Source organism: Delftia sp. ASV31 (genome assembly GCF_016428765.1).
Taxonomy (GTDB): Bacteria; Pseudomonadota; Gammaproteobacteria; order Burkholderiales; family Burkholderiaceae_C; genus Comamonas; species Comamonas acidovorans.
Genome location: NZ_JAELTK010000022.1, coordinates 1 through 53,954, shown reverse-complemented (window position 1 = coordinate 53,954; position 53,954 = coordinate 1). Strand labels below are relative to the sequence as shown.

Here is a 53,954-nt window from a genome sequence, read left to right as displayed (position 1 = left end):
GCAGGCTTTTTAGCAGCACAAAGAAAAACGGACCGCTTCTTGCGAAGCAGTCCGTAATTTTTTACTGAATTTGGTGGCCTGGGACGGAATCGAACCGCCGACACAAGGATTTTCAATCCTCTGCTCTACCGACTGAGCTACCGGGCCGAGAACTAGATTATATGCAGGATTTTTTGACCCAAAAACGAAAAAGCCAAAATTCCTTCAAAAAGTCTATCCGCGCTTGTTGCGGCCCAGGTCCACGCCCAGCTGGCGCAGCTTGCGGTACAGGTGGGTGCGCTCCAGGCCGGTCTTCTCGGCCACGCGTGTCATGGAGCCGCCTTCGCGTGCCAGGTGGAATTCGAAGTAGGCCTTCTCGAAGCCGTCGCGCGCCTCGCGCAGCGGGCGGTCCAGGTCGAACCCCTGGTGTGCATGCGGCACGTTGTTGTCCACCGGCACGCGGCTGGCCGCAGGCGTGACCACGGCTGCAGTGTCCGGCTCGACCACCGCCACGGGCGCTGCAGCCGGTGCCTGGCTGGCGGCGTTGCGCGCCAAGCCCTGCTCCACGGCCTTGAGCAGCTTTTGCATGGTGATGGGTTTTTCGAGGAAGGACAGCGCACCGATGCGCGTGGCCTCAACGGCCGTCTCGATGGTGGCGTGACCGCTCATCATGATCACGGGCATGGTCAGCAGACCTGCCGAGGCCCATTCCTTGAGCAGCGATACGCCATCGGTGTCGGGCATCCAGATGTCGAGAAGCACGAGGTCGTAGGTGTTGGAGGCGCGCGCCGAGCGTGCCTGACCGGCGTTCTCGGCCACGTCCACACTATGACCTTCGTCGTTGAGGATTTCCGACAACAAATCCCGGATCCCCAGTTCGTCGTCGACCACCAGTATGTTTGCCATGTGTCTTAAGCCTATGTGCTGAGGCGCGGGGGGCGTCAGGCCTATCCCGTACGCTCAGGCGCAAATGATAGCGACACTTGCGCACCTTGAATCACCCCGTCGTCTTCCCTGTTGCCCAGGTCGATGCGGGCGCCATGCTCGTCTGCGATTTTCTTGACCACGGCCAGGCCCAGGCCGGTGCCTCGCACCTTGGTCGTGACGTAGGGCTCGAAGGCCCGTTGAAGGATGTTGGCGGCGAAGCCCGTGCCGCTGTCACTGATGCTCAGGCGCACGCGGCGCGCGGACTCGTTCCAGCGCGTCTCTATGGTCACGGGGCCGGGGGGCTGGCCGCTTTCCTGCGCGCGCTGGGCCGTGGCGTCCTGGGCATTCTGCAAAAGATTGTGAATGACCTGGCGCAGCTGCTGGCCATCGCCGGAAATCGGCGGGCATTGCGGGTCCAGCACGCAGTCCACGCGCACTTCGGCGTTCTCTTCCCCATACAGCTGGAGCACATCGGTGACCAGCGCGTTGAGGTCCAGCGACTGCAGGTTGGCGGCGGGAAGGCGCGCGTAGTCGCGGAATTCATCGACCAGGCGCTTCATGGCGCCGACCTGATCGACGATGGTCTTGACGGACTTGGCCAGCAGCGCCTGCTCTGCAGGCTGCAGCTTGTCGGTCAGCCGCATGGCCATGCGCTCGGCCGACAGCTGGATGGGCGTGAGCGGGTTCTTGATCTCGTGGGCCACGCGGCGCGCCACCTCGCCCCAGGCCTGGGCACGCTGGGCCGAGACGATTTCCGAGATGTCGTCGAAGACAAGCAGGCGCTGCGCATCGGGCAGTTCTGCACCGCGCATGACCAGGGTGGTGGTGTGCTGGATGACGCCGCCATCGGTGGAGGCATGCAGCTCATGCACCAGTTGCCAGCGATCGCGCCCCTGCTCGCCCAGGAAGAGCGCGAACTGCTCCTGCACGACTTCGCCGAACTGCTCCAGCCCCGGCACCTGGGACAGCAGCCGGCCTTCATGGACGGCCATGGGCGCGCGCAATATGCGCGTGGCGCCGGGATTGCTCAGCACGATGGCGCCGCGCGCGTCCAGCACGATGACGCCCGAGGTGAGGTTGTCGAGGATGGTCTGCAGGTTGCCGCGTGCGGCATCGAGCTGGCCCATGCTGCGGTTGGCTTCGGCGCGGGCGTCGGCCAGTTGCTGGGTCATGAGCGCAAAGGAGCGCGTGAGCCCGCCGATCTCGTCGCGCGTCTGCAGCGCCGGCTTGGGCCGCAGGTCGCCGCGCGCCACGTCGCGCATGCCCTGGGCCAGCAGCAGCAGCGGCCGGGCCAGCTGGTTGCCCAGCACGATGGCCAGCACCACGGCGCCGAAGACGGCCAGGAACAGGCTGAGCGTGAGCGTGCCTATGTACATGCGCTGCAGGCCACCGCGTGCCAGCGCGCGCTCCTGGTATTCGCGGTTGGCTGCCTGCACGGCCAGGGCATTGGTCACCAGGGCCTGCGGCAGTGCAATGGTGGCCTGCAGGTAGCGCGGCTCGGTCAGCAGGCCCACGCTGGGGTTGGGCACCAGGGCCAGGGTGCGGACCTGGGCGCCGGGCGCGGTGGCGCCGGGCTGGGCCATGCCATCGTCGTCCAGGCCTTCGATGCTGGCCACGGCGCGCTGCTCGCGCAGCGAGCGCAGCATTTGCGCGCTGGGGCGTTCGGGCTGCAGGTTGAAGCGCGACTGGCCCACGCTGGCGATGGCGCGCAGGCCCGCAAGGTCACCGCTGCGGGTGGTCTGCGTCGGGCCCATGACGGCAAGCTCCGATGCACTCCACAGCACGACATCGGTGGCACCCAACTGGTCGCGCACGCGCTCCAGGATCAGCGCTGCGCCGGCATCGGAGACCTGGGACAGCTGGGCGCCTGCGGTGCGCGTGTTGTTGGCCATGTCATTGGCCACGGTCTCCAGCGTGGCACTGGCCAGGCTGACGCCGGCCGACAGCGCGCCCTCGACCTGCACATCGAACCAGCTTTCGATGGAGCGCGAGACGAACTGGTAGGAGACGATGTAGATCAGCAGGCCCGGCACCAGGCCCACCAGCGTGAAGATGCCGGCCAGCTTGAGCAGCAGGCGGCTGCCGAAGCGCCCGCGCTGCAGCCGGATGGCCAGGCGGATGCCGCCCCAGACCAGGATGGCCAGCAGCAGGCCGGCCACGACCACGTTGGCGGCGAACAGCCAGTTGTAGTTGCGCTCGTAGTCCAGGCGGTTGTTGGTGGCCAGGGTGAGCAGGAACAGCAGCAGCACGCCGACCAGACCCATGAGGCCGGCGCCCACGCCCACGGCCCAGCGCGTGCCGCGCGACAGGCCGGCCGAGGCCGGCAGGGCCACGCGTTCTTCGTCGGCTGAGGCCCTGCTCATGGGGCGTCTTCCAGCATCTGGGTGCGCGACAGCTGCAGGTTCCAGCCCGAGCGGCCCAGCGCGCCGATCTGCAGCGGCCTGGGCAGCTGGGACAGGTCGATGCGAAAGCGCAGTTGCACCGATACGCCCGATTGCGTGGGCGCCGTGTCCATGATCTTCCAGCGCGAGATGCGCTGCATGGAGGCCAGCGCATCGTCCAGGCTTTCGAAGGTCTGGCCCAGCGCCAGCCCCAGGCCGCTGCTGGAGAACGGGGTGCTGGAGATGTGCAGGCGCCAGCGGCGCGTCAGCGGCTGGTGGCTGAGGCGGTAGTGGCGGCTGGCGGTGGCCAGTTGCTGATCGGACCAGTACCAGCGCTCGCGCTGGATCTGGGCATCGGCCACGAAGTACATGGGGATGCCCTGGCGCAGCGCATCGTCGATCTGGTAGGGCAGCTCGAAATGGAGGGTGGCCGACAGCAGCAGGCCGTCGTCGGAGCGATCGAGCTGCATGGGGCCGATCTCGGCCGTCAGGGCATCGGCCCTGGCCTGCAGGCCCAGGCCCGCCAGCACGCCGGCCAGCAAAAGCGCCCCGGCCAGCCGCGCCAGCAGGCGCAGCCAGGCTGGCGACCAGGCCCGATGGGGGGGGTCAGCGCGTCTTTTGCAGCAAGGCGTAGAAGAAACCGTCGTGGTCACCCAAAGCATTGTCAGCCAGCATGCCGGCTTTGTCGGCTTTGCCCGGGATTAAATGCCCCGGTGCCGCCAGGGTTCGCGCCTCACTGTTGCGTGTAACAAACGCTTGAACCTGTGCCTCGCCCTCTTCCCTGAAGACCGAGCAGGTGCAGTAGAGCAGGCGCCCGCCGGGCTGCAGCAGGGGCCACAGGGTGTCGAGCAGGCGCGCCTGGATCTCGGCCAGCTGGCGCACATCGCTTTCGCGGCGCAGCCAGCGCACGTCGGGCTGGCGCCGCACGATGCCCGAGGCCGTGCAGGGCGCGTCCAGCAAGATGGCGTCGAACCGCTGGCCGCCGCATTGCGCATCGAACCACTGGTCGGGCCGGGATGCATCGGCCACCACCACGCGGGCCTGCAGGCGCAGCCGCCCCAGCGTATCCGCGATGCGCGAGGCGCGCTCGGCATCTATCTCCAGCGCCGTGACCTCAAGGGTCTGCGGGGCTGCGTACTCCAGCAGGTGGGCCGTCTTGCCGCCCGGGGCGGCGCAGGCATCGAGCACACGCAGCGCGCGGCCGGCGGGCTGCTCCAGCCCCTGCAGCAGCAGCGGCGCGGCCAGTTGCGCGGCCGCATCCTGCACCGAGGCCAGGCCTTCGTCGAAGCCCGGCAGGGATTGCACCGGCAGGGCCTGCTGCAGTTGCAGGCCGCTGTCGGCCACGGCCAGCGAAGGCACGTCCATGGCCTGCAGCGCTGCCTGGTAGGACTGGCGGTCCGTTTGTTGGCGGTTGACGCGCAGCGTCATCGGCGGCTGTTCATTGTTGGCCTGCAGGATGGCTTGCCAATGATCGGGATGGTCCTTGCGCAAACGGGCGATCCACCAGGCCGGGTGGTTCCAGACGGCCTGCGGCTGGTCGTCGGTGGCGGCGACCAGGGCATCGCGCTCGCGCAGGAAGCGGCGCAGGCAGGCATTGATGAAGCCGGACTGGGCGCGCGTGGGCCCCTGCTTGGCAGCCTCCACCGTCTGGTTGACCAGGGTGAATGGTGGGTACGGTGCCCGGGATTCATCCCAGGCCAGGGCCAGGGCCGTGTTCAGCAATGCGCTGACGCGCGGCGGCGGGTTGCGCGAGGCCAGCTGCTTTTGCAGCGCCTGGGCACGGCCCAACTGGCGCAGTACCTGGAACAGCAGCGCCTGGACGCCGGGGCGCAGCGGCTGCGCCACGCGCGCCAGCACGCTGCGGCTGGACTGGCCTTCAAGCACGGACTGCAGGCATTGGGCGACGGCGTCGAGCTGCTGCCAAAGAGGCGGTGCGGCATGCGCCTGCGAGGGCGCCGCAGCGCGGCGCGGGGAAGAATGCGTGCGTAGGTTCATGTTCCACTTTCCTGTGCCTTGCTGGCGACAGGCTCGACCAGCAGGCTGCGCACCGGGCGAAAGCCCAGCAGCCAGGCCAGCAGCCTGGCCGGATATTGCGCAATGGCGGCGTTGTAGCGCTCAGCCGCAGCGTTGAATTGCTGCAGTCCCAGGCGGTTGCGCACCTGGTGCTCGGTCCAGCGCTGCTGCCAGGGCTGCAGCGGGTCGGGGTCCGGCGATGGGGCATCTGGTGGCGCAGCGCCAGTGCCAGCGGCGCCGGTGCCGGTATCAACGGCGACCTTGGTCATGGCCTGCCAGGCCACGTCCAGCGCCGAACAGGCGTGCTCCAGCGAGGCCAGCGCGGTCTCGCGCAGCGGCCGGCCACGGGCATCGACCAGGGCCGCCTGCAGCTGTGCGGCGGTCTGGTGCAGTGCGGCCTGGGCATGCACAAGGGCGGGGCTTTGGCCTTCGGCCTTGGGCTGGGCCTCGAAGGCCTGCAGCATGGCATGCCACTGGCCCAGGTGCGCATCGAGCGCTCCGAACTGCTGCACGCAGCCGCTGCGCAGCCGGGCCAGCCGGTTGTATGCGCCAACGGCCCAGAACACCAGCAGTGCCAGCAGCATCCATTCAAGAGACAAGGACCACATCGTCTGCAATGGCCCGGCCGGAGGCTGGTCCGGCCGGGCCCTGGTTATTCCCAAAGAAAAACGCTCCCGCCTGCGCTGGGCAGGCCGGGAGCGTCACGTCACTTCAAGGGCTCGCTTGACGCTCGCCCGAGTGCATCAGTCGGCGGAAGCGTCACCGGCGACAGACACTGCAGCAGTGTCGTCATCGGCCATCACACCGGCCAGTTCGGCCGCTTCGGCGTCGGCGATGGCGCGGCGCTCTGCGTCGTCCATGGCGTCCTTGGCCTTGCGTGCCTGGTGGTAGGCCAGACCCGTACCAGCGGGGATCAGGCGACCCACGATGACGTTTTCCTTCAGGCCACGCAGCTCGTCGCGCTTGCCCATGATGGCAGCCTCGGTGAGCACGCGGGTCGTTTCCTGGAACGACGCGGCGGAGATGAAGGAGTCGGTCGACAGCGAAGCCTTGGTAATACCCAGCAGCACGTTGGAGTACGTGGCGGGGATCTTGCCTTCGCGCTGCAGGGCCTCGTTGGTATTGAGGATTTCCGAACGCTCGACCTGCTCGCCAGCGATGTAGGTCGAATCGCCGGTGTTCTCGACCACGACGCGGCGCAGCATCTGGCGAACGATCACCTCGATGTGCTTGTCATTGATCTTCACACCCTGCAGACGGTAGACGTCCTGCACTTCATCAACGATGTAGCGCGACAGCTCCTCGATGCCCAGCAGGCGCAGGATGTCCTGCGGATCGGCGGGACCGTCGACGATGGACTCGCCCTTGTTGACCACCTGGCCTTCGTGCACCAGGATGTTCTTTTCCTTGGGCACGAGCTCTTCCCAGACCTTGCCATCCAGATCGGTGATCTGCATGCGCACCTTGCCCTTGGTTTCCTTGCCGAAGGAGATGGTGCCGGTCATCTCGGCCAGCGTGCCCTTGTCCTTGGGCGTACGGGCTTCGAACAGCTCGGCCACGCGGGGCAGACCGCCGGTAATGTCGCGGGTCTTCTGGCCTTCGACAGGGATACGGGCCAGCACTTCGCCGGGGCCCACGTCCTGGCCGTCGCGCACCTGGATCAGAGCGCCGACCTGGAAGCCGATCGTCACCGAGTGGTCGGTGCCGGGGATCTTGACTTCCTGGTTGTTGGCATCGATCAGCTTGACCTGAGGACGCACGACCTTGGCAGAGCCACGGCGCTTGGGATCGATCACCACCAGCGTGGACAGGCCGGTCACTTCATCGACCTGCTTGGCCACGGTCAGGCCCTCTTCCACATTCTCGAAGCGCACCTGGCCGGCGTACTCGGTAATGATGGGTCGGGTCAGCGGATCCCAGTTGGCCAGGATCAGACCGGCCTTGACCTGCTGGTCAGGCCTGACGGTCAGCACGGCACCGTAAGGCACCTTGTGGCGCTCACGCTCGCGGCCGTTGTCGCTGATGACGATTTCGCCCGAACGCGAAATCACGACCAGCTCACCCTTGGTGTTGCTGACGTAGCGCATCGTGCTGTTGAAGCTGATGGAGCCGTTGGACTTGGCTTCCACGCTCGAGGCGATGGCAGCGCGCGAAGCGGCACCACCGATGTGGAACGTACGCATGGTCAGCTGCGTGCCGGGCTCGCCGATGGACTGGGCGGCGATCACACCCACGGCTTCGCCGAGGTTGATCAGGCCGCCGCGGCCCAGGTCGCGGCCGTAGCACTTGGCGCACAGGCCGTAGCGGGTTTCGCAGGTCAGCGCGGTGCGGACCTTGATCTCGTCCACGCCCTGCAACTCGAGTTCATCGATCCCGTCTTCGTTGAGCAGCGTGCCTGCGGGCAGCAGGACGGCCAGCGTCTCGGGATGCACGACGTCCTCGGCCGTGGTACGGCCCAGCACGCGGTCGCGCAGCGATTCGATCACTTCACCGCCTTCGACGATGGCGCGCATCAGTGCGCCATTGGTCGTGCCGCAATCGTCCTCGTTGACCACCAGATCCTGCGTCACGTCCACCAGACGACGCGTCAGGTAGCCGGAGTTGGCCGTCTTCAACGCCGTGTCGGCCAGACCCTTTCGGGCGCCGTGGGTGGAGATGAAGTACTGCAGAACGTTCAGGCCTTCACGGAAGTTCGCCGTAATGGGCGTCTCGATGATGGAGCCGTCAGGCTTGGCCATCAGGCCACGCATGCCGGCCAGCTGGCGGATCTGCGCGGCCGAGCCGCGGGCGCCGGAGTCGGCCATCATGTAAATGGCGTTGAACGATTCCTGCTCGACTTCGTTGCCGTGGCGGTCGATGACCTTTTCCTTGGCAAGCTGGGCCATCATGACCTTGGAGACTTCGTCGCCGGCCTTGCCCCAGATGTCCACCACCTTGTTGTAGCGCTCGCCAGCGGTCACGAGACCGGAGACGTACTGCTGTTCGATCTCCTTCACCTCGGCTTCGGCACGGCCGATGATCTCGGCCTTTTGCGGCGGCACCAGCATGTCGCCGATGGCGATCGAGATACCGGCGTGCGTGGACAGGCGGAAGCCGTTTTGCAGCAGCTTGTCGGCAAACACCACCGTGGCCTTGAGACCGCACTTGCGGAACGAGGCGTTGATGAGCTTGGAGATTTCCTTCTTCTTGAGCGCCTTGTTCATGTGGCTGAACGGCAGGCCCTTGGGAAGGATCTCGGACATCAGGGCGCGGCCCACGGTGGTTTCCACCAGGCTGGTCGAAGGCTCGAACTCGCCGGAGTCCTTGTTCTTGGTCCACTCGGTCAGACGCACGCTGATCTTGGCGGCCAGTTCGACCTGGTCGGAGTCCAGCGCGCGCTGCACTTCACCGATGTCGGCGAAGATCATGCCTTCGCCCTTGCCGTTGATGCGCTCGCGCGTTGCGTGGTACAGACCCAGCACCACGTCCTGCGAAGGAACGATGGAGGGCTCGCCCGATGCGGGGAACAGCACGTTGTTGGAGGCCAGCATCAGCGTGCGGGCTTCCATCTGTGCTTCCACCGACAGCGGAACGTGGACAGCCATCTGGTCACCGTCGAAGTCGGCGTTGAAGGCCGCGCAGACGAGCGGGTGCAGCTGGATGGCCTTGCCTTCGATCAGGATGGGCTCGAAGGCCTGGATGCCCAGTCGGTGCAGCGTGGGAGCACGGTTCAGCATGACCGGGTGCTCCTTGATGACCTCTTCGAGGATGTCCCACACCACGGGCGTGCCGGATTCGACTTCCTTCTTCGCCGCCTTGATGGTGGTGGCGATGCCGCGCTGCTCGAGCTGCGCGAAGATGAAGGGCTTGAACAGTTCCAGCGCCATCAGCTTGGGCAGACCGCACTGGTGCAGCTTGAGGTACGGACCCACCGTGATCACGGAACGGCCCGAATAGTCCACGCGCTTGCCCAGCAAGTTCTGGCGGAAACGACCGCTCTTGCCCTTGATCATGTCGGCCAGCGACTTCAGGGCACGCTTGTTGGCGCCCGTCATGGCCTTGCCACGGCGGCCGTTGTCCAGCAGCGAGTCCACCGCTTCCTGCAGCATGCGCTTTTCGTTGCGCGCGATGATTTCCGGAGCCTTCAGCTCCAGCAGGCGGCGCAGACGCGAGTTGCGGTTGATGACGCGGCGATACAGGTCGTTCAGGTCGGACGTTGCGAAGCGGCCGCCGTCCAGCGGCACCAGCGGACGCAGGTCCGGGGGCAGCACGGGCAGCACTTCCATGACCATCCAGCCCGGCTTGATGCCGGACTTCTTGAACGCTTCCAGCAGCTTCAGGCGCTTGGCGTTCTTCTTGACCTTGACTTCGGAGCCGGTCAGATCGCCGCGCAGGCGCTCTGTCTCGACATCGATGTCGATGCCTTCGAGCAGATCCTTGATGCCTTCGGCGCCCATCTTGGCTTCGAACTCGTCACCGTATTCGGTGCGCTTGGCCTCGTAATCGTCCTCGGTCATGATGCTGAACTTCTTCAGCGGGGTCATGCCGGGGTCGGTCACCACGTAGGCTTCGAAGTACAGCACGCGCTCGATATCGCGCAGCGTCATGTCGAGCACCAGGCCCAGACGCGACGGCAGCGACTTCAGGAACCAGATGTGGGCGCAGGGCGCAGCCAGGTCGATGTGGCCCATGCGCTCGCGGCGCACCTTGGTCTGGGTCACTTCGACGCCGCACTTCTCGCAGATCACACCGCGGTGCTTGAGGCGCTTGTACTTGCCGCACAGGCACTCGTAGTCCTTGATGGGGCCAAAGATCTTGGCGCAGAACAGACCATCGCGCTCGGGCTTGAACGTGCGGTAGTTGATGGTCTCGGGCTTCTTCACCTCGCCGAAGGACCAGGAACGGATCTTCTCGGGAGAAGCCAGACCGATCTTGATGGCATCGAAATGCTCATCAGGCGTGAATTGCTTGAACAGGTCGAGTAGAGATTTCATAAGACTCTTTCCCTTTTCAATATTTAAGAACGCTCAAGCTCGATGTCGAGGCCCAGGGAGCGGATTTCCTTGACCAGCACGTTGAACGACTCGGGCATGCCTGCCTCGATGGCGTGCTCGCCCTTGACGATGGATTCGTACACCTTGGTACGGCCCACCACGTCGTCGGACTTCACGGTCAGCATTTCCTGCAGCACATAGGCGGCGCCGTAAGCTTCCAGCGCCCACACTTCCATTTCCCCGAAACGCTGGCCACCGAACTGGGCCTTGCCGCCCAGCGGCTGCTGCGTCACCAGAGAGTACGGACCCGTGGAGCGGGCGTGCATCTTGTCGTCGACCAAGTGGTGCAGCTTCAGGTAGTGCATGTAGCCGATGGTGGTCGGACGCTCGAAGCGGTCACCGGTGCGGCCGTCATACAGGTAGGCCTGCGTGCGCGACTCGGTCAGCCCCTTGCGCTGGGCCAGCTCCTCCGGATATGCCAGATGCAGCATGTCCTGGATTTCCTGCTCGGACGCACCATCGAACACCGGCGTGGCAAACGGCACGCCCGTGGTCAGCGCCTGCGCCATGGACACGATCTCCTTGTCGTCGAGCTGCGTCAGGTCTTCCTTGCGGCCGCGCGAGTTGTAGATCTCTTCCATGAAGGTGCGGATCTCGGCGGCGCGGGCTTCCTGCTGCAGCATGTCGCCGATGCGCTGGCCCAGGCCCTTGCCGGCCCAGCCCAGATGCACTTCCAGCACCTGGCCGATGTTCATACGCGAAGGCACGCCCAGCGGGTTCAGCACGATGTCGGCAGTGGAGCCGTCGGCCATGTAGGGCATGTCCTCGACCGGAACGATCTTGGAGACCACACCCTTGTTGCCGTGGCGGCCGGCCATCTTGTCGCCGGGTTGCAGGCGGCGCTTGACGGCCAGGTAGACCTTGACCATCTTGAGCACGCCAGCGGGCAGCTCGTCGCCCTGGGTGAGCTTCTTGCGCTTTTCTTCAAAAGCCAGGTCGAAGCTGTGGCGCGTCTGCTCCAGCGAGTTCTTGATGGACTCGAGCTGGGTGGCGACTTCGTCCTCTGCAGGACGGATGTCGAACCAGTGGAACTTCTCCACGCCATCCAGGTAGGCCTTGTCGATCTTGGCGCCCTTGGCCAGCTTCTGCGGGCCGCCGTTGGCCACGCGGCCATTGAGCAGCTTCTCGATACGGTCGAAGGCGTCGGCCTCGACGATGCGCAGCTGGTCGTTCAGGTCCAGGCGGTAGCGCTTGAGTTCATCGTCGATGATCTGCTGGGCGCGCTTGTCACGCTGGATGCCTTCACGGGTGAAGACCTGCACGTCGATCACGGTGCCTTGCGAGCCCTGGTCCACGCGCAGCGAGGTGTCCTTCACGTCGGAAGCCTTCTCGCCGAAGATGGCGCGCAGCAGCTTCTCTTCAGGCGTCAGCGTGGTCTCGCCCTTGGGCGTGACCTTGCCGACCAGCACATCGCCGGGCTGCACTTCCGCACCCACGTAGATGATGCCGGACTCGTCCAGGCGGTTGAGCTGCTGCTCGGACAGGTTCGGGATGTCGCGCGTGATTTCCTCGGCACCGAGCTTGGTGTCGCGGGCCATCACCACGAGTTCTTCGATGTGGATCGAGGTGTAGCGGTCTTCGGCCACCACGCGCTCGTTGATCAGGATCGAATCCTCGAAGTTGTAGCCGTTCCAGGGCATGAAGGCGATCAGCATGTTCTGACCGATGGCGATTTCGCCCAGGTCGGTCGATGCGCCGTCGGCCACCACGTCACCCTTGGCCAGCTTGTCGCCACGCTTGACGATGGGACGCTGGTGGATGTTGGTGTTCTGGTTGGAACGCTGGTACTTGATGAGGTTGTAGATGTCCACGCCGACTTCGCCGGCCACGGCTTCCGCATCGTTCACGCGGACCACGATGCGGGTGGCATCGACATAGTCCACGATACCGCCGCGGGTTGCCGTCACCACGGTGCCGGAGTCCACTGCCGCCACGCGCTCGATGCCCGTGCCCACCATGGGCTTTTCGGGACGCAGCACAGGCACGGCCTGACGCGACATGTTGGCGCCCATCAATGCGCGGTTCGCGTCATCGTGCTCCAGGAACGGAATCAGCGAGGCAGCCACCGACACGATCTGTGCGGGCGACACGTCCATGTACTGAACGCGCTCGGCAGACACCAGGGTCGAATCACCCTTTTCGCGCGCCGACACCAGGTCGCCGATCAGGCGGCCTTCGGCATCCAGCTCGGCGTTGGCCTGGGCGATGATGTACTTGCCTTCCTCGATGGCCGACAGGTAGTCGATCTCCATCGTGACCTTGCCGTCGGCCACCCGGCGGTACGGCGTCTCGATGAAGCCGTACTCGTTCAGGCGGGCGTACAGGGCCAGCGAGTTGATCAGGCCGATGTTCGGGCCTTCAGGCGTTTCGATAGGGCAGACGCGGCCGTAGTGGGTCACGTGCACGTCGCGCACTTCGAAGCCTGCACGCTCGCGGGTCAGACCGCCCGGGCCCAGGGCCGAGACGCGACGCTTGTGCGTGATTTCGGCCAGAGGGTTGGTCTGGTCCATGAACTGCGACAGCTGCGACGCACCGAAGAATTCCTTCAGGGCGGCCGAAATCGGCTTGCTGTTGATCAGGTCATGGGGCATCAGCGGCTCTTGCTCGGCCTGGCCCAGACGCTCCTTCACAGCCTTCTCGATACGTGCCAGGCCGGTGCGGTACTGGTTTTCGGCCAGTTCGCCCACGCAACGCACACGGCGGTTGCCCAGGTGGTCGATATCGTCGACTTCGCCCTTGCCGTTGCGCAGATCCACCAGGATCTTGACCACGGCCAGGATGTCCTCGTTGGACAGCACCATGGGGCCGGTGGCGCCATCGCGGCCGACCTTGGCGTTGAACTTCATCCGGCCCACGCGCGAAAGGTCGTAGGTGTCGGGGTTGTAGAACAGGCGCTGGAACAGGGCCTGCACGGCGTCTTCGGTCGGCGGCTCGCCGGGGCGCATCATGCGGTAGATGGCCACGCGTGCAGCGAACTCATCCACGGTTTCGTCGGTGCGCAGGGTCTGCGAGATGTAGGCGCCCTGGTCCAGCTCATTCGTGTAGATGCACTGCAGCTCCTGGATGCCGGCGCTGCGCAGCTTCTTGAGCAGGGACTCGGTCAGCTCTTCATTGGCCTTGGCGATGATCTCGCCCGTGTCCGGATCGACGATGTTCTTGGCGACCACGCGGCCGATCAGGAAATCTTCGGGGACGCTGATGAACTTGGTGCCCGACTGCTCCAGCTCACGCGTGTGGCGAGCAGTGACGCGCTTGTCCTTGGCGACCACGACCTTGCCCGACTTGTCGGTGATGTCGAAGCGCGCGACTTCCCCGCGCAGGCGCTCGGAGACGAACTCCATCTGCGCGCCCGAATCCATGAGGCGGAAGTTGTCGTTGACGAAGAAGTTGGCCAGGATCGATTCCGGCGTCAGGCCAATGGCCTTCAGCAGAATGGACACGGGCATCTTGCGGCGACGGTCGACGCGGAAGAACAGCAGGTCCTTGGGATCGAACTCGAAGTCCAGCCACGAGCCGCGGTAAGGAATGATGCGTGCCGAGAACAGCAGCTTGCCCGAGCTGTGGGTCTTGCCCTTGTCGTGCTCGAAGAACACGCCAGGCGAGCGGTGCAGCTGCGAGACGATGACACGCTCGGTGCCGTTGATGATGAACGAGCCCTTTTCGGTCATCAGGGGCACTTCGCCCATGTAGACCTCTTGCTCCTTGACTTCCTTGACCACCTTGGACTGCGAGGTCGAAGACTCACGGTCATAGATGATCAACTGGACCTTGGCGCGCACGGCGGAGGCGAACGTCAGACCACGGGTCTGGCACTCGCGCACATCGAAAGCAGGCTTGGCGAGGTTGTACTCGACGAACTTCATCTCCACAAAACCGTTGTGGGAGACGATGGGGAAGGCGGAGTTGAAGGCCGCTTGCAGGCCTTCGATGGTGCGTTTTTTGGGGGCTACATCTGACTGCAAGAATGCGGTATATGCATCTTTTTGCATCTGCAGCAGGTAAGGCACTTCGAGCACGCTGTCGCGGCTCCCGAAGCTTTTGCGGATTCGCTTGCGTTCGGTGTAAGAATAGGCCATGAGATCTCCGGGCAAAGACATGAGTCCTGGGTCTGCGACGACTGCCCCACATGGAAAGCTCCCTGCGGGCTTGGCGGTTGGCCACTACCAACCATGGCTGACGGCGATGCGTTGCACATCGCCCGAACCAAGGCATCTTCTGCTGTCGGGTTGTCAGAAGACACTAAAAAACAGACTGTGCTGACTGCTTTTTAGTGTGCTCTATGGATCAGCGCTCCACAAGCGCCAAAGGCTGGAGGCCCTTTTTCGGAGCCTCCAGCCCTTGAGGGGACTGAATTACTTCAGTTCAGCCTTGGCACCGGCTTCCACCAGCTTCTTCACAGCGGCTTCAGCGTCAGCCTTGGCAACGCCTTCCTTGACGTTCTTGGGAGCGCCGTCGACCAGGTCCTTGGCTTCCTTCAGACCCAGGCCGGTGATTTCACGCACGGCCTTGATGACGGAAACCTTGTTCGCGCCGGCTTCGGTCAGCACAACGTTGAACTCGGTCTTTTCTTCTGCAGCAGCAGCGCCGCCAGCAGCGCCGCCAGCAGCGGGAGCAGCCATAGCGGCAGCGCTCACGCCAAACTTCTCTTCAATGGCCTTCACCAGGTCATTGAGTTCCAGGACCGTCATGCCGTCGAGCGCGGTCAGAAATGCGTCTTTATCGAATGCCATTTTGATTTCCTAACAATATTGGTTAACTGCCGCGCGCTCAGGCTGCGACTGCTTCGGCTGCCGGTTCTTCGGCAGAGCCTTCGCTCTTCTTTGCCGCCAGGGCGCCCAGCACAACGGCCGTACGCGAGATAGGCGACATCAGCAAGCCACACAGTTGTGCCAGCAGAACTTCCTTCGAGGGGATGTTCGCCAGTTGCTTCACACCGTTCACGTCCAGGGCCTTGCCTGCAAACGCACCACCGCGGATCACCAGCTTGTCGTTGGTTTTCGCGAAGTCGGCCACCACCTTGGCGGCGGCCACTGCGTCTTCAGAGAAGCCATAGATCAGAGGGCCGGTCATCTGGTCGGCGACAACGTCAAACTGGCTGCCAGCCACAGCACGGCGGGCCAGCGTGTTCTTCAACACGCTCAGGCTCACACCCTTGCTGCGAGCATCAGAACGCAGTTTGGTCATGTCGGCGACCGTGATGCCGCGGTATTCCGCGATCACAAGCGTTTGAGCTTTTGCGGCGAGGCTGGTCACTTCATTGATGACCGCTTCTTTCTCACTGCGATTAAGACTCAAGGTCTACTCCTTCAAATGCGCACTCGGGGCAAGCCCCTCATGCGCGCTCTTGTTGCAGCGACCAACTGTTTTGGAAATGCATCCATCTGCAGCGGGATCGCCATCTGCGTTGGCCCCGGGGGTTTAAGTGCCGCAAGGCACACCAACGGTCTTGGATGACCCGGCGCATCGCTGCACCGGCCCACCACTGAGGCACCCCGAAAGGTGTCTCAAGATTTCTTGGCTATCAGGCCGAGATGGTTTGCGTGTCGACGCGAACGCCCACACCCATGGTCGACGAAACAGCGACCTTGCGCAGGTACAGGCCCTTGCTCGAAGCGGGCTTGGACTTGTTCAGGGCGTCGATCAGCGCAGCCAGGTTGCCTTGCAGCTTCTCGTTGTCGAACGAGCGGCGGCCGATGGTGGCGTGGATGATGCCGGCCTTGTCGACGCGGTATTGCACCTGACCAGCCTTGGCGTTCTTCACAGCCGTGGCCACATCGGGAGTCACCGTGCCAACCTTGGGGTTGGGCATCAGGCCGCGCGGGCCCAGGATCTGGCCCAGCGTACCGACAACGCGCATGGCGTCGGGGGCAGCGATGACCACGTCGAAGGGCATGTCGCCAGCCTTCACGCGGGCAGCCAGGTCGTCCATGCCGACCACGTCGGCGCCGGCAGCCTTGGCTTCTTCAGCCTTGGCGCCTTGGGCGAACACAGCCACGCGGGCAACCTTGCCGGTGCCATGGGGCAGCACGACAGCGCCGCGAACCACTTGGTCAGACTTCTTGGCGTCCACGCCCAGTTGCACGGCCACGTCGATGGATTCATCGAACTTGGCGGTTGCAGCATCCTTCACCAGCGCAACTGCGTCAGCGAAAGCGTACAGCTTGGTGGACTCCACCTTGCCCTGGAGAGCCTTTTGCTTCTTGGTCAACTTGGCCATTTACACGCCCTCCACAATCACGCCCATCGAGCGAGCCGAACCAGCCAGCGTACGCACGGCGGCGTCCACGTCAGCAGCGTTCATGTCCTTCAGCTTGGTGTTGGCGATCTCTTCCAGCTGAGCGCGGGTGATCTTGCCGACCTTGTTCTTCAGGGGGTTGGAAGAACCCTTGTCCAGCTTGATGGCCTTCTTGATCAGCACAGTCGCCGGAGGCGTCTTGATGATGAAGGTGAAGCTCTTGTCCGCGAAGGCCGTGATGACCACGGGCAGGGGCAGTCCGGGCTCGACACCTTGGGTCTGGGCGTTGAACGCCTTGCAGAATTCCATGATGTTGAGGCCGCGCTGACCCAGCGCAGGACCGATCGGGGGAGAGGGATTGGCCTTACCAGCTGGCACTTGCAGCTTGATGAAGCCGACGATTTTCTTCGCCATTGAATGCTCCTTGCGGGTATAGCGCCGCCGGCCCAACCAACAACAGTTGCAGCCGACAGCTCCCCGGGGGTTAAAAGACTCTTGTGAGAACGCTCTGCACCAAGCCTAAAAATGCAGAGCCAGAGATTGTAAGCGGTAACTCAGGTTTTTTCAACCTGGGCAAATTCAAGCTCGACCGGCGTGGAGCGACCGAAGATCATCACGGAGACGCGCAGACGGCTCTTCTCGTAGTTGACTTCTTCGACAGAGCCGTTGAAGTCCGTGAACGGACCTTCCTTGACACGCACCAGCTCGCCGGGCATGAACTCGACCTTGTGGCGCGGTTTTTCCGTGCCTTCCTGCATCTGGCTGACGATCTTGCGCACTTCCTCTTCGGAAATCGGCGCAGGACGGTTCTTGGCACCGCCCACGAAACCCGTCACCTTGCTGGTGTGCTTGACCAAGTGCCAGGTGTCGTCGTCCATGACCATCTCGACGAACACGTAGCCAGGGAACAGACGGCGCTCGGTAGTGCGGCGCTGGCCATTCTTCATTTCCACCACTTCTTCAGTAGGGACAAGAATGCGACCGAACTTGGACTGCATGTCAGAGCGCGCGATGCGCTCGATGATGTTGCGCTCAACCGCCTTTTCCATGCCGGAGTAGGCATGGACGATGTACCAGCGCAGATCCGGATTGGCAGGCGCTGCCCCTCCGTCGTTCACACCCGTTTCGACAGCATCCATTACTTCCTCCAGCCCAAAATCAGGTCGTACAAGACCCACTCAAGCGTCTTGTCCGTGAACCACAGGAACAAGGCCATGATGACGACAAAGCCGAAGACGTACAAGGTCATCTGCATGGTTTCCTTGCGCGTCGGCCAGACGACCTTCTTGACTTCGCGCCAGGCATCCTGGGCAAAGCTCACGAAACGCTTTCCGGGCTCGGAAACAAGGAACGTGCCAGCAGCTGCAGCCAGGCCGACCAGCAGCACCAGCCACTGGACGATGGGCCCTTGCTTGCTCAGCAGATAGAAACCTGCGATCGCAGCAACGACTAAAGCCGCGACTGCGGCAAGCTTGGCTTTGTCAGCTCCGGAGCTGACCGTTTCAACCTGAGTAGTGGCCATAATCCATTTCTAATGCGCATCTTTTGCGCAACGCCAAGACACCGAAGCCCGCTTTGGGGCGGGCTCGTTGCGATTCCACCATCAGGTGGCAGGGGCAGTAGGAATCGAACCTACAACCTTCGGTTTTGGAGACCGACGCTCTGCCAATTGAGCTATACCCCTACGAATCAATTAGGCAATGATCTTGGCAACCACGCCAGCGCCCACGGTACGGCCACCTTCGCGGATGGCGAAGCGCAGACCTTCTTCCATGGCGATGGGGGCGATCAGCTTGACGGTGATCGACACGTTGTCGCCAGGCATCACCATTTCCTTGTCGGCGGGCAGCTCGATGGAGCCGGTCACGTCGGTCGTGCGGAAATAGAACTGGGGACGGTAGTTGTTGAAGAACGGAGTGTGGCGACCACCTTCGTCCTTGGACAGCACGTACACCTCAGCCGTGAAGTGGGTGTGGGGCTTGATGGAGCCGGGCTTGCACAGCACTTGGCCGCGTTCCACGTCTTCACGCTTGGTGCCGCGCAGCAGCAGACCCACGTTGTCGCCAGCTTGACCTTGGTCCAGCAGCTTGCGGAACATTTCCACGCCGGTGACGATGGTCTTCTGGGTGTCGCGGATACCGACGATTTCGATTTCTTCGCCGACCTTGATGATGCCGCGCTCGATACGGCCAGTCACCACGGTGCCACGGCCAGAGATCGAGAACACGTCTTCCACGGGCATTGCGAAGGCACCGTCCACAGCGCGCTCGGGCGTGGGGATGTAGGAGTCCAGTGCTTCAGCCAGGCGCAGGATGGCAGCTTCGCCCTTGTCGGACTGGTCGCCTTCCAGGGCCAGCTTGGCCGAGCCGCGGATGATGGGGGTGTCGTCGCCGGGGAAGTCGTACTTGGCAAGCAGCTCGCGCACTTCCATTTCGACCAGCTCCAGCAGCTCTTCGTCGTCCACCATGTCGCACTTGTTCAGGAACACGATGATGTAGGGCACGCCCACCTGACGGGCCAGCAGGATGTGCTCGCGGGTCTGGGGCATGGGGCCGTCAGCGGCCGAGCACACCAGGATGGCGCCGTCCATTTGAGCAGCGCCGGTGATCATGTTCTTGACGTAGTCGGCGTGGCCGGGGCAGTCAACGTGAGCGTAGTGGCGACCGGCCGTTTCGTACTCGACGTGGGCGGTGTTGATCGTGATGCCGCGAGCCTTTTCTTCAGGTGCTGCGTCGATCTGGTCGTAAGCCTTGGCTTCGCCGCCGAACTTCTTGGACAGAACGGTAGCGATAGCAGCCGTCAGGGTCGTCTTGCCGTGGTCCACGTGACCGATGGTGCCAACGTTGACGTGCGGCTTGGTACGCTCGAATTTTGCTTTAGCCATTTTTCCGACTCCGAAAAAAATCTAAATCACTACAACAGGATTTGGCGCAACCCCATCTAGCGAGCGCACCAGAGATAATGGTGCCCATGGGCAGGATCGAACTGCCGACCTCTCCCTTACCAAGGGAGTGCTCTACCACTGAGCCACATGGGCCTTGAGGCTGCCGAAGCAATCTCAAAAAACTTTGCTCGCCAACTGGAGCGGGAGACGGGAATCGAACCCGCGTCATTAGCTTGGAAGGCTAGGGTTCTACCATTGAACTACTCCCGCACAGATTGACTGCACGTCGCCATCTTTTCAGATGACTTCTCTTCTTCACCATTACTGGTGGAGGGGACTGGATTCGAACCAGTGTAGGCGTAAGCCAACAGATTTACAGTCTGCCCCCTTTAGCCACTCGGGCACCCCTCCGAAGAGATTTGAATTCTAGCACCGTTTTTTTCGTCAGAAAAATTTCAGTGCATTTTTTTCTCAGGCCACCTGGGCGATCCAAGAAAAATTGTGGTGCGGCTGGCGGGGATCGAACCCACGACCCTTGGCTTCGGAGGCCAATACTCTATCCACTGAGCTACAGCCGCTCAGGGCATCGCTGCCCTGCACAAGCCGAGCATTGTCGCATGACTTTGCCCCGGCACGTCCAAGCCCCCAGGACCCGGCGCTATTGCGCCTGCGGCACCGTGAAGCCCAATCCCCGCAGGCAGACATCCACCGCCTGCGCGCCCACCTGCTTGAGATCGAAGGCCCTTCCCAGCAGCCAGCTCTGCAACAGGCCATCGAACATGGCGCACAGCGCGATCGATGCCTGGGGAGCCGGCATGGACATGGTCACCGCATGGCTTTCGGCAGCCGCGCGCAGCGCCAGCTCCAGTTGCGCGGAAAAGGAGTCCAGCGCGGCACGGTTGCGCTCCTGCACGGGCATGAGCTCGCCCACGTATTCCACCTTGAGCAGCAGGATCTCGAAGACACGCCGCGTGCTGTCGTCATCGGCGATGCGCCCGAAGACCACAGCCATCAGGCGCCGCACATATTCCAGTGCATCGCACTCCGAATCGTCCTCGCAGTCGCTGTAGGCCGCCTGCTCCAGCGGGAGCGTGACGCGGTCCAGCATGGCGTAGAAGAGATCCAGCTTGTCCTTGAAATGCCAGTAGACCGCACCGCGCGTGGCGCCGGCTCGCTGGGCAATCTCGTTGAGCGAGGCCCGGGCGACACCCTGTTCGTAGAACACTTGCTCCGCAGCGTCCAGCAGACTGTTGCGCGTTGCAAACGCATCTTCTTTCGTTCGTCGTGCCAAGATGTATTTCCTTCCATCGTTGAGCCCGGCCATGCCACGCTACGCCATGCTTCGCGCCGCCTTGCAGCAACAGCGGTCATTATACATTCATGTATGTATGTATAATCCGCGACTTGCCCGTGGACACGGGCGTTCCGGATAGCGCTGACCGGAACGTCAACATCGTTATTTGATTCAGCACAAGGACCCATCATGCCCAGCACACGCAGCAATGTGTCAGCCGCTCCGTCCCCTTACAGCAGTCTGCGCCTCACCACCGTGGCCCTGGCCGTCACTGCCGCAATGGCCATGGCGGCCTGCGGGAAAAAGCCCGAAGAAAAAGCTGCCGCGCAGCAGCAGATGCCCGCCGTGCCGGTGGGCGTGGTGGTCGCAACCCCCGCCGACGTGGGCCTTGTGACCGAACTCCCTGGCCGCGTGGATGCGCGCCGCGTGGCCCAGATCCGCGCCCGCAGCGCCGGCATCGTGCAGGAACGACTGTTCCGGGAAGGCAGCGATGTGAAGGCCGGCCAGGTGCTGTACCGCATCGACCCCGCTCCCTACCAGGCCACGCTGCAAAGCGCCAAGGCCACGCAGGCCCGCGCCGAAGCCAACCAGGCGCAGGCACTGGCGCAGCTGGAACGCTACCGCCCGCTGGTTGCCGCCAACGCCATCAGCAAGCAGGATTTCGTCAACGCCGAGGCAGCCTACAAGCAGGCCCAGGCCGATGTGGCGGCCGGCAAGGCGTCGGTGCGCACGGCCGAGATCAATCTGGGCTACACCAACGTCACGGCCCCCATCTCCGGCCGCATCGGCCAGTCGCTGGTAACCGAAGGCGCGCTGGTCGGCCAGGGCGAGGCGACTCCGCTGGCCGTGGTCCAGCAGATCAATCCTGTCTATGTGAACTTCACCCAGTCGTCCAGCGAGGCCTTCCGGCTACGCCGCGCGATGGAGCAGGGCAAGCTCAAGAAGGCCGATGGCGCCGAGGCTGCCAGCGTCGAGGTGCGCCTGGACGACGGCACGGCCTATGAACTCAAGGGCAAGCTGCTGTTCACCGACCTGACCGTGGACAGCTCCACCGGCCAGGTCACGCTGCGTGCCGAGGTGCCCAATCCCAAGGGATTGCTGCTGCCCGGCATGTATGTGCGTGTGCGCATGGAGCAGGCCCAGGCGTCCAACGCCATTGCCGTGCCCCAGCAGGCGGTGACGCGCACCGAGACCGGCGACACCGTGAGCGTGGTCAGCGACGACGGCAAGATCACCAAGCGCCAGGTGAAGGTGACCACGGCCCAGAACAACCAGTGGCTGGTCAGCGAAGGCCTGCAGGCGGGCGAGAAGGTCATGGTCGACGGCTTCCAGAAGCTGCAGATGCTGCCGCCCGGCACGCCGGTCAAGCCCGTGCCCTGGCAGCCCGAGGCCGCAGGTGCCCAGAAGCCGGCCGGCGCGGCAGCGCCAGCCCCGCAAGCCGCAGCCGATGCCAAGCCTGCGGACCAGGCAGACAAGAAGTAATCAAGGGGCTCAGCAATGGCCAAGTTCTTTATCGACAGACCGATCTTTGCATGGGTCGTCGCGCTATTCATCATCGTCCTCGGTGGTATCGCGCTGACCAAGCTTCCGATCGCTCAATACCCCAAGGTGGCTCCTCCGGCCATCGTCATCAACACCGCCTACCCAGGCGCGTCCGCGAAGGTGCTCGAAGACAGCGTGCTGTCCGTGATCGAGCGCGAGATGAACGGCTCGCCCGGTCTGGTCTACATGGAGTCGGTGGCCCAGGCCGATGGCACGGGCAGCATCACCATCAGCTTCGAGGCCGGCACCAACGTGGACCTGGCGCAGGTGGACGTGCAAAACCGCCTGTCGCGCGCCACGCCGCGCTTGCCTGCGTCCGTGACGCAGCAGGGCGTGCGCGTGGACAAGGCGTCGTCCAACTTCCTGCTGTTCATCATGCTGTCGTCCGAGGACGCCAAGGCCTATGACACCGTGGCCCTGGGTGACTACGCCTCGCGCAACATCGTTCCCGAAATCCAGCGTGTGGCCGGCGTGGGCCAGGCACAGCTGTTCGGTACCGAAAAGGCGATGCGCATCTGGTTCGATCCCGCCAAGCTGCAGGGCTACAAGCTCTCGGCCGAGGACGTGACGGCCGCCATCCGCAGCCAGAACGCCCAGGTGGCCAGCGGCGCCATCGGCGACCTGCCCAACATCACGGGCCAGAAGATCGCCGCCACGGTGACGGTGATGGGCCAGCTGTCTTCGATCGGCCAGTTCGAGAACATCGTGCTGCGCGCCAATCCCGATGGCTCCACCGTGCGCCTCAAGGACGTGGCGACCGTCGAGATCGGCGGCCAGGCCTACGCGACCTCCGCCCGCCTGAACGGCAAGGATGCCGTGGGTATCGGCGTCCAGCTGACGCCCAGCGGCAATGCGCTGGCGACCGCCAAGGCCGTGCATGCGCGCATGGAAGAGCTGCAGAAGTTCTTCCCCAAGGGCGTGAAGTACTCCATTCCCTACGACAGCTCCAAGTTCGTGAGCATCTCCATCGAGAAGGTCGCCCACACGCTGCTGGAAGCCATCGTGCTGGTGTTCCTGGTGATGTTCCTGTTCCTGCAGAACTGGCGCTACACGCTGATCCCGACCATCGTGGTGCCCATTGCACTGCTGGGCACCTTCGCGGTCATGCAGGCCGTGGGCTTCTCGATCAACGTGCTGGCCATGTTCGGCATGGTGCTGGTCATCGGCATCGTGGTGGATGACGCCATCGTGGTGGTGGAGAACGTCGAGCGCATCATGAGCGAGGAAGGCCTGCAGCCGCGCGAGGCCGCGATCAAGGCCATGGGCCAGATCTCGGGCGCCATCGTGGGCATTACGCTGGTGCTGATCGCGGTGTTCATACCGCTGGCCTTCTTCGCGGGGTCCACCGGCAATATCTACCGGCAGTTCTCCATCGTGATGGTGGCCTCCATCAGCTTCTCGGCCTTCATGGCGCTGACGCTGACACCGGCCCTGTGCGCAACGCTGCTCAAGCCCGTGGAAGCCGGTCACCACCACGAGAAGAAGGGCTTCTTCGGCTGGTTCAACCGCACGTTCGCACGCTCGGCCAAGTCCTACGAGGGCTGGGTGGCCCGACTGCTCAAGCGCTCGGTGCTGATGATCGGCGTGTACCTGGCCGTGATCGCGGGCGCCGTGGTGGTGTTCCGTGGCCTGCCGACCTCGTTCCTGCCGACCGAGGACCAGGGCTACTTCATCGTCAACGTGCAACTGCCCCCTGGCGCCGCCAAGGAGCGCACGCTGGAGGTGATGAAGCAGGTGGAAGAAGCCGTGCTGCCGCAGCCCGAAGTGGCCAACATGGTCAGCGTGCTGGGCTTCAGCTTCTCCGGCCAGGGCCAGAACGCCGCCCTCGCCTTCGTGCCGCTCAAGGACTGGTCCGAGCGCAAGGGAGCGAACTCCACGGTGGACGCCATGACGGGCCGCATCATGGGCATGACGTCGGGCATCCGCGATGCCTTCGTGTTCGCCGTGAACCCGCCGCCCATTCCCGAACTGGGCAACGCCGTGGGCTTCTCGTTCCGCCTGCAGGACCGTGCCGGCCACGGGCACGATGCGCTGATCAATGCCCGCAACATGATGCTGGGCATGGCCGGGCAGAGCAAGGTGCTGGCCGGCGTGCGTCCCGATGGTCTGGAGGACGCGCCCCAGCTGCGCATCGAGATCGACCGCGACAAGGCCAACGCCCTGGGCGTGGACTTCACCTCGATCAATGCCGCGCTGTCCACGGCGCTGGGCTCGTCCTACGTCAATGACTTCCCCAACCAGGGTCGTCTGCAGCGCGTGATCGTGCAGGCCGATGCTCCGGCCCGCATGCAGCCCGACGACCTGCTGCGCCTGAACGCGCGCAATGCCAAGGGCGATCCGGTGCCGCTGTCCACGTTCGCGACCACCAAGTGGGTCAAGGGCGCCCAGCAGACGGTGCGCTACAACGGCTACCCAGCCGTGCGCATCGAAGGCTCGGCCGCACCGGGCTTCAGCTCGGGCGATGCCATGGACGAGATGGAAAAGCTGGCTGCCAAGCTGCCCGAAGGCTTCGGCTTCGAGTGGACCGGCCAGTCGCGTGAGGAAAAGCTGGCGGGCTCGCAAGCCATCTTCCTGTACGCCTTCGCCATCCTGGCCGTGTTCCTGTGCCTGGCCGCCCTGTATGAAAGCTGGTCGATTCCGCTGTCGGTGATTCTGGTCGTGCCGCTGGGTCTGCTGGGCGTGGTGCTTGCCACCTTGCTGCGCAACTACTCCAACGACGTGTACTTCCAGATCGGACTGGTGACGGTGATCGGCCTGTCGGCGAAGAACGCGATCTTGATCGTGGAGTTCGCCAAGGACCTGCAGGCCGAAGGCAAGGGACTGATCGAGGCTGCGCTGGAAGCCGCCCACCTGCGGTTCCGCCCCATCATCATGACCTCGCTGGCCTTCGGCCTGGGCGTGGTGCCTCTGGTGATCGCCACGGGCGCGAGCTCGGCCAGCCAGCGTGCCATCGGCACCGGCGTGCTCGGCGGCATGATCACCGGCACCGTGCTGGCCGTGCTGTTCGTGCCCACCTTCTTCGTCGTGGTGCGCAAGCTGTTCAAGGGCAAGATCAAAACGCACAACCCGCCGTCCACACCGGCCGGCAAGGAGGCCTTGAGCCATGATTAATCGCAGTACCCCGGTGGCCATCGCCACCGCCGTGCTCCTGGCGGGATGCTCGCTCATCCCCACCTACGAGCGCCCTGCCGCTCCGGTCGCGGCGCAGTACACCCGCGCGAACGCCACCGCTGCGGCGGAAGGCGGCACGGCTGCAGCGCAGCTGCCCTGGCAGGATTTCTTCCAGGACGCACGCCTGCAGCAGCTGGTTCGCACCGCGCTGGACAACAACCGAGACCTGCGCGTGGCCGCGCTCAACATCGAGCGCGCCCAGGCCCAGTACCGGATCACGCGCGCCGACCAGTTCCCGACGGTCGGTGCAGGCGTCAACGCCAGCCGCGCCCCGAACACCACGGGCTCGGGCGCCAAGTACGTCAACAGCTACCAGGTGGGCCTCGCCGTCACTTCCTGGGAACTGGACTTCTTCGGCCGCATCGGCAGCCTGAAGGAAGCGGCCCTGGCCCAGTACCTGGCGACCGAGGAGGCACGCCGCGCCGCGCAGACCAGCCTGGTGGCCGCTGTGGCCAGCGGCTGGTACACGCTGCTGGCCGACGAGCAGCTGCTGAAGATCTCGCGCGACACGCTGCGGACCCGTGAAGAGTCGATCAAGCTGACCAAGCTGCGCTTCGACACGGGCGTGGCGTCCGAGCTGGACTACCGCCAGGCCGTCTCGCTGACCGAGGCTGCACGCGCCACGCTGGCGCAGCAGCAGCGCCAGCGCGCCCTGGACGAGAATGCCCTGGTGCTCTTGCTGGGCCAGGCGCTGCCAGCGGACGTGGTCGCCAGCCTGGGCTCCAGCCAGGGCCTGCGCGACACGGCCGACCTGCCCGCCGTGCCGGCCGGCCTGCCTTCGGACCTGCTCACGCAGCGGCCCGACATTCGCCAGGCCGAGCAGCAGCTGATCAGTGCCAACGCCAACATCGGTGCCGCGCGTGCAGCCTTCTTCCCGCGCATCACGCTGACGGGGCAGTTCGGCACGGCCAGCAACGAGCTGTCGGGCCTGTTCAAGAGCGGCAGCTGGGGCTTCACCCTCGCTCCATCCGCCCTCCTGCCCATCTTCGATGCGGGCCGCAATTCGGCCAATCTGGCTGCGGCCAAGGTCGAGCGCGAAGTGGCCATCGCCCAGTACGAGAAGTCCATCCAGAGCGCCTTCCGCGAGGTCTCCGACGCACTGGACAGCCAGGGCACGCTGCGTGACCAGATCATGGCCCAGCGCGCCCAGCTCGAAGCCGAGCAGGCACGCCTGAAGCTGTCCGACCTGCGCTACAGCAACGGCGTGGCCAGCTACCTGGACCTGCTGGATGCACAGCGCACCCTGTTCGCGCTGGAGCAGTCCACCGTGAGCGTGCGTCTGGCGCAGCTGCTCAACCAGATCGAGCTGTACAAGGCGCTTGGCGGCGGCTGGACCGACAGGACAGCGACAGCAGCGGCAGCCACGCCGGCTACCGCGCCCGCGCAGTAAGACCCAAGGCAGGCATCTGCCGCGCCCACCGCACAGAGGTGTTCTCCGCAAGGTGAACACCTCTTTTTCATGGCGCGCGGAAAGCATTTGCCATTTGCTTGATCCATCTCATGGCATATGTGCGCCCCAGGTCAACCCGGGTCTGCGCGCAGTGTCTGCAAGAGGCCCGTCGATATAATTTGTTGTTGACTCACGCCCCCACAACACAAGAGGACTTCATGAGCGCAACCCACACCGAAGAAGCCCATACGGGCCCGATCAAGAACCCCAAGCAGCTGCTGATGGCGGTGTTTTTCTCGTTCGTGGTTCCGGTGTTCGTGATCATCGGCCTCGTGCAATACGTGAGCTCGGCCGACAAGGCCGGCGCCGGCGCTTCCCAGACCGAAATGGCCAAGGCCCAGCGGCTGCAGAAAATCGGCCTCGTGGAAATCCGGGATGCCAATCGCCCGCTGCGCTCGGGTGAAGAAGTCTTCAAGGGTCAATGCGCGGCCTGCCATGCCACAGGTGCCGCAGGTGCTCCCAAGTTCGCGGATGCCGCGGCCTGGGGCCCGCGCCTGGCACAAGGTCTGGAAGGTCTGGTGCACTCGGCCCTCAAGGGCAAGGGAGCGATGGCGCCTCAAGGCGGCGGCGATTTCAACGACACCGAAATTGCCCGTGGCGTGGTCTACATGGCCAATGCCGCAGGTGGCAAGTTTGAAGAGCCCAAGGCCCCGGCCGCAGAAGGCGCTGCAGCAGAAGGTGCAGCGGCACCCGCCAACTGAGCAAGGCCCAGGATGCCTGGCACCAACCGGCTTCGGCCGGTTTTTTCATGCCCGGGCCGGACTGCGCACAAAACCGTAGCGTTGCGGCAACGTCTGTGCCGGCACCTCTTCACAGGCAGGCAGCATGCCGGCGTCCAGCGCGGCAGCGGCATCGACCATGTCCTGCGTATGGACCAGGCCCAGGCCGGAGGGCATGGCCAGATACAGACGCCCTGTCTCATCCATCAAAACCTCCTTGATGTCTGCGGCCTGCAGCTCTGCCCCTGTATGGCTGTGCATCTGCAGGCGCTCGCCATCCCAGCGCAGCCGCCATATCCAGGGTGTGCTTTCCAGTTCCACATACACGCGCTGGGGACCATTCTGGAAAAACCACCGACCGTCGGGCTCGGCAAGATAGTTGCGGGCGATGAAGTCCGCCAGCTTTTCGTTGCGCACCTCCGCGCCCTTGGCTCCCGGGATGCCGCTGTCGAAAGCGCCGCAGGCCTGGGCCTCTTCATCGCGCAGATACCAGCGCCCGCGCTCGTCCAGCCCCAGCCAGCCGCTGCAGGCGGGCACATGGGGCCATTTGGCCATGGCCTGCTTCACGATATCGTCCATTGCATTCATCCTTGTTCGCTGTCTGCCAGCCACTGCGTGACGGCCTGCGGCATGCCCAGTACATGCCCTGGCCAATGTCCCTGTGCAAAACCCACATGACCGCCATGCGGCGGTTGCCACAGCGTAACCCGTGGGCCGACCTCGCCTGGCCCTGGCAGGCTGCATGCAGGGACAAAGGGATCGTCCAGCGCATTGAGCAGCAGCGCAGGCACGGCAATGCTGCCCAGCACAGGCTTGGCTGCCGCCCGGCGCCAGTAGTCGTGCGCATCGAGAAAGCCATGCACGGGTGCCGTGAACGCGTCATCGAACTCCTTCAGATCGCGCGCGCGCACCGCGGCATCGCGGTCGAAGAGGCCGGGAAATTGCGCCCATTTGACCCGCGCCTTGGGCACCAGCGTGCGCAGGAACATGCGTGTGTAGATCCAGCGGTTCAGACCCTGCCCCAGCGCCATGCCGCCAGCCGCCAGGTCCAGCGGCGCACTCACCGCCGCAAGGGCCTGGACTACCTCGGCCGCCTTGTCTGCCTGCAGACCGGCCCAGCGCGCAAGCGCATTGCCGCCCAGGGAAACACCCACGACATGGAGCGGGCGGGAGGACCGTGCGCGCAGGCGGCGCAGTATCCAGTCCACCTCCTGCACATCGCCCGAGTGATAGGCGCGCGGCCCCCGGTTGACCTCGCCGCTGCAGCCGCGAAAGTGCGGCACGGCCATGTGCCAGCCACGCTGCGCGGCCACCCAGGCCATGGCCTGGGCATAGTGGCTGTTCGCCGAGCCTTCAAGGCCATGGAAAAGCACCAGCCATGGCGCGTCTGCAGGCAGGGTGGAAGCACCGCCGAAGGCGACATCGATGAAGTCCCCATCCGGGGTATCCCAGCGCTCCCAGCGCCAGGCGGGCGCCGCCTGGCCCACCGGCCAGCGGCGCGCGAACAGTGCCGGCCAGATGGTCTGGGCGTGGCCCCCGGGCAACCAGTTCGCCGCCGTGAATTCGTGCATAAAAGCCCTGTTAGCAGTCCTTGCCACACCGCTGCGCAATGGCCTTTGCCCTACAGGGCAGCAGGCCGGGCGCGCAGCACAATCGCCAGCATTGCGCATGCATCGTGCGCGATACTGTTTTCCATTGTCGCTTTCAGGTTGCCATCTTATGAAACGTCTACTTGCCACGCTTGCCACCGTCCTGGCATTGACCGGCTGCGGCTACAACGACTTCCAGCGTCTTGACGAACAGACCAAGTCGGCCTGGAGCGAAGTGCTCAACCAATACCAGCGCCGTGCCGACCTGGTGCCCAACATCGTGGCCTCGGTCAAGGGCGAGGCCAATTTCGAGCAGGAAACCCTGACCAAGGTGGTGGAGGCACGCGCGAAGGCCACCTCCATCCAGGCCACGCCCGAGCTGGTCAACAACCCCGAGGCCTTCAACAAGTTCCAACAGGCGCAGGGCGAGCTGTCCAGTGCCCTGTCGCGGCTGATGGTGGTGGCCGAGCGCTATCCCCAGCTGCAGGCCAACCAGGGCTTCCGCGACCTGCGCGTGACGCTGGAGGGCACGGAGAACCGCATCACCGTGGCGCGCAACCAGTACATCCAGGCCGTGCAGTCCTACAACGTGCTGGCGCGCAGCTTTCCGACCAATCTGACGGCCAAGGTTTTCAGCTACGAACCCAAGCCCAGCTTCAGCGTGCAGAACGAGGCCGAAATCTCCCGTCCGCCCACGGTGGACTTCGGCAACAAGTAAGCCGTGACCATGTCCCTGGTGCCACTGTGGCGCATGCTTTGCGCCCTTGTCCTGACCATGCTGCTGCTGCCCGGGAGCACGCTGGCGCAGGCGCCGCAGCCCGTGCCGGCCCTCTCGGCGCGGCTCATCGACCAGACGGGCACGCTGTCGGCCGATGAGGCACGCGCCATTGAGGACAGGCTGCGCGGCATCGAACAGAAGTCGGGCTCGCAGGTCGTCGTGCTGATGGTGGCCACCACCGCGCCCGAGGACATTGCCGCCTATGCCTGGCGCTTGGCCAGTGACTGGAAGATTGGCCGCCGCGACGTGGGCGACGGCCTGTTGGTGGTGATTGCCAAGAACGACAGGCGCATGCGCATGGAAGTGGCCCGCGCGCTGGAAGGCGCGATCCCCGACCTGGCGGCCGCGCGCATCATCGACCAGCAGATGGCACCGCGCTTTCGCCAGGGGGACTATGCGGGCGGCATCACCGCTGCGCTGGACCAGGTGGCAGCGCGCATTGCGGGCGAGCAACTGCCGGCGCCCTCCTCCAGCCCCCAGTCTTCCAAAAGCCCGGACAGGGGCTTCGACATGGAAGACCTGATGCTGTTCTTCTTCTTCGGCGTGGCCGTGGTCGGCCCCATCCTGCGCTCGGTGCTGGGCCGGCCACTGGCCTCCGTGCTGGCGGGGGCAGGCGCCGGCATTGCCGCCTATGTGGTGACGGCCAGCCTGCTCGTCGCCGCAGGAGCGGGAGTCGTCGCGCTGCTGTTCACCCTGCTGGGAAGCGGCCGCTCCGGCAGGGGTGGCGGCGGTGGATGGGGCGGTGGTGGCGGCTTTGGCGGGGGCGGCGGCCGCAGCGGTGGCGGGGGCTTCAGCTCTGGCAGAGGCGGCAGTTTCGGGGGCGGCGGCGCCTCGGGGAGTTGGTGAGATGGCGGCTGCAATCACAGGCTTTGTACAGCGTCTGCTCCGGCTGCTGCGCCACCATTGGGCCGAAGGACAGTTGCGCCGTGCACTCCCGCCTGAAAGCCTGGCGGAGCTGGAGCGCCTAATCACCATGAGCGAGCAGCGCCATACAGGCCAGATTCGCATCTGCGTCGAACCCGGACTGCCGCCCAGCTACCTGTGGCGCGACGCCACACCGCGCGAGCGCGCCATCACGCTGTTCGGCAAGCTGCGCGTCTGGGATACCGAACACAACAACGGTGCCCTGATCTATCTGCTGCTGGCCGACCACGCCATCGAAATCGTCGCCGACCGCGCCCTGGCGCGCACCCTGCCGGCGGAACAATGGCAAACGCTGATCAGCGACATGGGTGCCGCCTTTCAGGGCGGCCATTACGCCATGGGCATGACAGCAGCCCTGGAGCGCGTGAGCCTGCTGCTTGAAACCAACTTTCCGCGTGACCCGCTGCAGCCTGTGCACGATGGCAGCGACAATCTTCCCGATGCTGTCGTGATACAGCACCACTGAAAGGCAGGCAGGCTGCGCAGGCCGGGCCGAGCCACCCCCTTCATCAAGCTATCGCGGGCACGGAGGCTGTGATAGCGTCACGCCATTTCATCAAGGAGCATCCACACCATGAAGAACACCCTGGCCCGCCTGGGCCTGCTGGCCGCCGTGCTGACCCTGAGCGCCTGCGCAAGCCCCATCCTCGACGACTCGCAGGAATATGACTATGTACTCAGCTGCAAGCTGCGCGAAGACGACCCCAAGCGCTGCGAGCAACAGATCCGTGCCCTGTGCCCCGTGCCCGCCAAGGCCGTGACGCACAAGTCACGCACGGTGGACCCCAAGGACAATGCCGTGACCTACGTGTACCAGGCCCGCTGCGGCGACTGAGACGCCTGCGCACCATGAAAAAAGCCGCCCGAGGGCGGCTTTTTTGCGGCTGGTCCCGGGAGGGCTCAGCGCTTTTGGCGGAACTTGCGCAGGGCCGCGATCTGAGCGGCCATGACGGCCAGCTCGGACTGGGCACGCGCCAGATCGACTTCGCTCTTGGCGTTCTTCAGTGCTTCCTCGGCTTCGAGCTTGGCCTTCTCGGCCTTCTCGGCGTCCAGGTCGGCACCGCGGATGGCGGTGTCGGACAGCACGGTCACACAGTTGGGCTGCACTTCCAGGATGCCGCCGGCCACGAAGACGAACTCTTCGCTGCCGTCCGCCATCTCGATACGCACCGAGCCGGGCTTGATGCGCGTGATCAGCGGAGTGTGGCGGGGAAAAATGCCCAGTTCGCCGGATTCACCGGGCAGGGCGACAAAGCGCGCTTCACCGGAGAAGATGGACTCTTCGGCACTGACCACATCAACGTGGATGGTGTTCATCTTTGCTCCTCAGAAAAGGTGGGACTGGAACTTGGAACCGGCAGGGCCCAGATCGGGGACACCGAGCAAGGGCCACCCCGCAGCGAGGGTGTCGCCCCCCTCCCCCGCGAAGCGGGTAGAGAGGGGGAAGCGACGCAGTCGCTCAGGGGGTGCCGCAGGCTCAAGCCGCCAGTTTCTTGGCCTTCTCGAAGGCTTCGTCGATGGTGCCAACCATGTAGAAGGCCTGCTCGGGCAGGTGATCGCACTCGCCAGCGCAGATCATCTTGAAACCACGGATGGTTTCAGCCAGCGACACGTACTTGCCGGGAGCGCCAGTGAACACTTCGGCCACGTGGAAAGGCTGCGACAGGAAACGCTGGATCTTGCGGGCGCGGGCCACGGTCAGCTTGTCTTCGGGAGCCAGCTCGTCCATGCCCAGAATGGCGATGATGTCGCGCAGTTCCTTGTAGCGCTGCAGCGTGCCCTGCACTTCGCGGGCCACCTTGTAGTGCTCTTCACCCACGACTTGGGGGTCCAGCTGACGGCTGGTGGAGTCCAGCGGATCGACGGCGGGGTAGATACCCAGCGAAGCGATGTCACGCGACAGCACCACGGTCGAATCCAAGTGGGCGAACGTCGTGGCAGGCGAGGGGTCGGTCAAGTCATCGGCGGGCACGTAAACGGCCTGGATGGAAGTGATCGAACCGACCTTGGTCGAGGTGATGCGCTCTTGCAGGCGGCCCATTTCCTCGGCCAGCGTGGGCTGGTAGCCCACGGCGGAAGGCATGCGACCCAGCAGAGCGGACACTTCGGTACCGGCCAGCGTGTAGCGGTAGATGTTGTCCACGAAGAACAGCACGTCCTTGCCTTCGTCACGGAAGGCTTCGGCCATGGTCAGGCCGGTCAGCGCCACGCGCAGACGGTTGCCCGGGGGTTCGTTCATCTGGCCGTAGACCATGGCCACCTTGGAGTCGTTCAGCGACTCCTGGTTGACCACGCCGGCGTCCGACATTTCGTGATAGAAGTCATTGCCTTCGCGGGTACGTTCACCCACACCGGCGAACACCGACAGACCACCGTGGCCCTTGGCGATGTTGTTGATGAGTTCCATCATGTTCACGGTCTTGCCCACACCGGCGCCACCGAACAGACCCACCTTGCCGCCCTTGGCGAAGGGAGAGATCAGGTCGATCACCTTGATGCCGGTTTCCAGCAGTTCCTGCGAAGGCGACAGCTCGTCATAAGCCGGTGCCTTGCGGTGGATGGGAGCCGTCAGCGCCTGATCCACGGGACCGCGTTCGTCGATGGGGTTGCCCAGCACGTCCATGATGCGACCCAGCGTCGCCTTGCCCACGGGCACGGTGATGGGGTTGCCGGTGTTGGACACCATCAGGCCGCGACGCAGACCGTCGGACGAACCCAGGGCGATGGTACGCACAACGCCGTCACCCAGCAGTTGCTGCACTTCCAGCGTCAGGGCCGAGCCGTCGAGCTTCAGGGCATCGAACACCTTGGGCATTGCGTTGCGGGGGAACTCGACGTCCACCACAGCGCCAATACATTGAACAATCTTGCCTTGCACTTGAGCCATTTTTTGCTCCAATTAGTTTGTCTGTTGAGCTGCTTTACACAGCAGCGGCGCCAGCCACGATTTCCGACAGCTCGGTCGTGATCGCTGCCTGGCGCGTCTTGTTGTAGACCAGCTTCAACTCGCCAATGACGCTGCCTGCGTTGTCGGTAGCGGCCTTCATGGCCACCATGCGCGCCGATTGCTCGGACGCCATGTTTTCCGCGACAGCTTGGTAGACCAGGGACTCTGCGTAACGCACGAGCAGCTCGTCGATCACGGACTGCGCGTCGGGTTCGTAGATGTAGTCCCAGCTATGGCCAGACGTCTTCTCGGCCTGCATGCTCTCGGACGACAGGGGCAGCAACTGCTCCACCACCGATTCCTGCTTCATGGTGTTGATGAACTTGGTGTAGCTCAGGTACACCGCGCTCAGCTTGCCCGCTGCATATGCATCGAGCAGCACCTTCACAGGGCCGATCAGCTTTTCCAGATGGGGCGTATCGCCCAGACCCGTCGCGTGCGAAACCACCTTGGCGCCGACACGGTTCAGAAAGCCCAGACCCTTGTTGCCAATGGCCACTGCTTCTGCCGACACGCCTTGATCCTGCAGCTCCCGCAGCTTGGCCGTGACAGCACGCAACACGTTGGTGTTCATGCCGCCGCACAACCCCTTGTCCGTCGTCACCACGATGACGCCGGCTGTCTTTGCATCACCGTTCACTTGCATGAACGGGTGCACGTACTCGGGGTTGGCTTGGCCAAGATGGACTGCAATGTTGCGGATCTTTTCGCTGTACGGGCGTGCAGCCAGCATCCGTTCCTGCGCCTTGCGCATCTTGGATGCGGCCACCATTTCCATGGCTTTGGTGATCTTCTTGGTGTTTTCCACCGATTTGATCTTGCCGCGAATTTCCTTACCTGCTGCCATGATGGCTCCTCGTCCGGTTTAAGCGAACGACTTCTTGAACGCAGCGATGGCGGCGTTCAATTCGGCTTCGGAATCCTTGTCCATGGCCTTGGAAGCGTTCAGCTTGTCGATCAGGGCGCCGTGGCTGGTCTTCAGGAACTGGTGCAGACCAGACTCGAAAGCCAGCACTTGCTTGACCTGGATGTCGTCCATGTAGCCCTTGTTCACTGCGAACAGCGAAGCGCCCATCAAAGCGGTGGACAGGGGGCTGTACTGGGCCTGCTTGAGCAGTTCGGTCACGCGGGCACCGCGGTCGAGCTGCTTGCGGGTGGCTTCGTCCAGGTCGGAGGCGAACTGCGCGAAGGCAGCCAGCTCACGGTACTGTGCCAGGTCGGTACGGATACCGCCGGACTGGCCCTTGACCAGCTTGGTCTGTGCAGCACCACCGACGCGCGACACCGAGATACCGGCGTTGATGGCGGGGCGGATACCGGCGTTGAACAGGCTGGTTTCCAGGAAGATCTGACCGTCCGTGATCGAGATCACGTTCGTGGGCACGAAGGCCGACACGTCACCGGCCTGGGTTTCGATGATGGGCAGTGCCGTCAGCGAACCCGTCTTGCCCTTGACTTCACCCTTGGTGAAGGCTTCGACGTAGTCGGCATTCACGCGGGCTGCACGTTCGAGCAGGCGGCTGTGGAGATAGAACACGTCGCCGGGGAAGGCTTCGCGGCCCGGGGGACGGCGCAGCAGCAGCGAAACCTGGCGGTAGGCCACGGCTTGCTTGGACAGGTCGTCATAGACGATCAGGGCGTCTTCGCCGCGGTCGCGGAAGTACTCGCCCATCGTGCAGCCGGAGTAGGCCGACACGTACTGCATGGCAGCGGATTCGGAAGCGGTGGCAGCCACGACGATGGTGTATTCCATCGCGCCGGCCTGCTCCAGGGCACGCACCACGTTCTTGATCGAGGAAGCCTTCTGGCCGATCGCAACGTAGATGCAGGTAACGCCCTGACCCTTCTGGTTGATGATGGCGTCGATGGCCACGGCGGTCTTGCCGGTCTGGCGGTCGCCGATGATCAGTTCGCGCTGGCCACGGCCGACGGGCACCATCGAGTCGATGGACTTGATGCCGGTCTGCAGGGGCTGGTCCACGGACTGGCGTGCGATCACGCCGGGAGCGACCTTCTCGATCACGTCCGTCATCTTGGCGTTGATCGGGCCCTTGCCGTCAATCGGCTGACCCAGGGCGTTGACCACGCGGCCGATGAGTTCGGGGCCGACGGGCACTTCCAGAATGCGGCCCGTGCACTTGACGGTGTCGCCTTCGGAGATGTGCTCGTACTCGCCCAGAATCACGGCGCCGACGGAGTCGCGCTCGAGGTTCAGCGCCAGGCCGAAGGAGGGCTGGCCATCCTTGCCTGCGGGGAATTCCAGCATTTCGCCTTGCATCACGTCCGACAGGCCGTGCACGCGCACGATACCGTCGGTCACCGAAACCACGGTGCCTTCGTTACGGATGTCGCTGCTGCCAGCCAGACCCTCGATGCGGCTCTTGATCAGTTCAGAAATTTCTGCGGGATTGAGTTGCATGACTCTTTCCTTCTTTAGCTTTGGTTAGCCGAGACCTCAGTCGCGTTGTTACGCAATGAGGGCCGCTTTCATTTGTTCCAGGCGGGCCTTGACGGACGTGTCAAGAACTTCATCACCCACCACGACGCGGATGCCACCGATCAGGGACTGATCTTGCTGCACCGACAGGTTCAGCTTTCGGCCGAAACGCTTCTCCAGCGAAGTCCCGAGGGCTGCCAGAGCGGCAGCATCTATGGGAAAAGCGCTTTGAACCACGGCGTCGGACGAGCCACCGGCGCGGTTCACGAGGCTGCGAAACTGGGCCGCCACTTCTGGCAGGGCTTGCAGTCGGCCGTTTTCAATGATGACGCGCAGAAAGTTGCGAGCGGCATCAGGCAATGCCGAGCCGGCCACGCCGCTGATGACGTCGAACAGTTGTTCGTCGGTCACCTTGGGGTCGTCGGCCAGCTGGCGCAATTGCGGATTGGCGGCAATCGCCGCCAATTCCTCCGCCCAGGCAACAGTGCCGGACAGGTCAGCACCCTGCTGGGTGCTGGCCTTGAACAGGGCATCTGCGTAAGGACGGGCAATGGTGGCGAGTTCTGCCATGTTTGCTCTTCCTTACAGCTCGGTCTTCAGGCGGTTCAGCAGGTCGGCATGGACGCCGGCATCCACTTCCTTGCGCAGGATCTGCTCGGCGCCCTTGACGGCCAGCGCAGCCACTTGCTCGCGCAGGGCTTCACGGGCCTGGACTGTCTGCTGCTCGGCCTCGGCGCGGGCAGCAGCAACAATCTTGTTGCCTTCTTCGGAGGCACGGGCCTTGGCTTCTTCGATGATGGCCTGGGCACGGCGTTCGGCGTCCGCAAGCCGCGATGCCGTTTCGTTGCGCGTCTGGGCCAGTTCCTGCTCGACGCGCTTGTTGGCGGCGGCCAGGTCAGTCTTGGCCTTGTCGGCAGCAGCGAGGCCATCGGCGATTTTCAGAGCTCGTTCATCCAGCGCCTTCGCGATCGGGGGCCACACGAACTTCATCGTGAACAGCACCAGGATCAAGAAAACGATGGCCTGGACGAACAGGGTCGCGTTGATACTCACGGCAACACCTTTCTATCTAGGGCGTTGATCGGAGCTTAGGCCAGGACGAAGGGGTTGGCGAAAGCGAACAGCAGAGCGATAGCAACACCGATCAGGAAGGCAGCGTCGATCAGACCGGCCAAGATGAACATCTTGGTTTGCAGTTCGTTGATCAGCTCAGGCTGACGTGCCGACGATTCCAGGAACTTGCCACCCATCAGGGCGATACCGATCGAAGCGCCGATAGCGCCCAGACCAACGATCAGACCACAAGCCAGAGCGACGAGACCGAGAATGTTTTCCATGATGACTCCTGAGATTAAAGAAAGAGAAAGGTTGAGAGGGAAAGGAAATGGTCAGTGGGCTTCATGTGCCTGGCCGAGATAGATCAGCGTCAGCATCATGAAAATGAAGGCCTGCAGGGTGATGATCAGAATGTGGAAGATCGCCCAGATAGAGCCTGCAATGATGTGCCCCAAGGGGAGCAACACACCGGAAAGCGACATGGCAGCCGCACCGCCCATCAGAGCGATCAGACAGAACACCAACTCACCAGCGTACATGTTGCCGAACAGTCGCATGCCATGCGAAACCGTCTTGGCGACATATTCAATGATCTGCATGGCCAGGTTGATAACACCCAGGATCAGTGCAAACACGGGATTCTTGCTGGTGCCGAACGGAGCGGTCACCAGTTCGTGCGCCCAGCCGCCCATGCCCTTGATCTTGATGCTGTAGAAGAAGCACAGGATCAGCACGGCCGAGGACAGGCCCAGCGTGGTCGAGAGGTCAGCCGTGGGAACGACACGCAGGTAAGCGTGCGAGTCACCCTGGACGCCCTGCCACAGTACCGGCAGCAGGTCCACGGGCAGCATGTCCATGGCGTTCATCATGAAGATCCAGACGAACACGGTCAGTGCCAGGGGAGCGATGAACTTGCGGCTTTGCGCGTTGTGGATGTTGGCCTTGGCCTGGTTGTCCACCATCTCGACCAGCAGCTCTACAGCCGCCTGGAAGCGGCCCGGAACGCCCGATGTGGCCTTGCGCGCGGCAAGCCACAGCACGAACAGGCTCAGCACGCCCAGCGTGGCGCTGACGACGATCGAGTCCAGGTTGATGACCGAAAAGTCGATGATCGACTTTTGCTTGATGTTCTGGAGGTGCTGCAGGTGGTGAACGATGTATTCACTTGCAGTAGGTGCGTGCGCGTCTGCGGCCATCGGTCAACTTCTCTTCAAATATCAATCGGTTTTTCGGACATTGGCCCGCACTATCAGCGCGACCCAATACGTTTTCATGACGATCACCAAGCCCGCCAGCAGCGCCAGCCAACTCAGCCCCGGGACCAGCTTGGGTGCAGCCGCCAGCATGGCAATGCACAGCACCAGCTTCACCAGTTCCCAGCCAAAAATTCCCACCATGGCGGCTGCAGCGCCGCCAGGCCTCTTGCGCACGACGGCGCGCGCAAACAGCGCAGCCGGCAGCACCACCGACAAGGCGCCATAGGCAGCCGACCATCCGACCTCGGCGCGCCCCGTCACCAGCCACGCGACCAGTGCCACCAGCACGCCAACCACCGCCTGGACCACCACGAAGCGCCACACAGACATCTGCGGGTTTCGCGTGCGCCACTCCTGAGCCTCCTCGGAGGTCAGGGGCTTGAAGTCGGAATCCTCGCCCTCAAGTTCCCTGTCAGCGTCTGTGTCAGCGGCGTAGTTTTTCATTGAGTTCTCGAAGGCCGCAGACCAGACAAGACTTTTTCACAAAGCCTCTGATTATAAGTAAAAACCCCTGCCGAACGATAGGGGTTGTTACGGGCATGCCCAAAACGGCGGCGGCAGCCTGGCTGTGTGGCAGCAGGCCAACAACGCCAGCCTCGCACCGCAGGCAGCTTGTTTGTTGTGTGTGGAGTTTTCGTGACCGGCGGCGCGGCAGCCCCAGGCTGCGACATGGCCGCGAACGATAGCGCACAATCGCCTCCAACGCCAAGCGATTAACCTTGATTCACCTATGACCGACGCCCCCACCCCCTCCTCCGCACCAGCAGCCGCGCCGGGCGCGGACCCGCGCAAGGACTCGTTGATCGAGTACCCGTCGCAGTTTCCCATCAAAGTCATGGGCATCAAGGCCGAGCATCTGGTGCATGAAATCACCCAGATCGCCGAGCGCTTCGACCCCGCCTTTGACCCCAGCACCATCGAGTTGCGCCCCAGCAGCAGCGGCAAATACCTGGGTGTCACCGTCACGGTGACAGCCACCAGCCGCGAGCAGCTCGACGACCTGTACCAGGCGTTCACCTCGCACCCGCTTGTGAAAGTGGTGCTTTGAGCGCCCCAGCCGCCGAGCTTGCGCAGACGCTGGACTTGCGCCTGCTGGGCCGCACCGACTACGAAGCCACGGTGCAGGCCATGCAGGCATTCACGAGCGGCCGCGATGCCGGCACGCGCGACGAGCTCTGGATCTGCGAGCACGCCCCGCATTTCACGCAAGGCCTTGCCGGGAAAAGTGACCACTTGCTGAGCCCTGGCGACATTCCCGTGGTCGCAACCAACCGCGGCGGGCAGGTCACCTACCACGGCCCGGGCCAAGTGGTCGCCTATCCGTTGCTGGATCTGCAGCGCCTGGGCTACTTCGTCAAGGAATACGTGTTCCGCATCGAAGATGCGGTCATCCGCACGCTGGAGCATTTCGGCATCACCGGCCACCGCGTGGAAGGCGCCCCCGGCATCTACGTGCGTCTTGACGATCCTCGCAGCCACGCCATGCTGGCTCAGCGCCCGCAACTGCGCGCACCCGGCTCGCCTGCGCCCCAGCCCGATTTTTCGGGGCTGGGCAAGATTGCAGCCCTGGGCATCAAGGTCAGCCGGCATTGCACCTATCACGGCGTTGCCCTGAATGCCGCCATGGACCTGGAACCCTACGAACGAATCAACCCTTGCGGCTATGCAGGACTGCAAACGGTGGACCTTTCTACAATCGGCGTTCAGACAACCTGGGACGAAGCCGCGCGCGTGCTGGGACGACAGTTGCAGCGCCGCCTAGCCCCCTGAATCCAGAACCATGACCACCAACACCGTCGTGCGCGAAGCGCAGTCCCAAGCCGAGTACAACCCGCTGGCCAAGCAGAAGGCGGCAGCGAAGCTTTCGCGCATCCCGATCAAGGTCGAGCATGGCGAGGCCCTCAAGAAGCCCGATTGGATCCGCGTCAAGGCGGGCAGCCCCACCACGCGCTTCTACGAGATCAAGGACATCCTGCGCGCCAACAAGCTGCACACGGTCTGCGAGGAAGCCTCCTGCCCCAACATCGGCGAATGTTTCGGCAAGGGCACGGCCACCTTCATGATCATGGGCGACAAGTGCACGCGCCGCTGCCCGTTCTGCGACGTGGGCCACGGCCGCCCCGACCCGCTGGACACCAACGAGCCGCTCAATCTTGCCAAGACGATTGCCGAGCTGCGCCTGAAGTACGTGGTGATCACCAGCGTGGACCGCGACGACCTGCGCGATGGCGGCTCGGGCCATTTCGTGGAGTGCATCAAGAACATCCGCGAGCTCTCGCCGCTGACCCAGATCGAGATCCTGGTGCCCGACTTCCGTGGCCGCGACGACCGTGCGCTGGAAATCCTCAAGGCCGCACCTCCCGATGTGATGAACCACAACCTGGAGACCGCACCGCGCCTGTACAAGGAAGCGCGTCCCGGCTCGGACTACCAGTTCTCGCTGAACCTGCTCAAGAAGTTCAAGGCCTTGCACCCCAAGGTTCCGACCAAGAGCGGCATCATGGTGGGCCTGGGCGAGACCGACGAGGAAATCCTGCAGGTGATGCGCGACATGCGCGCACATGACATCGACATGCTGACCATCGGCCAGTACCTGGCGCCCAGCAACAGCCACCTGCCGGTGCGCCGATATGTGCACCCCGACACCTTCAAGATGTTCGAGGAAGAAGCCTACAAGATGGGCTTCACGCACGCTGCGGTGGGCGCCATGGTGCGCTCCAGCTACCACGCGGATCAGCAGGCACACTCCGCAGGCGTCTGAGTTCGCCGCACCCAGGCGGCTCTCAATGCCCAGCCCTCGCCAGCCCTGCTGCCGAGGGCTTTTTCATGGCCGCATGAACACACCTCAAGACGCGCGGGCAACAAAAAAGCAGAGCCGCTGACGCATGCTCTGCTTGAATTGGAGGCGATGTTGCCTCTTCTGACATCGTAGAAAAAAAGCCTGGCTAACCGGCAGACCGCTGGCTGGCAAACCGACTTGCTGCAGGCTGAACAGGCCTGGCGAGTCGCCCCACGATGAAACTGAAAAAGGCTTGCAGCTCGAATTCCCCACCAGAGAGTTTCTTGCTGCATTGGGGATGATCATAGCATCGAATGAGAATCAATCGCAACTGAAGTCGCAAATCTTTTTCTACGCCTCCCCGCCTGGATGAATTCATGGTCCCAGCAGCGCTGCGGGACTGTCCGAGCGCAGGACTTCCTGCGCCCAGGCAGTCAGCTTGCGTGTGTCGGCGCGCAAGATTTCCTGCTTGACGACCAGGATCTGCGCCGGATGCATGGAAAAGCTGCGCAAACCCAGGCCTAGCAGCAGGCGCGTCATGCCCACATCCCCTGCAGTCTCCCCGCAGACACAGACGCTCTTGCCCTGCGCCCTTCCTTCGGCGATCACGTCCGCCACCAGCTTGAGCACGGCGGGATGCAAGGGGTCATAGAGATGGGCCACGGTCTCGTCGGCGCGGTCGATGGCCAGCGTGTACTGGATGAGGTCGTTGGTGCCGATCGACAGGAAGTCGAAGTAACGCAAAAAGGTGCGCACGATCAGCGCGGCCGCAGGCACTTCGATCATGGCGCCCAGCTTGACCGGGCCATGGGCCACGCCTCGCGCGTCGAGTTCGCTTTGCGCCAGCCGCACCTGGGCCAGGGTCTGCTCGATCTCGCTTTGGTGGGCCAGCATGGGAAACAGCAGATGGATCTGCCCATGCGCCGCCGCACGCAGGATGGCGCGCAACTGAGTGCGGAACATGGCCGGGTCAGCCAGGCTCCAGCGGATGGCGCGCAGACCCAGCGCGGGGTTCAGGTAGTAATCCTTGGGCTGTGCCTTGTCCAGCGGCTTGTCGGCGCCCACGTCCAGCGTGCGAATGGTCACGGGCATGCCCTGCATACCGTCCACCGCTTCGCGGTAGGCGCGGTACTGCTCTTCCTCACCGGGCAGGTTGCCGCCACGCCCCATGAACAGGAATTCCGTGCGGAACAGCCCCACGCCCACGGCGCCTGCATGCACGGCCGCAGGCCCGTCGCCGGGCTGCTCGATATTGGCCAGCAACTCGATGCGCTCTCCGTCCAGCGTCAGCGCGGGCGTGTGGCGCAGGCGTGAGAGGCGCTCGCGCTCCAGCTCGTTCTGGCGCTGGCGAAAGCCATACTCGGCCAGGATGATGGGAGAAGGATCGACGATGACGACGCCTGCGTTGCCATCGATGATGATCCAGTCGTCCTGGCGGATCAGCTGGCTGGCCGCGCGCGCGCCGACCACGGCCGGGATGTCCATGCTGCGCGCCACGATGGCCGTGTGCGAGGTCCGCCCGCCCACAGCCGTGATGAAGCCGGCAAACAGCCGGCTCTTGAACTGCAGCATGTCCACCGGCGACAGGTCCTGCGCCACCAGGACCAGGGGCACATCGGTGACTTCGTCGAGCAGCAGCGGCTGCTGCGGCGCGCCCTCCCCCGTTGCATCGGCTCGCGGCAGCGTGGCAGGCGCGGGCACGGGGCTGGCCATGCCCTTCATGTAGCGCAGGATGCGCTCGACCACCTGCTCCAGGTCGGCCTTGCGCTCGCGCAGATACTCGTCCTCCATCTCGTCGAACTGGCGCGAGACGACCTCGAGCTGCGTGGTCAGCGCCCATTCGGCGTTGTAGAGACGATCGGAAATCCAGTGCTTGATGGCGGCGGCCAGGGCCTCGTCCTGCAACAGCAGCAGGTGGACGTCGAGCAGGGCATCGAGCTCGCCCGGCGCGTCCTGGGGCATTTCATCCTGCAGGCGGCGCAGCTCGTCGATGACGGCGTTGCGTGCACTGCGGGCGCGGTCGATTTCCGCGTCCACCTGGTCGGGCCGGATGAAGTAGTGCACCACCTCCATGCGGCTGGAGGCCACCACCACCGCGCGTCCTATCGCAATGCCCCGTGAAACGGCCAGTCCGTGGATTGCAAACGTCATTGCGCCTGTCCTTTGCCTGCTGCTGCGCAGGCCCCGGGCCGTCGCAATGCGGCAGCGTCCGGGCCCGGCGCGTGTTGCTCTTTTGCGCTCACCGTCTGCCAGCGCAGCGGAGACCCATCACTGGCCTTCGCCAAATTTGTCGTTGATCAGGGCCGTCAGCGCATCCATGGCTTCCTGCTCCTGCGGTCCTTCGGTTTCCAGCAGCACCTCGGAGCCCATGCCGGCAGCCAGCATCATCACGCCCATGATGCTCTTGGCGTTGATGCGCCGCTCGCCCTTGCTCATCCAGACTTCGCAGGGAAAGCTGCCTGCAAGCTTGGTGAGCTTGGCGGAGGCGCGGGCATGCAGGCCCAGTTTATTGCTGATGGTTATAGGGGTCTTGATCATTGGATGGTCGCGGACTCTGGTTCTGAGGCGTGTTCACGCCCACCTGCATCACCCCATGGCTGCCTCCCGCCAAGGCACGCTCGGCCACGGCTTCCAGCGCCTCGTGGCGATAACCTATGGAGCGCAGCAGCATGGGCAAGTTCACTCCGGCCACCAGCCGCCCGGCAGGCAGCTGCGCCACCAGGCGCTGCGCCACGTTGCAGGGCGTCGCGCCAAAGAGGTCGGTCAGCACCAGCGTGGGCAGTGCCACCAGGCCGCCATGGTCCTCGAGCAACTGCTCGGCACGCATCAGGGTGGCCTCGGGCGGCTCCTGAGCGGGCACATCCAGGGCAAGGACGTCCTCGGCACTGTCGGCGAACACGTGCAAGGCGCATTCGCGCAGTGCATGGGCCAAAGGTGCGTGGGTGAACAAAAGGATGCGCGTGGTCATGAAGTCACAGGGTTCGGAGTCGATTATGGCGTGCGCAGGCGCATGCAGGGCAACCGGCGCGCCTGCACTGCGTTCCATGCCACAGCTGCCTCCCGCATCCGTGGCTCCGAAACCTGTTGCCGTTGCTATTGCAGTTGCAGGCTGGCGAAGAAGTTGTTGGCCTCGTCTGTGCGCGGCTTGTCGCTGTAGATCACGGCATGGTAGAGGCGCGCGCCTGCCGGCTCCATTCGTGCAAACCACACGCCATGGGCGGTGAGCTTCCAGCCCTGGGGTCCCACGCCTTCAAACGTGGTGCGCAGCGACTGCGGCAGATTCAGTGCGCCTGCAGGCAGGAAAGGGCCATCTTCCTTGGAGCGCAGTTGCTTGGCGCCTGCCGGTGCCTGCCCCGGAGCACCCGGGTTCATCTGGCCGAGCACGGCTGCCTGCCAGTACGACAGCATCTCGGCGGCTCTGGACGGCTCGCTGACCAGGAAGTGGGACACCGCGTAGGTCGACGCATCGGCATCGCATCCCATCATGGACATCTGCACCGTGCCCATGCCCTGGCCCAGTTCCACCGGCCGTGTTGCGGATTGCGGATCGCAGGGCAAGAGCACGCGCAGCGGCGTGCCTTCGACCGCGACCTGCCGCCAATCCAGCCTGGGACTGCAGGCGGCCAGGGGCGCCAACACCAGCAGCGCGGCGCCGAGCCGCAGGGCCAGAGCGCGGCCCTTTGCTTTCGAAAAGCTTTCCATCAATGTCATGCCGGCATTATCGGCATGGCCCGACCTGTCCGAGCCCCGAACTTTTGCCCTTGCCGCGCATCGAAAGGCGGTGCACGGCATGCGTGCAGGCCTTCGGGCGCAACTTTGGGCACAATCGTCGCTATGGCAAGCAAACATTGGATCGCAGGCGTGGTGATCGCCGCAGCCGCCGGCATGGGCGCATGGGTGTATTCAGGTGCCGGCCAGACGGCCGCGCCGCAGTCCACCTTCGTGCTGCTGGACGGCAGCAAGCAGACCACGGCCGACCTCAAGGGCAAGGTGACCTTGGTGAACTTCTGGGCCACCAGCTGCACCACCTGCGTGGCCGAGATGCCCGAGATTGTTGCCACTCACCAGAAATTCCAGAGCCAGGGCTTCGAGACCCTGGCCGTGGCCATGAGCTACGACCCGCCCAGCTATGTGGTGAACTTCGCCGATTCGCGCAAGCTGCCCTTCAAGGTCGCGCTGGACAATACCGGCGCCGTGGCCCGGGCTTGGGGCGATGTGCAGCTGACTCCCACCACCTACATCGTCAACAAGCGCGGCGAAATCGTGAAGCGCTATGTGGGCGCACCTGACTTCGCTGAGTTGCATCGGCTGATCGAGAAGCTGCTGGCCGAGGCCTGATACAGCGCAGACCAGGGCACAAAAAAACCGGCACCAGGCCGGTTTTTCATTGGTGCATCCTCCGCCCGCCGCTCAACGGCTGCGGAAGCTGTCGTGGCAGGCCTTGCAGCTAGCGGCGGCCGGGCCGAAGGCGGCCTTGAGCTGGTCCAGGTTGCCGGACTTGGCCGCAGCCGCGAGCTTGACCGTCTCGGCCTGCATCTTCTCCGACAGGTCCTGGAACTTGGCCTGCTCCTTCCAGATTTCAGGCTGGGCCTTTCCACCTTCCGTGCCCGCGCCAAACCCGGCCCAGGGCAGCTTGGCCATGAACGCCACCACCTCGGCGTTTTCCTGGGCCGCCTTGGCATCGAAGGGGATCTTTCCGTTCGCCATGGCGCCCAGGCGCCCGAAGTGCTGGCCCAGCACGGCGAGCGCGCCCTGGCGGTACTTGATGGCGTCTTCGGACTTGGCGAACTGTGCGGACGCGGGCAGCGCCGTGGTGGCCACCAGGGCGGCCAGCGCCCATGCAGAAACTTTCTTCATCGTGGTTTTCCTTTGGGAGTGTGGGGAAATCTGCCGGGTCAGTATGGCAGCGGCGTCTTGCCGGCGCCGCTTTGATTGACCACGGCCAGGGTGCATTCCTGGTGCTCGCAGGAATGCGGGGCGGCACAATGCCCCATCCCCATCCCAGCTTTCATGCCATGGCACAAGAATCGACCGCACAAGGCGCCGCCAAGCACAAGGTCCGCATCTGGGACCTGCCCACCCGGCTGTTTCACTGGCTGCTGGCCGCAACGGTGGTCGGCCTGGTCGTGACGGCCAAGCTGGGCGGCAATGCCATGAACTGGCATCTGCTGCTGGGCCATGCCATGCTGGCCCTGCTGCTGTTTCGCCTGCTTTGGGGCCTGGTGGGCGGCCGCTGGTCGCGCTTTGCCAGCTTCATCCACGCGCCCGCCACCGTGCTGCGCCATGTGCGGGGACAAGGAACGGAGAGCGACAGCGCAGGCCACAGCCCGCTGGGCGCCCTGTCCGTGTTTGCCATGCTGGCCGTGCTGATCGCCCAGGTGGGCAGCGGGTTGCTCAGCGACGACGAGATTGCGTTCTCCGGGCCGCTGAGCCGCTTCGTATCGGGTGACACCGTGGCACAGGCCACCGCCTACCACGCGCACTGGGGGCAGTATCTGCTGTACGCGCTGGTGGCCCTGCACCTGTTGGCCATCCTGTTCTATGCCTGGCGCGGACGGGGTCTGGTGCGCGCCATGGTGACGGGAGACAAGCACTTGCCCGAACCCCTGCCCTCTTCACGCGACACGGCAGCCAGCCGCCTGTTGGCCTCGGTCCTGGCGTTGGTGGCGGGGGCCGCCGCATGGTGGGTGCAGCAGCTGGGGGGTGCTTTCTGACGGCGTGGCCAGATGTTGCCAGCTTGCCGCTACACTGCGTTTTCCGTCGTTTTAGCCAAGTGCCCGTGGACAAGCCTGCTGTCGCCTTGCTGGCGCCGAATCCCCTGGAAGACATGGACGAAGTCCGCCAGATCTTCCAGGAGTACGCCGCAAGCCTGGATGTCGATCTGCAATTTCAAGATTTCGAGGCCGAGATCGCCGATCTGCCTGGCGACTACGCATCGCCGCGCGGCCACATCCTGCTGGCCAAGGTAGATGGCGCCGTGGCCGGCTGCTGCGCCTTGCGCCCGCTGGACAACTGCGATTACGCCAACGCCGCCGAGATGAAGCGCCTGTTCGTGCGCAAGGCCTTTCGCGGTTTCGGCCTGGGCCGCCAGCTCGCCGAGGCCATGCTCGATGTGGCGCGCCAGGCCGGCTATGACCATGTGCTGCTGGACACGCTGGACGACATGGAGTCGGCGCGCGCCCTCTACACGGACCTGGGCTTCCAGGAAATCCCGCCCTACTATCACAACCCCATAGCGGGGGCGCATTACCTCAAGGCCGATATCTTCTAGGGCCCGGCGGAGGCAGCCCCCTGAAATACAAAAAGGCATTGCACCTGGGTGCAATGCCTTTTTTCGCAAAAGCGCGGTGCCCAGGCCCGGCAGGCCTGCAGCACACGATCAGGATCAGGCCTTGGCCTGGCCCAGCAGGGTGGCAGCGTCGCTGACTTCGAACTTGCCAGGGCCTTCCACGTTCAGCGTGGCGACCTTGCCGTCCTTGACCAGCATGGAGTAGCGGTTGCTGCGCAGGCCAAGGCCCTTGCCGTTCAGGTCCAGCGTCAGGCCGGTGGCCTTGGCGAAGGCGGCATCGCCGTCGGCCAGCATGCGCACCTTGCCGTCGGTCTTCTGGTCACGGGCCCACGCACCCATCACGAAGGCGTCGTTGACCGACAGGCACCAGATCTCGTCCACGCCGGCAGCCTTGAAGGCTTCCGCCTGCTCCACGAAGCCGGGCACATGCTTGGCCGAGCAGGTGGGAGTGAATGCGCCGGGCACGGCGAAGACCGCGATGGTCTTGCCGGCAGCGGCTTCGGGCAGCTTCACGGGGTTGGGGCCGATGCTGCAGCCATTGCCTTCGACTTCCACGTATTCCATCAGGGTGGCAGCGGGCAGGGCATCTCCGACTTTGATCATCTCTATCTCCTTTGTGGTGCAAAACCGGGGGCCGCCGAAATGGTGGTCCCCAAACGAAAAAACGACCCACATTGTGGGTCGTTTCCTGTGGCCTTGCAGCCGGTGGGCCTGTGTAGGCTTACACCAGAGCAGCCTTTTGCACCAAGCGGGTAGCAACCCAGTTCTTGGTCTTGGACAGCGGGCGGCTTTCCGTGATTTCAACCACGTCGCCCAGCTTGTATTCACCTTGCTCGTCGTGAGCGTGGTACTTGCTGGACTTAATCATGATCTTGTCATAGATCGGGTGCTTGACGCGGCGTTCAACCATGACCGTCACGGTCTTGGCACGCTTGTCGCTGACCACCTTGCCAATCAAGGTGCGCTTGAGGGATTTTTTAGCTTCCGTCATGTCGGCTTCCTGATTACTTGGCAGCTTGCTTTTCAGCAAGGATGGTCTTGGCGCGGGCGATGTCACGGCGCGTGGTACGCAGCGTGTTCGTGTTACCCAGCTGTTGCGTAGCCTTTTGCATACGCAGGCCAAAGTGAGCCTTTTGCAGGGACTTCACTTCGGCTTCCAGGCCGGCAACGTCTTTTTGGCGGAGTTCAGCAGCTTTCGTCATGTTGTTCTCCTTAGGCACCAATTTGACGGGACACGAAGGTCGTACGCAGCGGCAGCTTTGCAGCGGCCAGGCGGAACGCTTCACGAGCCAGCTCTTCAGGGACGCCCACGATTTCGTAGAGCACCTTGCCGGGCTGGATTTCGGCCACGTAGTACTCGGGGTTGCCCTTACCGTTACCCATACGCACTTCTGCGGGCTTGGTAGAGATTGGCTTGTCCGGGAACACGCGGATCCAGATACGACCGCCACGCTTGACGTGACGCGAGATCGCGCGGCGAGCCGCTTCGATCTGACGCGCCGTCAGGCGACCACGGTCAGTGGACTTCAGGCCGAAGTCACCGAAAGCAACGGAGTTACCACGCGTTGCGATACCGGTGTTGCGACCCTTTTGCTCCTTGCGGTATTTGCGGCGAGCAGGTTGCAGCATCTTTATTCTCCTTTACCGTCCGCTGCTGTAGCGGGCGCGTCAGTCTTGCGAACGCGCTTAACGGAATCAGCGCCAGCGCCGGCGGGCTTATCGCTGCCGTCAGCAGGTGCTGCGTTAGCGCCTGCGGGGCGGCGGGCACCACGGCCAGCACCGTCACGACGACCATCGCCGCGACCATCACGGCGGGGGCCGCGAGGACGACGTTCTTCTTCGGGGCGGGGGGTCTCGGCTGCCGGCAGGTCGTTACGACCCAGCGTGTCACCCTTGTAGACCCAGACCTTCACACCGATCACACCGTAGGTCGTCTTGGCTTCGGAGAAGCCATAGTCGATGTCGGCGCGCAGTGTGTGAAGTGGCACACGGCCTTCGCGATACCACTCGCAACGTGCAATTTCGATACCGTTCAGACGGCCCGAAGACATGATCTTGATGCCTTGGGCACCCAGACGCATGGCGTTTTGCATTGCACGCTTCATGGCGCGGCGGAACATGATGCGCTTTTCGAGCTGCTGGCAGATCGAATCGGCGATCAGCTTGGCATCGATTTCAGGCTTGCGCACTTCTTCGATGTTCACAGCCACGGGCACGCCCAGACGGGTTGCGAGTTCCTTCTTCAGGTTCTCGATGTCCTCGCCCTTCTTGCCGATCACGACACCAGGACGTGCCGAGAAGATCGTGATGCGGGCGTTCTTTGCAGGACGCTCGATCAGGATGCGCGACACGGCGGCATTCTTCAGCTTGGCCTTCAGGAACTCGCGCACCTTGATGTCTTCGGCCAGCATGCCGGCGAAGTCACGGTTGCTTGCGTACCAACGGCTGGCCCAGTTGCGGCTAACAGCCAGGCGGAAGCCGGTAGGATGGATTTTCTGTCCCATATTCTTCCCAGGCCTTTCAGTTGCCAACCGTCACGTACACGTGGCACGTGGGCTTGCTGATGCGATTGCCGCGGCCCTTTGCACGCGCGGTGAAGCGCTTGAGCGTGGTGCCTTGTTCGACGAAGATGGTCTTGACCTTCAGTTCGTCGATGTCGGCGCCGTCGTTGTGCTCGGCGTTGGCGATGGCGGACTCGAGCACCTTCTTGATGATCACGGCAGCTTTTTTCTGCGTGAACGTCAGGATGTTCAGGGCTTGGTCCACTTTCTTGCCGCGGATCAGGTCCGCGACCAGGCGACCCTTGTCCACAGACAGGCGGACGCCACGGAGAACAGCACGTGTTTCAGACATGTTCTATTCCTTACTTCTTGGCTTTTTTGTCCGCCGGGTGACCCTTGAAGGTACGGGTCAGCGCGAATTCGCCGAGCTTGTGGCCGACCATCTGGTCAGTCACATACACGGGCACGTGCTGCTTGCCGTTGTGCACGGCGATGGTCAGACCGATGAACTCGGGCAGAACCATGGAGCGACGCGACCAGGTCTTGACGGGCTTCTTGTCCTTGGTGGCGACGGCCTTTTCGGCCTTTGCCAGCAAGTGATGGTCAACAAACGGACCCTTTTTAAGAGAACGAGTCATTTGCTACCCTTTACTTCTTGCGACGCGACACAATCATCGACTGCGTGCGCTTGTTGTTACGGGTACGGTAGCCCTTCGTCAGGTTGCCCCATGGGTCAACAGCGTGACGACCTTCACCGGTCTTGCCTTCACCACCACCGTGCGGGTGATCGACAGGGTTCATCACCACGCCGCGAACGGTCGGGCGAATACCCATCCAACGCTTCACACCGGCCTTGCCCAGACGGCGCAGGCTGTGTTCTTCGTTGGCGACTTCACCGATGGTCGCGCGGCATTCGATGTGCACCTTGCGCACTTCGCCGGAACGCATACGCACTTGGGCGTAGATGCCTTCACGGGCCAGCAGCGTAGCCGACGTACCTGCCGAACGGGCGATCTGCGCGCCAGCGCCGATCTTCAGTTCGATGCAGTGGATGGTCGAACCCACGGGGATGTTGCGGATCGGCAGGGTGTTGCCCACGCGGATCGGGGCTTCCGAACCGCTGACGATCGTTGCGCCGACTTCCAGGTTGCGCGGAGCAATGATGTAGCGACGCTCGCCGTCGGCATAGCACACCAGAGCGATGTGGGCCGTACGGTTGGGGTCGTACTCAATGCGCTCGACCTTGGCGGGGATGCCGTCCTTGGTGCGCTTGAAGTCCACCACGCGATAGTGGTGCTTGTGGCCACCGCCCTTGTGACGGGTGGTGATGTGACCGTTGTTGTTACGGCCCGACTTCTGGTGCTGAGGCTCCAGCAGGGGGGCGAAACCTGCACCCTTGTGCAGATGGTCACGCGTGACCTTGACCGTGCCGCGTTGGCCGGGGGTCGTCGGTTTGAGCTTGATAACAGCCATGATTACGCAGCCTCCCCGGACAGGTTCAGCTCTTGACCGGGCTTGAGCATCACGTAGGCCTTGCGAACGTGGTCGCGGCGGCCAGTGGTCTTGCCAAAGCGCTTGGTCTTGCCCTTGATGTTCACCACGGAGACACCAGCAACTTCCACCTTGAACATCAGTTCCACGGCGGCCTTGATTTCATGCTTGGTGGCGCTCTGCAGCACCTTGAACGTCACGGCGTTGGACTTCTCGGCAACCATGGTGGCCTTTTCGGACACGATGGGAGCAACCAACACCTGCATCAGACGACCTTCGTCAAACTTGAGCGTGCTCATTCGAACATCTCCTTGAGTTTGTCGATCGCACCCTTGGTGACGAGCACTTTCTTGTAGTGCACCAGCGACACGGGGTCGGCGTAGCGCGGCTCGACCACGAACACGTTCTTCAGATTGCGGGAAGCCAGGTACAGGTTCTCGTCGACTTCTTCAGCGATCACCATGACCGATTCCAGGTTCATGGCCTTGAACTTGTCGGCCAGCACCTTGGTCTTGGGGCTTTCGAGCTTCAGCGAGTCCACCACGGCCAGACGGCCTTCGCGGGCCAGCTGCGACAGGATGGCAACCATACCGGCGCGGTACATCTTCTTGTTGATCTTCTGCGTGAAGTTTTCTTCAGGCAGATTCGGGAAGATGCGGCCGCCGCCACGCCACAGAGGCGAGGAAGACATACCGGCACGAGCACGGCCGGTGCCCTTTTGCTTGAACGGCTTGGCAGTCGTGTGACGAACCTGCTCGCGGTCCTTCTGAGCGCGAGTGCCCTGACGTGCGTTGGCACGGTAGGCGATCACGATCTGGTGGACGAGGTCTTCGTTGAATTCACGACCGAAAACAGTCTCGGGCGCATCGAACTTGGATGCGGCTTGGCCTTGTTCATTCAGGAGTTCGAGCTGCATTAGTTCGCTCCCTTGGAAGCTTTGGCCTTGATGGCGGGGCGCACCGTCACGAAGCCACCCTTGGAGCCCGGAACAGCGCCCTTGATCAAGAGCAGTTGGCGTGCTTCGTCAATGCGAACCACGTCGAGATTTTGGGTGGTGATGGTTTCATCGCCCATGTGACCGGTCATCTTCTTGCCCGGGAACACGCGACCTGGATCCTGGGCCATCGAGATGGAACCGGGAACATTGTGCGAACGGCTGTTGCCGTGCGAGGCGCGCTGCGAGCGGAAGTTGTGACGCTTGATGGTGCCGGCGAAGCCCTTACCGATGGAAGTGCCTTGCACGTCCACCTTCTGGCCCACCGAGAACAGCTCGGCGACGGGCAGGACGGAGCCTGCGGCGTACTTGCCAGCGGTTTCTTCGGTCACGCGGAATTCACCCATCACTTCACCGGCTTCGACACCTGCCTTGGCAAGGTGGCCGGCTTCTGGCTTGGTCACGCGAGATGCCTTGCGCGAACCGAAAGTGACCTGCAGGGCCACGTAGCCATCGTTCTCTTGGGTTTTGACCTGAGTCACACGGTTGTTGGACACATCCACCACCGTGACGGGCACTGCGTCCCCGTCATCGGTGAACAGACGCATCATGCCCACCTTGCGACCCAGCAACCCGAGGGAGTTGCTCAGACTCATTTGTTTGCTCCAAAACTTTCGCCGCTGAAACTGCAATTGGCCCAGCGTTGCGCTCCCGCCCCAGATGTCCAAGGCCTTGCGCACGAAAGAAGGTTGATAAAACTTCGCTCAAGAAAGGCGAAGCCCCAAATTTTAACGCGAACTGCCTTTTCAAGCAAGTTCGCGTTAAATCAAAGCCCTTCAACGGCCCCGCAAGGGGCCGTGAAGTTCTTATTGCAGCTTGATCTCGACGTCCACGCCTGCGGGCAGGTCCAGCTTCATCAGAGCGTCAACCGTCTTGTCAGTCGGGTCAACGATGTCCATCAGGCGCTGGTGCGTGCGGATTTCGAACTGGTCGCGGCTGGTCTTGTTGACGTGCGGCGAGCGCAGGATGTCGAAACGCTTCATGCGTGTCGGCAGGGGCACGGGACCCTTGACGATCGCGCCGGTGCGCTTGGCAGTGTCAACGATTTCAGCAGCCGACTGGTCGATCAGCTTGTAGTCAAACGCCTTCAGGCGGATGCGGATTTTTTGCTTGGACATTGTGTATTCCTAGTTTTCCAAGAATTACGCAATGATCTTTGCAACCACGCCAGCGCCCACGGTACGGCCACCTTCGCGGATGGCGAAGCGCAGACCTTCTTCCATGGCGATGGGGGCGATCAGCTTGACGGTGATCGACACGTTGTCGCCAGGCATCACCATTTCCT

General features: G+C 63.6%; 56 protein-coding genes, 6 tRNA genes and 2 pseudogenes. 14 read left to right on the top strand and 50 right to left on the bottom strand.

Annotated elements, in window-relative coordinates:
* Positions 1 to 71: 71 nt before the first annotated feature.
* The 21 genes from JHD82_RS10505 to JHD82_RS10405 all read right to left on the bottom strand — a co-directional run bounded on the left by JHD82_RS10505 (position 72) and on the right by JHD82_RS10405 (position 20,743).
* Positions 72 to 147 (bottom strand) — tRNA-Phe (locus JHD82_RS10505).
* A gap of 66 nt (positions 148 to 213) precedes the next feature.
* Positions 214 to 885 (bottom strand): response regulator, encoded by a 672-nt coding sequence (locus JHD82_RS10500; RefSeq protein WP_012202448.1) that lies wholly within the window; start codon positions 883 to 885, stop codon positions 214 to 216.
* A 41-nt stretch (positions 886 to 926) separates the two neighbouring features.
* Complete coding sequence (locus tag JHD82_RS10495) at positions 927 to 3,269, bottom strand: ATP-binding protein (protein ID WP_199136365.1); 2,343 nt, start codon at positions 3,267 to 3,269, stop codon at positions 927 to 929.
* On the bottom strand, positions 3,266 to 3,949 hold the full coding sequence (locus JHD82_RS10490; RefSeq protein ID WP_233174688.1) for a DUF4390 domain-containing protein: 684 nt from the start codon (positions 3,947 to 3,949) through the stop codon (positions 3,266 to 3,268). Before JHD82_RS10490 ends, JHD82_RS10495 begins: the two co-directional genes overlap by 4 nt.
* Complete coding sequence (gene rsmB / locus JHD82_RS10485; protein WP_199136363.1) at positions 3,894 to 5,282, bottom strand: 16S rRNA (cytosine(967)-C(5))-methyltransferase RsmB; 1,389 nt, start codon at positions 5,280 to 5,282, stop codon at positions 3,894 to 3,896. The genes JHD82_RS10490 and rsmB overlap by 56 nt, the downstream gene beginning before the upstream one ends.
* Positions 5,279 to 5,908, bottom strand: a complete 630-nt coding sequence (locus JHD82_RS10480) for a LemA protein (protein WP_199136361.1) — start codon at positions 5,906 to 5,908, stop codon at positions 5,279 to 5,281. Before JHD82_RS10480 ends, rsmB begins: the two co-directional genes overlap by 4 nt.
* A gap of 135 nt (positions 5,909 to 6,043) precedes the next feature.
* Positions 6,044 to 10,273 carry a DNA-directed RNA polymerase subunit beta' gene (rpoC, locus tag JHD82_RS10475; protein ID WP_012202443.1) on the bottom strand — a complete coding sequence of 1,410 codons (4,230 nt, stop codon included), beginning with the start codon at positions 10,271 to 10,273 and terminating at the stop codon, positions 6,044 to 6,046.
* 23 nt (positions 10,274 to 10,296) lie between these two features.
* Positions 10,297 to 14,409: a DNA-directed RNA polymerase subunit beta gene (rpoB, locus tag JHD82_RS10470; protein ID WP_199136359.1), complete on the bottom strand. Its 4,113-nt coding sequence runs from the start codon at positions 14,407 to 14,409 to the stop codon at positions 10,297 to 10,299.
* Between the two features lie 276 nt (positions 14,410 to 14,685).
* Positions 14,686 to 15,063, bottom strand: coding sequence for a 50S ribosomal protein L7/L12 (rplL, locus tag JHD82_RS10465; RefSeq protein ID WP_012202441.1), 378 nt, complete (start codon positions 15,061 to 15,063; stop codon positions 14,686 to 14,688).
* Positions 15,064 to 15,100: 37 nt separating this feature from the next.
* Positions 15,101 to 15,628: a 50S ribosomal protein L10 gene (gene rplJ / locus JHD82_RS10460; protein ID WP_012202440.1), complete on the bottom strand. Its 528-nt coding sequence runs from the start codon at positions 15,626 to 15,628 to the stop codon at positions 15,101 to 15,103.
* A 226-nt stretch (positions 15,629 to 15,854) separates the two neighbouring features.
* Positions 15,855 to 16,550: a 50S ribosomal protein L1 gene (gene rplA / locus JHD82_RS10455; protein WP_012202439.1), complete on the bottom strand. Its 696-nt coding sequence runs from the start codon at positions 16,548 to 16,550 to the stop codon at positions 15,855 to 15,857.
* On the bottom strand, positions 16,551 to 16,982 hold the full coding sequence (rplK, locus tag JHD82_RS10450) for a 50S ribosomal protein L11 (RefSeq protein ID WP_012202438.1): 432 nt from the start codon (positions 16,980 to 16,982) through the stop codon (positions 16,551 to 16,553).
* A 140-nt stretch (positions 16,983 to 17,122) separates the two neighbouring features.
* Entirely contained in the window at positions 17,123 to 17,707 is a 585-nt protein-coding gene (nusG, locus tag JHD82_RS10445) for a transcription termination/antitermination protein NusG (protein WP_012202437.1), read from the bottom strand.
* Positions 17,707 to 18,090: a preprotein translocase subunit SecE gene (gene secE, locus JHD82_RS10440; protein WP_012202436.1), complete on the bottom strand. Its 384-nt coding sequence runs from the start codon at positions 18,088 to 18,090 to the stop codon at positions 17,707 to 17,709. The genes nusG and secE overlap by 1 nt, the downstream gene beginning before the upstream one ends.
* Positions 18,091 to 18,176: 86 nt before the next feature.
* Positions 18,177 to 18,252: transfer RNA gene (locus tag JHD82_RS10435), tRNA-Trp, on the bottom strand.
* 9 nt (positions 18,253 to 18,261) lie between these two features.
* Positions 18,262 to 19,452: an elongation factor Tu gene (tuf, locus tag JHD82_RS10430; RefSeq protein ID WP_012202435.1), complete on the bottom strand. Its 1,191-nt coding sequence runs from the start codon at positions 19,450 to 19,452 to the stop codon at positions 18,262 to 18,264.
* 78 nt (positions 19,453 to 19,530) lie between these two features.
* Positions 19,531 to 19,605, bottom strand: a tRNA-Thr gene (locus JHD82_RS10425).
* 43 nt (positions 19,606 to 19,648) lie between these two features.
* Positions 19,649 to 19,722: transfer RNA gene (locus tag JHD82_RS10420), tRNA-Gly, on the bottom strand.
* Positions 19,723 to 19,777: 55 nt separating this feature from the next.
* Positions 19,778 to 19,863, bottom strand: a tRNA-Tyr gene (locus tag JHD82_RS10415).
* 91 nt (positions 19,864 to 19,954) lie between these two features.
* A tRNA-Arg gene (locus JHD82_RS10410) sits at positions 19,955 to 20,030 on the bottom strand.
* Positions 20,031 to 20,110: 80 nt separating this feature from the next.
* A complete protein-coding gene (locus tag JHD82_RS10405; protein WP_199136357.1) occupies positions 20,111 to 20,743 on the bottom strand; it encodes a TetR family transcriptional regulator in 633 nt (210 codons plus the stop codon).
* Between the two features lie 192 nt (positions 20,744 to 20,935).
* Here JHD82_RS10405 and JHD82_RS10400 point away from each other — a divergent pair, with 192 nt between their 5' ends.
* The 4 genes and pseudogenes from JHD82_RS10400 to JHD82_RS10385 form a co-directional block, all read left to right on the top strand.
* Positions 20,936 to 22,228, top strand: coding sequence for an efflux RND transporter periplasmic adaptor subunit (locus JHD82_RS10400; RefSeq protein WP_012202433.1), 1,293 nt, complete (start codon positions 20,936 to 20,938; stop codon positions 22,226 to 22,228).
* A gap of 15 nt (positions 22,229 to 22,243) precedes the next feature.
* Complete coding sequence (locus JHD82_RS10395) at positions 22,244 to 25,399, top strand: efflux RND transporter permease subunit (RefSeq protein WP_012202432.1); 3,156 nt, start codon at positions 22,244 to 22,246, stop codon at positions 25,397 to 25,399.
* Positions 25,392 to 26,849, top strand: coding sequence for an efflux transporter outer membrane subunit (locus tag JHD82_RS10390; RefSeq protein WP_199136355.1), 1,458 nt, complete (start codon positions 25,392 to 25,394; stop codon positions 26,847 to 26,849). Before JHD82_RS10395 ends, JHD82_RS10390 begins: the two co-directional genes overlap by 8 nt.
* A gap of 218 nt (positions 26,850 to 27,067) precedes the next feature.
* A pseudogene (locus JHD82_RS10385) lies at positions 27,068 to 27,598 on the top strand (cytochrome c5 family protein); the annotation flags it as partial.
* Positions 27,599 to 27,655: 57 nt separating this feature from the next.
* Here the strand turns inward: JHD82_RS10385 and JHD82_RS10380 are convergent.
* The gene (locus JHD82_RS10380; RefSeq protein ID WP_012202364.1) at positions 27,656 to 28,207 is read right to left on the bottom strand and encodes a DUF2946 family protein; all 552 of its coding nucleotides are present in this window, start codon (positions 28,205 to 28,207) and stop codon (positions 27,656 to 27,658) included.
* A 5-nt stretch (positions 28,208 to 28,212) separates the two neighbouring features.
* A complete protein-coding gene (locus tag JHD82_RS10375) occupies positions 28,213 to 29,199 on the bottom strand; it encodes a YheT family hydrolase (RefSeq protein WP_199136353.1) in 987 nt (328 codons plus the stop codon).
* Positions 29,200 to 29,347: 148 nt separating this feature from the next.
* On the opposite strand from JHD82_RS10375, the gene JHD82_RS10370 reads away from it, so the two are divergent.
* From JHD82_RS10370 to JHD82_RS10355, 4 genes are all read left to right on the top strand, one after another.
* The gene (locus JHD82_RS10370) at positions 29,348 to 29,935 is read left to right on the top strand and encodes a LemA family protein (RefSeq protein ID WP_012202362.1); all 588 of its coding nucleotides are present in this window, start codon (positions 29,348 to 29,350) and stop codon (positions 29,933 to 29,935) included.
* A gap of 33 nt (positions 29,936 to 29,968) precedes the next feature.
* Entirely contained in the window at positions 29,969 to 30,841 is an 873-nt protein-coding gene (locus JHD82_RS10365) for a YgcG family protein (RefSeq protein WP_199136379.1), read from the top strand.
* 1 nt (position 30,842) lies between these two features.
* Positions 30,843 to 31,385 carry a TPM domain-containing protein gene (locus JHD82_RS10360; protein ID WP_012202360.1) on the top strand — a complete coding sequence of 181 codons (543 nt, stop codon included), beginning with the start codon at positions 30,843 to 30,845 and terminating at the stop codon, positions 31,383 to 31,385.
* A 108-nt stretch (positions 31,386 to 31,493) separates the two neighbouring features.
* A complete protein-coding gene (locus tag JHD82_RS10355) occupies positions 31,494 to 31,754 on the top strand; it encodes a hypothetical protein (RefSeq protein ID WP_012202359.1) in 261 nt (86 codons plus the stop codon).
* Between the two features lie 65 nt (positions 31,755 to 31,819).
* On the opposite strand, the gene JHD82_RS10350 is transcribed toward JHD82_RS10355, so the two are convergent.
* The 9 genes from JHD82_RS10350 to JHD82_RS10310 all read right to left on the bottom strand — a co-directional run bounded on the left by JHD82_RS10350 (position 31,820) and on the right by JHD82_RS10310 (position 39,059).
* Positions 31,820 to 32,236 carry a F0F1 ATP synthase subunit epsilon gene (locus JHD82_RS10350; protein ID WP_012202358.1) on the bottom strand — a complete coding sequence of 139 codons (417 nt, stop codon included), beginning with the start codon at positions 32,234 to 32,236 and terminating at the stop codon, positions 31,820 to 31,822.
* A gap of 160 nt (positions 32,237 to 32,396) precedes the next feature.
* Complete coding sequence (gene atpD / locus JHD82_RS10345) at positions 32,397 to 33,806, bottom strand: F0F1 ATP synthase subunit beta (RefSeq protein ID WP_012202357.1); 1,410 nt, start codon at positions 33,804 to 33,806, stop codon at positions 32,397 to 32,399.
* 34 nt (positions 33,807 to 33,840) lie between these two features.
* Positions 33,841 to 34,713, bottom strand: coding sequence for a F0F1 ATP synthase subunit gamma (atpG, locus tag JHD82_RS10340; protein ID WP_043824939.1), 873 nt, complete (start codon positions 34,711 to 34,713; stop codon positions 33,841 to 33,843).
* 18 nt (positions 34,714 to 34,731) lie between these two features.
* Positions 34,732 to 36,285, bottom strand: a complete 1,554-nt coding sequence (atpA, locus tag JHD82_RS10335) for a F0F1 ATP synthase subunit alpha (RefSeq protein ID WP_012202355.1) — start codon at positions 36,283 to 36,285, stop codon at positions 34,732 to 34,734.
* 48 nt (positions 36,286 to 36,333) lie between these two features.
* On the bottom strand, positions 36,334 to 36,873 hold the full coding sequence (locus JHD82_RS10330; protein ID WP_012202354.1) for a F0F1 ATP synthase subunit delta: 540 nt from the start codon (positions 36,871 to 36,873) through the stop codon (positions 36,334 to 36,336).
* Between the two features lie 12 nt (positions 36,874 to 36,885).
* Positions 36,886 to 37,356, bottom strand: coding sequence for a F0F1 ATP synthase subunit B (locus tag JHD82_RS10325; protein ID WP_012202353.1), 471 nt, complete (start codon positions 37,354 to 37,356; stop codon positions 36,886 to 36,888).
* 35 nt (positions 37,357 to 37,391) lie between these two features.
* Positions 37,392 to 37,640, bottom strand: a complete 249-nt coding sequence (gene atpE / locus JHD82_RS10320) for a F0F1 ATP synthase subunit C (RefSeq protein WP_011803767.1) — start codon at positions 37,638 to 37,640, stop codon at positions 37,392 to 37,394.
* 51 nt (positions 37,641 to 37,691) lie between these two features.
* Positions 37,692 to 38,555 (bottom strand): F0F1 ATP synthase subunit A, encoded by an 864-nt coding sequence (atpB, locus tag JHD82_RS10315; protein WP_012202352.1) that lies wholly within the window; start codon positions 38,553 to 38,555, stop codon positions 37,692 to 37,694.
* A gap of 21 nt (positions 38,556 to 38,576) precedes the next feature.
* The gene (locus tag JHD82_RS10310) at positions 38,577 to 39,059 is read right to left on the bottom strand and encodes an ATP synthase subunit I (RefSeq protein WP_012202351.1); all 483 of its coding nucleotides are present in this window, start codon (positions 39,057 to 39,059) and stop codon (positions 38,577 to 38,579) included.
* A gap of 286 nt (positions 39,060 to 39,345) precedes the next feature.
* Between JHD82_RS10310 and JHD82_RS10305 the strand changes: the two genes are divergently transcribed.
* From JHD82_RS10305 to lipA, 3 genes are read left to right on the top strand one after another with little or no spacing between them, the layout of a single operon-like run.
* A complete protein-coding gene (locus JHD82_RS10305) occupies positions 39,346 to 39,663 on the top strand; it encodes a YbeD family protein (RefSeq protein ID WP_012202350.1) in 318 nt (105 codons plus the stop codon).
* Positions 39,660 to 40,385, top strand: a complete 726-nt coding sequence (lipB, locus tag JHD82_RS10300; RefSeq protein WP_199136351.1) for a lipoyl(octanoyl) transferase LipB — start codon at positions 39,660 to 39,662, stop codon at positions 40,383 to 40,385. The genes JHD82_RS10305 and lipB overlap by 4 nt, the downstream gene beginning before the upstream one ends.
* Positions 40,386 to 40,395: 10 nt before the next feature.
* Positions 40,396 to 41,376, top strand: coding sequence for a lipoyl synthase (lipA, locus tag JHD82_RS10295; protein WP_199136350.1), 981 nt, complete (start codon positions 40,396 to 40,398; stop codon positions 41,374 to 41,376).
* A gap of 393 nt (positions 41,377 to 41,769) precedes the next feature.
* Here the strand turns inward: lipA and ptsP are convergent, their stop codons facing one another.
* The 4 genes from ptsP to JHD82_RS10275 all read right to left on the bottom strand — a co-directional run bounded on the left by ptsP (position 41,770) and on the right by JHD82_RS10275 (position 45,105).
* The gene (ptsP, locus tag JHD82_RS10290) at positions 41,770 to 43,545 is read right to left on the bottom strand and encodes a phosphoenolpyruvate--protein phosphotransferase (protein ID WP_199136347.1); all 1,776 of its coding nucleotides are present in this window, start codon (positions 43,543 to 43,545) and stop codon (positions 41,770 to 41,772) included.
* A gap of 117 nt (positions 43,546 to 43,662) precedes the next feature.
* Entirely contained in the window at positions 43,663 to 43,932 is a 270-nt protein-coding gene (locus JHD82_RS10285; protein ID WP_012202346.1) for an HPr family phosphocarrier protein, read from the bottom strand.
* Positions 43,901 to 44,362 carry a PTS sugar transporter subunit IIA gene (locus JHD82_RS10280; RefSeq protein ID WP_170962107.1) on the bottom strand — a complete coding sequence of 154 codons (462 nt, stop codon included), beginning with the start codon at positions 44,360 to 44,362 and terminating at the stop codon, positions 43,901 to 43,903. Before JHD82_RS10280 ends, JHD82_RS10285 begins: the two co-directional genes overlap by 32 nt.
* A 125-nt stretch (positions 44,363 to 44,487) precedes the next feature.
* Positions 44,488 to 45,105 (bottom strand): hypothetical protein, encoded by a 618-nt coding sequence (locus tag JHD82_RS10275; RefSeq protein WP_012202344.1) that lies wholly within the window; start codon positions 45,103 to 45,105, stop codon positions 44,488 to 44,490.
* A gap of 123 nt (positions 45,106 to 45,228) precedes the next feature.
* Here JHD82_RS10275 and JHD82_RS10270 point away from each other — a divergent pair, with 123 nt between their 5' ends.
* Complete coding sequence (locus JHD82_RS10270; RefSeq protein WP_097204508.1) at positions 45,229 to 45,732, top strand: TlpA disulfide reductase family protein; 504 nt, start codon at positions 45,229 to 45,231, stop codon at positions 45,730 to 45,732.
* A gap of 72 nt (positions 45,733 to 45,804) precedes the next feature.
* On the opposite strand, the gene JHD82_RS10265 is transcribed toward JHD82_RS10270, so the two are convergent.
* Complete coding sequence (locus JHD82_RS10265) at positions 45,805 to 46,251, bottom strand: cytochrome c (RefSeq protein WP_199136345.1); 447 nt, start codon at positions 46,249 to 46,251, stop codon at positions 45,805 to 45,807.
* Between the two features lie 158 nt (positions 46,252 to 46,409).
* Here JHD82_RS10265 and JHD82_RS10260 point away from each other — a divergent pair, with 158 nt between their 5' ends.
* Together JHD82_RS10260 and JHD82_RS10255 are read left to right on the top strand one after the other, a co-directional pair.
* Positions 46,410 to 47,108 (top strand): cytochrome b/b6 domain-containing protein, encoded by a 699-nt coding sequence (locus tag JHD82_RS10260; RefSeq protein WP_199136343.1) that lies wholly within the window; start codon positions 46,410 to 46,412, stop codon positions 47,106 to 47,108.
* A gap of 65 nt (positions 47,109 to 47,173) precedes the next feature.
* Positions 47,174 to 47,665 carry a GNAT family N-acetyltransferase gene (locus JHD82_RS10255; protein ID WP_043780357.1) on the top strand — a complete coding sequence of 164 codons (492 nt, stop codon included), beginning with the start codon at positions 47,174 to 47,176 and terminating at the stop codon, positions 47,663 to 47,665.
* A 114-nt stretch (positions 47,666 to 47,779) separates the two neighbouring features.
* On the opposite strand, the gene JHD82_RS10250 is transcribed toward JHD82_RS10255, so the two are convergent.
* From JHD82_RS10250 to JHD82_RS10190, 13 genes and pseudogenes are all read right to left on the bottom strand, one after another.
* A complete protein-coding gene (locus JHD82_RS10250) occupies positions 47,780 to 48,286 on the bottom strand; it encodes a peroxiredoxin (protein ID WP_013800250.1) in 507 nt (168 codons plus the stop codon).
* Between the two features lie 118 nt (positions 48,287 to 48,404).
* Positions 48,405 to 48,674 carry a 30S ribosomal protein S17 gene (gene rpsQ, locus JHD82_RS10245; protein ID WP_012202338.1) on the bottom strand — a complete coding sequence of 90 codons (270 nt, stop codon included), beginning with the start codon at positions 48,672 to 48,674 and terminating at the stop codon, positions 48,405 to 48,407.
* 13 nt (positions 48,675 to 48,687) lie between these two features.
* A complete protein-coding gene (gene rpmC, locus JHD82_RS10240) occupies positions 48,688 to 48,885 on the bottom strand; it encodes a 50S ribosomal protein L29 (protein ID WP_012202337.1) in 198 nt (65 codons plus the stop codon).
* Positions 48,886 to 48,895: 10 nt separating this feature from the next.
* Positions 48,896 to 49,312 (bottom strand): 50S ribosomal protein L16, encoded by a 417-nt coding sequence (rplP, locus tag JHD82_RS10235; RefSeq protein ID WP_012202336.1) that lies wholly within the window; start codon positions 49,310 to 49,312, stop codon positions 48,896 to 48,898.
* Between the two features lie 2 nt (positions 49,313 to 49,314).
* Positions 49,315 to 50,187, bottom strand: coding sequence for a 30S ribosomal protein S3 (gene rpsC / locus JHD82_RS10230; RefSeq protein ID WP_012202335.1), 873 nt, complete (start codon positions 50,185 to 50,187; stop codon positions 49,315 to 49,317).
* A 16-nt stretch (positions 50,188 to 50,203) separates the two neighbouring features.
* On the bottom strand, positions 50,204 to 50,536 hold the full coding sequence (rplV, locus tag JHD82_RS10225) for a 50S ribosomal protein L22 (RefSeq protein ID WP_012202334.1): 333 nt from the start codon (positions 50,534 to 50,536) through the stop codon (positions 50,204 to 50,206).
* Between the two features lie 10 nt (positions 50,537 to 50,546).
* Positions 50,547 to 50,822, bottom strand: coding sequence for a 30S ribosomal protein S19 (gene rpsS, locus JHD82_RS10220; RefSeq protein ID WP_012202333.1), 276 nt, complete (start codon positions 50,820 to 50,822; stop codon positions 50,547 to 50,549).
* A 10-nt stretch (positions 50,823 to 50,832) separates the two neighbouring features.
* Entirely contained in the window at positions 50,833 to 51,657 is an 825-nt protein-coding gene (rplB, locus tag JHD82_RS10215) for a 50S ribosomal protein L2 (protein WP_012202332.1), read from the bottom strand.
* 2 nt (positions 51,658 to 51,659) lie between these two features.
* Complete coding sequence (rplW, locus tag JHD82_RS10210; RefSeq protein WP_012202331.1) at positions 51,660 to 51,974, bottom strand: 50S ribosomal protein L23; 315 nt, start codon at positions 51,972 to 51,974, stop codon at positions 51,660 to 51,662.
* Positions 51,971 to 52,591 carry a 50S ribosomal protein L4 gene (gene rplD / locus JHD82_RS10205; protein ID WP_012202330.1) on the bottom strand — a complete coding sequence of 207 codons (621 nt, stop codon included), beginning with the start codon at positions 52,589 to 52,591 and terminating at the stop codon, positions 51,971 to 51,973. The genes rplW and rplD overlap by 4 nt, the downstream gene beginning before the upstream one ends.
* Positions 52,591 to 53,265 carry a 50S ribosomal protein L3 gene (gene rplC, locus JHD82_RS10200; RefSeq protein ID WP_012202329.1) on the bottom strand — a complete coding sequence of 225 codons (675 nt, stop codon included), beginning with the start codon at positions 53,263 to 53,265 and terminating at the stop codon, positions 52,591 to 52,593. Before rplC ends, rplD begins: the two co-directional genes overlap by 1 nt.
* A gap of 210 nt (positions 53,266 to 53,475) precedes the next feature.
* The gene (gene rpsJ / locus JHD82_RS10195; RefSeq protein WP_003059431.1) at positions 53,476 to 53,787 is read right to left on the bottom strand and encodes a 30S ribosomal protein S10; all 312 of its coding nucleotides are present in this window, start codon (positions 53,785 to 53,787) and stop codon (positions 53,476 to 53,478) included.
* Positions 53,788 to 53,811: 24 nt separating this feature from the next.
* A pseudogene (locus JHD82_RS10190) lies at positions 53,812 to 53,954 on the bottom strand (elongation factor Tu); the annotation flags it as partial.

Excerpts from the sequence above, each read along its gene's own strand:
- rpsJ (WP_003059431.1), bottom strand. The coding sequence starts at position 53,787 with ATGTCCAAGCAAAAAATCCGCATCCGCCTGAAGGCGTTTGACTACAAG.
- JHD82_RS10350 (WP_012202358.1), bottom strand. The coding sequence starts at position 32,236 with ATGAACACCATCCACGTTGATGTGGTCAGTGCCGAAGAGTCCATCTTC.
- atpA (WP_012202355.1), bottom strand. The coding sequence starts at position 36,285 with ATGCAACTCAATCCCGCAGAAATTTCTGAACTGATCAAGAGCCGCATC.
- JHD82_RS10400 (WP_012202433.1), top strand. The coding sequence starts at position 20,936 with ATGCCCAGCACACGCAGCAATGTGTCAGCCGCTCCGTCCCCTTACAGC.
- rpoB (WP_199136359.1), bottom strand. The coding sequence starts at position 14,409 with ATGGCCTATTCTTACACCGAACGCAAGCGAATCCGCAAAAGCTTCGGG.
- rplB (WP_012202332.1), bottom strand. The coding sequence starts at position 51,657 with ATGGCTGTTATCAAGCTCAAACCGACGACCCCCGGCCAACGCGGCACG.
- JHD82_RS10270 (WP_097204508.1), top strand. The coding sequence starts at position 45,229 with ATGGCAAGCAAACATTGGATCGCAGGCGTGGTGATCGCCGCAGCCGCC.
- JHD82_RS10250 (WP_013800250.1), bottom strand. The coding sequence starts at position 48,286 with ATGATCAAAGTCGGAGATGCCCTGCCCGCTGCCACCCTGATGGAATAC.
- JHD82_RS10480 (WP_199136361.1), bottom strand. The coding sequence starts at position 5,908 with ATGTGGTCCTTGTCTCTTGAATGGATGCTGCTGGCACTGCTGGTGTTC.
- rplK (WP_012202438.1), bottom strand. The coding sequence starts at position 16,982 with ATGGCGAAGAAAATCGTCGGCTTCATCAAGCTGCAAGTGCCAGCTGGT.
- JHD82_RS10260 (WP_199136343.1), top strand. The coding sequence starts at position 46,410 with ATGGCACAAGAATCGACCGCACAAGGCGCCGCCAAGCACAAGGTCCGC.
- atpG (WP_043824939.1), bottom strand. The coding sequence starts at position 34,713 with ATGGCAGCAGGTAAGGAAATTCGCGGCAAGATCAAATCGGTGGAAAAC.
- JHD82_RS10365 (WP_199136379.1), top strand. The coding sequence starts at position 29,969 with ATGCTTTGCGCCCTTGTCCTGACCATGCTGCTGCTGCCCGGGAGCACG.
- rplC (WP_012202329.1), bottom strand. The coding sequence starts at position 53,265 with ATGAGTCTGAGCAACTCCCTCGGGTTGCTGGGTCGCAAGGTGGGCATG.
- atpD (WP_012202357.1), bottom strand. The coding sequence starts at position 33,806 with ATGGCTCAAGTGCAAGGCAAGATTGTTCAATGTATTGGCGCTGTGGTG.
- lipA (WP_199136350.1), top strand. The coding sequence starts at position 40,396 with ATGACCACCAACACCGTCGTGCGCGAAGCGCAGTCCCAAGCCGAGTAC.
- rpsS (WP_012202333.1), bottom strand. The coding sequence starts at position 50,822 with ATGACTCGTTCTCTTAAAAAGGGTCCGTTTGTTGACCATCACTTGCTG.
- JHD82_RS10495 (WP_199136365.1), bottom strand. The coding sequence starts at position 3,269 with ATGAGCAGGGCCTCAGCCGACGAAGAACGCGTGGCCCTGCCGGCCTCG.
- JHD82_RS10500 (WP_012202448.1), bottom strand. The coding sequence starts at position 885 with ATGGCAAACATACTGGTGGTCGACGACGAACTGGGGATCCGGGATTTG.
- rsmB (WP_199136363.1), bottom strand. The coding sequence starts at position 5,282 with ATGAACCTACGCACGCATTCTTCCCCGCGCCGCGCTGCGGCGCCCTCG.
- rpmC (WP_012202337.1), bottom strand. The coding sequence starts at position 48,885 with ATGACGAAAGCTGCTGAACTCCGCCAAAAAGACGTTGCCGGCCTGGAA.
- JHD82_RS10490 (WP_233174688.1), bottom strand. The coding sequence starts at position 3,949 with ATGCTTTGGGTGACCACGACGGTTTCTTCTACGCCTTGCTGCAAAAGA.
- nusG (WP_012202437.1), bottom strand. The coding sequence starts at position 17,707 with ATGGATGCTGTCGAAACGGGTGTGAACGACGGAGGGGCAGCGCCTGCC.
- JHD82_RS10310 (WP_012202351.1), bottom strand. The coding sequence starts at position 39,059 with ATGAAAAACTACGCCGCTGACACAGACGCTGACAGGGAACTTGAGGGC.
- rplP (WP_012202336.1), bottom strand. The coding sequence starts at position 49,312 with ATGCTGCAACCTGCTCGCCGCAAATACCGCAAGGAGCAAAAGGGTCGC.
- ptsP (WP_199136347.1), bottom strand. The coding sequence starts at position 43,545 with ATGACGTTTGCAATCCACGGACTGGCCGTTTCACGGGGCATTGCGATA.
- rpoC (WP_012202443.1), bottom strand. The coding sequence starts at position 10,273 with ATGAAATCTCTACTCGACCTGTTCAAGCAATTCACGCCTGATGAGCAT.
- JHD82_RS10395 (WP_012202432.1), top strand. The coding sequence starts at position 22,244 with ATGGCCAAGTTCTTTATCGACAGACCGATCTTTGCATGGGTCGTCGCG.
- JHD82_RS10380 (WP_012202364.1), bottom strand. The coding sequence starts at position 28,207 with ATGGACGATATCGTGAAGCAGGCCATGGCCAAATGGCCCCATGTGCCC.
- rplV (WP_012202334.1), bottom strand. The coding sequence starts at position 50,536 with ATGTCTGAAACACGTGCTGTTCTCCGTGGCGTCCGCCTGTCTGTGGAC.
- JHD82_RS10360 (WP_012202360.1), top strand. The coding sequence starts at position 30,843 with ATGGCGGCTGCAATCACAGGCTTTGTACAGCGTCTGCTCCGGCTGCTG.
- JHD82_RS10285 (WP_012202346.1), bottom strand. The coding sequence starts at position 43,932 with ATGATCAAGACCCCTATAACCATCAGCAATAAACTGGGCCTGCATGCC.
- tuf (WP_012202435.1), bottom strand. The coding sequence starts at position 19,452 with ATGGCTAAAGCAAAATTCGAGCGTACCAAGCCGCACGTCAACGTTGGC.
- JHD82_RS10275 (WP_012202344.1), bottom strand. The coding sequence starts at position 45,105 with ATGACATTGATGGAAAGCTTTTCGAAAGCAAAGGGCCGCGCTCTGGCC.
- atpB (WP_012202352.1), bottom strand. The coding sequence starts at position 38,555 with ATGGCCGCAGACGCGCACGCACCTACTGCAAGTGAATACATCGTTCAC.
- rplW (WP_012202331.1), bottom strand. The coding sequence starts at position 51,974 with ATGAGCACGCTCAAGTTTGACGAAGGTCGTCTGATGCAGGTGTTGGTT.
- rpsC (WP_012202335.1), bottom strand. The coding sequence starts at position 50,187 with ATGGGACAGAAAATCCATCCTACCGGCTTCCGCCTGGCTGTTAGCCGC.
- JHD82_RS10330 (WP_012202354.1), bottom strand. The coding sequence starts at position 36,873 with ATGGCAGAACTCGCCACCATTGCCCGTCCTTACGCAGATGCCCTGTTC.
- rplA (WP_012202439.1), bottom strand. The coding sequence starts at position 16,550 with ATGGCCAAGTTGACCAAGAAGCAAAAGGCTCTCCAGGGCAAGGTGGAG.
- rpsQ (WP_012202338.1), bottom strand. The coding sequence starts at position 48,674 with ATGACGGAAGCTAAAAAATCCCTCAAGCGCACCTTGATTGGCAAGGTG.
- atpE (WP_011803767.1), bottom strand. The coding sequence starts at position 37,640 with ATGGAAAACATTCTCGGTCTCGTCGCTCTGGCTTGTGGTCTGATCGTT.
- rplD (WP_012202330.1), bottom strand. The coding sequence starts at position 52,591 with ATGCAGCTCGAACTCCTGAATGAACAAGGCCAAGCCGCATCCAAGTTC.
- JHD82_RS10280 (WP_170962107.1), bottom strand. The coding sequence starts at position 44,362 with ATGACCACGCGCATCCTTTTGTTCACCCACGCACCTTTGGCCCATGCA.
- JHD82_RS10355 (WP_012202359.1), top strand. The coding sequence starts at position 31,494 with ATGAAGAACACCCTGGCCCGCCTGGGCCTGCTGGCCGCCGTGCTGACC.
- JHD82_RS10265 (WP_199136345.1), bottom strand. The coding sequence starts at position 46,251 with ATGAAGAAAGTTTCTGCATGGGCGCTGGCCGCCCTGGTGGCCACCACG.
- JHD82_RS10375 (WP_199136353.1), bottom strand. The coding sequence starts at position 29,199 with ATGCACGAATTCACGGCGGCGAACTGGTTGCCCGGGGGCCACGCCCAG.
- JHD82_RS10305 (WP_012202350.1), top strand. The coding sequence starts at position 39,346 with ATGACCGACGCCCCCACCCCCTCCTCCGCACCAGCAGCCGCGCCGGGC.
- rplL (WP_012202441.1), bottom strand. The coding sequence starts at position 15,063 with ATGGCATTCGATAAAGACGCATTTCTGACCGCGCTCGACGGCATGACG.
- JHD82_RS10370 (WP_012202362.1), top strand. The coding sequence starts at position 29,348 with ATGAAACGTCTACTTGCCACGCTTGCCACCGTCCTGGCATTGACCGGC.
- secE (WP_012202436.1), bottom strand. The coding sequence starts at position 18,090 with ATGGCCACTACTCAGGTTGAAACGGTCAGCTCCGGAGCTGACAAAGCC.
- JHD82_RS10390 (WP_199136355.1), top strand. The coding sequence starts at position 25,392 with ATGATTAATCGCAGTACCCCGGTGGCCATCGCCACCGCCGTGCTCCTG.